Here is a 57,671-nt window from a genome sequence, read left to right as displayed (position 1 = left end):
TGGCCATACGAATATTCAAACTGCCCCCCATCAATTAGATAAAAAGGAATATTCATTTCTTTTGCAGCAGAAAACATACCTTGAATTAAAGGACCTGCAACATTATTGGATAATAACAAAAACAACCTTTGGATCTGGTTATTTTGATTTGCTAATTTTTTTTCTTTAGATTTAATAATATTTGTAAATATGAAGGCTAATCGAATTGCACAATCAACGGCAACAACATTATTAAACTCTACTGCCAACTGATATTTACTTGAACCAATTTCCCTAATATCAATAGGTAAATTATAATTGACTTTATAAGAAAGAAACCTTCTCACCAATTCGATTATCAACTTATTAACATTAGAAATTTCAGGGCTGGAAATCATCTGATCTAACCCTATTAGTTCAGAAATGGACGGCGCAATTATCATGCGAAGTTTTTCCAAATCACTAATCGTTACCGTTAAATCATCATCAAAAATGCTTTTTGAAAACTCCACCACAATAATACGATTAGAGGAATATATATTCGGCCCATGATATATCTTGCTAATTATATTCACACCTGACACCCCATATTTTATTTATCTGTGATCTATATTATCTCGATTTTACTAGTATAATTTTCAATCCATTCAAGTTTTTTATCAAGATGTTTATCAACAAGAATTTTAGAAAATTGATCCATTGGCAATCCGAGTTCTTTTACTTCCTTTGGTTTCATATGAACGAGCATTCCATCACAAGTGGGGTTTAAAGACAGCGCATTAATCCTGTCAATTAAACCTAAAAGTCTTAAATGAAGTTCCATCCCTGATATTTCTGTATATTTATCATTCGTAAAACCTAGGTTTTTATACTTGTTTTTAATTTCATCAAAATAACTATGCGCATTATTTTCATCATCTGAAAGATATAACATCGTATCAATCCGGCCATTATTTCTTTTGGCAAATTCTTCTTTAAAAATTAATCCGATAATATTATCGCCAACAAACGGGTAAGCATTTACCTCAATAATCGCTCCTTCTTCTTGCCAAGATTTCGTGATATCGCCTGTAATGAAATCCAGTCCCGCATTATCCAACCTAAAAGCACGTGCAACATCAATGGCCATTTTAATATTATCAGGATGAACATTTTTTAAATCTAAAAATTTAGCGGAACCACCACGTGACACATTTGCCATTGAAATCAAATTAACTCTTCGACCTTCTTCTGGAATAGACTTTAATGTAAGCCCCGCATCGGCAATTAATCTTTGCGTACCATCAACATCTAGATCAATTTGTTGCAGATATCGTCCCCCTGCGGCCCTTAATTCCAACCTACGTTTATTTTCAATTTGAACCAAGGTTTGTAAACTTGACCTACCATCGCCAATAACAAACGCAGCTCGCCTACGCATTACAGAGACAACCTTACCTTCATAAACATTTATTCTATGATCATCACCCGGCACATATTTTTCAATAACAACCCTGCCCGGCGAAAATTCAGAAGCTTCAAGGAATGCCGGTTCAATGTCCTCTATTTTACATATATTTGCTGTAACACCAGTACCCCGCCCCTCTGCATGAGGCTTAATAACCACAGGAAAACCAATTTCATCTATTATTTTTCTACAATGATTGAAATCAGCAGCAATATATTGTTCCGAGGCAGGAAATCCTAATTTTCTTAAAAAAACATTGGTACTGATTTTATCTTTCTGCATATGATAACCAAAACTGCTATCTTTATCAGTTGAAGCATATTGAAAAATTTTCGAATTAACTCCCTGCCCGTATGAGATGGCAAAATTAACTTTATCAATTACGGTAAACGGAATATCATATTCTTTTGCTGTCTTAAGCATTGACGCAATAATCGTACTTGGTGATAAGTTCACAATCTCCTGAACATAATTATTAATTTGGCTTTGTTGCGTCTTAGTTATCACTTGTTGATCACGAAAAATAAGATTTAATACGGTCATTGATAATCTGGCAGTGCGTACAACCAGGTCATCCATATCATATGGCAGTACGAGTTTGAATTTACCCTCAGCTTCATCATATGTGGATATATCATACGGATAATCCACTTTTAGATTTAATAATGCCTTGATTAATGAAGCCGTAAATTCGCTTACATTTCCAATTTCATTCAGATTTAACTGGGATATTACCTGCGGCGGTAAAATTACAGGTATTTTTTGCTTAAATTCTTCAGAAAAATTATCGGATTGTTCTAATAATTTCCCTTCTAAATTAAGTACAAGAGCTTTATGCGGTATCTTCTCGCTCGGGCCACGATATAACTGAATATTATAAGACAGGTCGCTCACTATAATTTATCCCTTAATTTAAATATAATTTCTTGTCTCATAAGATAAATTAATTGGTCGTCCAAAAATGGTTTAATCTCTTTAACAACTCTAATTCATTTCATCTATAGAATTATTATCAATTTTTGTACAAAACATATCAAGCCATTCGTTTAAATCGCATATTCCATATTCTTTTTTCCAGACGGATAAATCGCAGTTTTGATCAATTATTGCTAGCTCGAAACTATCCAATGGCAATCCTTGTCGCAAAATTTGCTCCGGTGTCATAAAAACAAACAATCCTTCGCAATTGGGATTTAACAATAGTCCTCGACAACGATTATACAAATCAACCTCATTCATCAACATCTTACTATTTCTAAACAAAACATTATCCAAGCTTACAAATCCAAAATTTCTACATTTATTAAATTCTTGCGTGTAATTTTCTTTTGCTTTTTGGTCACTATTTGAAACAACAAGAATTGTTCTTACTCGGGCATCTTTCTCATTAGAAAAATGATTGTTGAATATATTAGCGGCAAGCGTCTTTTCCATTGAAATAAAAATATTTACTTCAATTATCGTTCCTGTCTCTCTCCATGATTTTGAAATATCTTCAGAAATATAGTCAATTCCAACGTTATCTATGCTCAATGCATTAACGATATCAAACATCATTTCTTTTACATCTTCATGAATTATGTCATGCGGAATCCGTTCATATGAACCACCGGATGCAAGGTTGGTTACATCACCTAACATAACGACTTCACCCTTTTTAGGCACCGTATCAAATGAATAACCATTATAATTAAGAATTTCGCTCATTTTTTGATCCTGGATTAGTTCTTTGACCCCCATTCCTATATCTTTTTGAGCACTTCTCTTTACATTATCAACTTCTATTAATGCTGAAATTGAACTACTGCCATCCCCTCTTACTTGGGCGGCCATCATGACATATGCTGAATTCAATTTCCCTTGAGAAATAGTAAACCTGTAATTTGTACCAGGGATAAAATTTTCAACTATATTATTCCCATCAGAATAATTATTCGATTTTTCATATGCTGCCTTTAAACTCTGTACATTTTGGATGTTCGTTGTAATACCATTCCCTCTTTCCCCGTCATTAGGTTTAACCACGACAGGGTATCCAATTTGATCAGCAGCTCGAATGCAATCATCAAAAGTACGAACAGGTAATTGAATTGTCGCAGGAAACCCTAATGTGCGAATGAATTGGCAAGTCTTCAATTTGCTTCTTGAAAGAAAATAACCAAAAACACTATCATTTCTGTTTGACGAATGGTCATAAATTATTCCCTGGGAACCTTGTCCATACAAATAAACTGTTGGTTTGTTTCCAACCGGATAAAACGGAATATTTCGTTCGATTGCCTCTTCTTGCATAATACGAATTACATTTCCCGGCATTTCAGAAATCAAGTGTTCTACTGCCATCGAAATGTGCTGTTTTAATTGAAATGTGTTCGTTTTTCCATTCGCAAGACTATGATTAATAATGGTCATCATAATATTTATTGCTATTTTTATTACGACTTCATCAAAAAATTGAACGACCATAGTATGATTTTGATTGTCGTTTATTTTATCCTCAATAAAAAATTCTCTATTACCTTTTAGGTTTAATAGATTACATAATAAAATTTTCATTAATTGAGGAATGTTTTTTTGTTTAAAAAGTTCAGGCGTGATCACTAAATTTGCAACATGATCAGGTAAAACAGACTTCATGTTATTAAAATCATTTTCGGAAAAGTTATAATTCTTAATTGGCAATTCATATTCTAGGACAACAGCTTTTTTGGATAGATAAATACTGGGTCCATGAAAAACCTTTAAATTATTGATTTTAATTTCCATTAATTCAAAATTTCCATTTTTAAAAGTTAAGGTATATGAACGATTTCATCAAAAGATATGATTTTTACCTCAGAACAAAAACCATCTAACCAATCAAGGATTTTGATTTTTCCGTCTTGATTATCCCAAAGTACATCCTTGCATTGATCATCAACGATAACCTTGTCAAAATGATCTAATGGCAAACCCTGTTTAGCAATTTGATCGGGTGTCATCATAACCATTAATCCATCACATTCAGGATCAAGTATCATGGATAAACAACGACTATAAATATTATCTTCTAATGCAGTTGTTTCCCCACCATTGATCAATGTGTAATCATGTTCAGAATATCCCAGGCTTAAATATTTCTCTTTATTAACTTCAAGAAAATGTCTTCCGAATTCTTTATTTTGTGAAACGATTAATATGCTATCAATCCGCCCGTTATTTTTATCTGAAAATTCATGTTTAAACACTCGGGCAGCAACTTCTTTACCGACCATCTGATATGCGTTCAACTCAAGAATAACGCCAACTTCCCGCCAGGATTTTGAAATATCAGGTGTCATGAAATCAATACCCATGGACGTCATTCTAAAGGCTCTACAAACATACCCTGCCATCTTGATATTATCTGGATGAACATCTTCCATATTAATTGCTTTCAAAGTACCGCCTGTTGAAACATTATCAATAGTACCGAGCATCACTTTTTCGTTTATACTTGGTGCACTATCCGGTGAAAACCCTTGGCCATTTAAAAGCCTAAGCATCTCGTCATCTATCACTAACGAATAAAAATCACATTCTTCATCAACAAGACCTAAACGACGTCTGTTTTCTTGCTCAATCAATGATGTAATGGAATTAACACCATCACCAATAACGTATGGTGCGCGCCTTCTGGATACTAAATTCACTTTGCCGTTAGTGACAGAAATTCTATGGTCGTCACCTTCAACAAATTTTTCCAAAATTAAATAACTGTTGCTAACGGCAGAAGCTTTTTGAAAGGCAAACTTCAACTCTTCAACATTTTTAATATTTGCGGTAATTCCTTTACCTTGCCCCATGTTTACTGGTTTTATCACGACAGGAAATCCCATTTTTCGTGCCTCAGCCGTACAATGTTCAAGGTTTCTAATGATGACTTGTTGGGTCGTCGGGTAACCAAGTTTTCTTAATACTGCATTCGTATGCGCCTTATCTTTTTGTAGCTTTCCCCCTATTTCACTATTACCTTGCGGATTACCATGATTGTAAAATACAGCATTTTTACCCTGGCCATAAATATAAACAGGATATGCTTCATGAACCAAATAAAACGGGATGCGCATATCTCTTGCAGTGCTAAGCATATTCTGCATTAATTCGCGCAATGGAACCATCATTAAGCTTGCTAATTTTCCTTCAACTTCTCTTCTAACATTTTCCAGTGGTACTTTTTTCCCATTACACACAAATCTAAGTATTTCAATCGCTAAATAACTTGAAAAATTAGCCACTAAATCAAAAAGATATTCAACACATAAATACTGATTACCTAAATGATCTTCCTTAATCTCAATAATTAAATCATCCGGGCTTTTTAATGAATTAATTGATTTAGTAAGCTCTAACAAAATCTCACCTAATGACAACCCTTCCAAAGGTGAGAGATTATCTTGTATAACTTCAGGCAAAATCAAAGAAAGAACGTTATGTTGATGCTGGTTCAGTTGAGCCGTCAATTCAAATAAATCACTTGTAACGGGTGTTATTGCGGCCTGATATGACGTAAATATACTTGGCCCATGTGTATTAAACGTATCTTCATTAAACTTGGTCAAGGCTTCCCCCTATTACACTATCTACAGATCACCTGAATTTAGCGTGTATATATTACATATATTTTTTCATATCCATCTGTTTCCCAAATGCCTGTCCATTCTTTTGGGATCGTAACAGCATCACCAGCATTTATAACAACTACTGACCCATCGGAAGATGTCAACTTCACACTTCCTTTTGTGAAATACATAAATTCATCCACACCATATGGTTCTGTGATTTCAAAGCGGCTTTTACCTGCTTTATACATACCAACATCAAATTTTTCATCGCTGGAAAGTAATGATCTGACATCCAGTTGAGTATCATTATTTTCATGGGTCGTGATCATGCTGGGGCGTTCAAATATTTTACCCGCGATTTCATCCTTGCTCATGACTGATGGTTTAATCACGTCCTCTGCCATTGAAACTGACGGCAAAATTAGAGCTACTATTATCAATATGTATTTCATTTTCTTTCCCTAATTTAACTTAAATGGTGAAAAATCGGTTTTATTATCAAATATTTCGACATTTTCCGCACGTTTTAATGCGTTTACAATTTTATATGTGACCGGCGTCAAAATGGCTTCCCAGCATACCTTGATTAAAAAGTTGGAAAACATTACGGTCAAAAGTACTTCCATTTCCCAAATGCCATAAAATGCCACCGGATAAAAAATCAAACTATCCGCGCCCTGGCCCACAATCGTTGACCCTATTGTACGGGTCCAAAGATGTTTTCCTTTTGTCCAGATTTTCATTTTCGCCATGACATACGCATTAATCATTTCACCAGTGAAAAATGCGATCAGTGACGCAAGCACAATGCGCGGCACTTGGCCGAAAATCATATCATAGGCTTCTTGCCCTTCCCATCCGGGCGCCGGCGGCAGTTTCACAATAATAAAGCTCATGATGGATGCGAAAATAACACCAGCAAACCCCACCCAAATCACTTTACGGGCACGGGCATATCCGTAAACTTCGGTCAGGACATCACCAAAAACATAAGAAAGCGGGAAAAACAAAACGCCCGCCCCATAAATATAGGGCGAGCCAAATAAATCGATCGTCGCAAGTTTCGCAGGACCAATAACATTTGAACAGATGAGGACCACCACAAAGGCGGCCATCATCAAATCATAATATTTAAACTGATGTTTTTCGCTCAAATGATTAGAATCTCGAACTTGTCAGTTTTACGTCAGAATTCGCCCACATCTTGTTGTAACGCGCTAGGAATTCATCAGCTAGGTCATCTTTTTTCTGCGCTTTTAATGCCTGATGCAAGCCATAAAGCGAATATGCATTTTCCGGATTATGTTCTAAATCATCCCAATAGACCACCTCTGCTTCAACAGGTCGGCCCGCATCAAGAAGGATCGCGCCAAGAATATGTCGTGTAGGGAAATACCATGATGGCGGTTCATTATAAGCAAGACTGTCTTCCATACGTGCTGCGCTGCTCAAATGGAAAACGGCTTTATCAAAATCACCTTTTTTCGCGGCAATTTCACCATCAACAACTTGTTTTGCAATGGTCAAAAGCCCACCAGCATCTTCAAAATTTGAATAACCTGGCTGACCTTCACGCATTTTTTCAACAAGCTTTGCAAGCTCCGCTGCTTCTGCCTCTGCCTCGTTCATATTGCCTTTATGTAGGTTTGCAAGTGCACGTCCATAATGCCAAATCCCTGTCATAAATTGGGCTCGCATAAATGGTTTTTCGACCTCAAGCATATCATCCCACATACCAAATCGCGCCATCACGAACATTGGCTGCGAACGGAATGTTTCATTTTGTCCCCAGGTGTTGGCACGTGATCCGGCCTCTACTTTTTCTTTTACTTTACGCGCGGCCGCAATTGATTCACCACTACGCCCCGTATACATGGATGACCATGCAAGGAAATGAAGGTTATGTGGATAATATGCAAGCGGGTATAGCCCTTGTGCATTACATTGTGCGATGTAATCCTCATCCACCTTGGCTGCTACGATATTTGTGTCATATGCATCCTGATAACGACCAAGACGCATAAAAATATGCGATGGCATATGGATTAAGTGCCCTGAACCCGGTAAGAGCGGCGCAAGATTATCTGCACTTTCTTCAGCAAGCCATGGTTTCTTGGATTCTGTAATATGGATATGATAGTGAAGCGCAGCTGCATGATCAGGATGCTTTGCAATCACTCGGTCAAGAACCTCAATCACTTGATTTGTGCGGCCCTTTGTGCTGCCGTCCAAGTTCCAGTAATCCCATGGCTGCGCGTTCATTGCAGCACCAACAAAAAGAACCGCTGCATCCGCATCATCCGGATACTTATTCATCAACTTTTCCATGGCAACCACATAGGCTTCATCAAGTACATCACGTGGTATAGATAGATCCTCGCTATAACGCGCGGAAAGCGCATCAATATAATCCGCTTCGCGCTGGGATACTTTATCCTTTAATGACCTTGCCATGCCGATAGCGTAATTTGCTTGCTCATGTGAATTGGTCGTCATTGGCAAATTCAGATTACGACCAAGGCTTAACGCCCACCCCCAATAGGCCATGGCATTTTCTGGATCTAACCTAATTGCTTCTTTAAAGGAACGCATGGCTTCTGAATGGTTAAAGGCCACCCAAAGACGAAAACCCTGATCAAAGAAATATTGTGATTCTGCATTTTCCGTTGTAACGGCAAATTTATAATCACCAAGCCCGGTAAGTTTTGGTGAAATTGGCCCCTCTGCCGTTTTCGGATCCGCATTCAGCGCTTGCGGGTCCCAGACTTGTGCAAATGATTGTGATGACATAGCACCGATGCAAACGGCGCCCATAAGGATTTTCTTTAGCATAGCTACCCTTTCGAAATTCTTTGGAATCTTTATAATTATTATTTTTGCGTGTGATTATACACAAATTAAGTCACAGACCCAACCTGTTTAAATTTATCTTGGTCCCATGACCCGCTGTCCATAATTTTCTTTAATCTATCCACCGCATCCCACACATCAGTGTATGAAACATAAAGCGGTGTAAAACCAAAACGCATAATATCCGGCGCCCTGAAATCACCAATCACATTCGCATCTATTAATGCCTGAATAATTGGAAAACCATTTTCAGATGAAATTGCAACCTGACTGCCGCGCACTTTATGATCACGGGGTGTCACAATTTCAAACCCGTGACCGGAACATCTTTCCTCAATTAATTGAATGAACAAATCACAAAGCTTTAATGATTTCTTCCTGATTTCCTGCATATCTGCTCTCAAGAAAATATCAAGACCCACTTCAGATGTTGCAAGGGAAATAATCGGTTCTGTGCCAGTTGAAAACTGACGAACATCTTTTCTTGGGCGGTAATCACGTTCAAAAGCAAATGGCGCTTCGTGGCTCCACCACCCTGTTAATGGTTGCACAGCTTTACCGTGATGGCGTTTTGCTACAAATACAAATGCTTGCGAGCCTGGGCCACCATTTAAATATTTATATGTACATCCAACCGCCATATCGACATTACAGCCATTAAGGTCAACCGGAAGCGCCCCCGCACTATGGCACAAATCCCAAATGACAAGCGCGCCGTGTTCATGCGCTTTTTTGGTGATCGCTTCCATATCCAGTAAGCGACCCGTTTTATAATGGACATGCGTAATACAAAGAACGGCAACATCATCATTAATGGCATCCATAATTTCATCATGTTCCGCAAACACGATCTCATGGCCTTGATCCAATTGTTTAATCAGGCCTTGAACCATATAATTATCTGTTGGGAAATTGCTTCCTTCCATGATAATTTTTTTGCGTCCCGCGCGCATATCAAGGGCAGCTGCCACTGCCTTATAAACATTAAGGCCAGTTGCATCGCCATGAATAACCTCGTCAGCCTCTGCGCCGATTAATTTTGCCGTCTTGGCACCCAATCTTTCAACAAGTTCAAACCAACCTGCTTTATTCCAACTTTTGATAAGATCTTCGCCCCATTCCTGATCAATGACCTCTAACGCGCGGGCGCGCGCCGCCTTTGGCATGGCGCCAAGGCTATTACCATCCAGATAGATCATGCCTTCGGGCAAGTAAAATTCATCTCTGAATTCACGTAATGGATCATTATTATCAAGTGTGGTAAAATCTTCACGGGTTAGCGTCATGATGGGTAACTTCCTTATTATTTAAAAATTTTGTGGAAGACTATCATTGATTAAATTTATCTTCCATGTAAAATTTCTTAAATAATTATAACCAAAAACTTATAACAGGGCCGGCAATTGAAACCTTATCACTTTATGGATCATGAAACACTTGAACGGGAATATAGCCCCAGCAGCTGTATTGACGACATCATGGTGTTTATCAATCAGTATATTGATAAAAGTGCTGAAGCCCGCGAATTGCTTAATGGCCAATTTGAACAAAATGTAAAATACGGTCCCGAAGAAAGATCGCATTTCGATATCTTTATGCCGGATAAGGCAAAAAAAGCTGCAAATGATCCTGAAATTGCCCCACTTCCCGTTCATGTTTTTATTCATGGCGGATACTGGCAAGAGCTTTCCAAAAATGAAAGCTGTTTTATGGCACCAAACTTTCTGGATCATGATGTTATATTCATTGCGCTTGATTATACGCTTGCGCCGGATGCCACCATGCATGAAATTGTCGACCAAACAAGACGAGGCATGATTTCCGTCATTAATAACGCCCGTAAATTTGGTGGTGATCCTGAAAACATCACTATTTCCGGCAGTTCCGCCGGTGGGCATTTGGTCGCGGAAGTTTTAAGTACCGATTGGAACTTATATGGTTTTAACAAATGTCCTCTTAAAGGTGCACTTGCCATAAGCGGGGTTTTTGATTTGGAACCGATTGTAAATACTTATGTCAATGATCCCTTAAAAATGACCAAGGAAGACGCGACCTCCTTAAGCCCGCTGCACCATATTCCGGATGAATGCTGTGATATCGTTTTTTCCGTAGGTGAAAACGAAACATCCGAATTCCACCGCCAAACAGATGAATATATGAAAGCATGCCAGAAAAAAGGCATCAACACATCATACGTGAAAATGCCCAAATTTAATCATTTCGATATCGTAATGGAATTAAATAAAAAAGACAGCCCACTATTTAAGGCTGTCTTAAATCAAATCAGATCTTAATTATTTTTTGGCTTTTGCCTTTGCAATAATTTCTTCTGCCATTTCATCGGCGACCACATTGGTCGGACGCTTTTCTTCGTCGGAACGTTCAAAAATGTGAATAAGCGTATCATAGATATTATCAACTTTTTCGTTAATGCTATCCAGATCATAATTTCCGGATGTTTCACCGGATACATTGATGATACCGCCAGCATTGATCACATAATCCGGTGCATATAAAACACCGCGGTCCATAAGACGCACACCATGACTATCATTAGCAAGCTGGTTATTGGCACCGCCCGCAACAATGGTCGTTTTTAAATTCGGGATCGTGTCATCATTCAGTACCGCACCAAGCGCACATGGTGACAATACATCACATTCAACCGATAAAATTTCATCCGGCGCCACAACAGTTACGCCATATTTTTCAACAGCCTCATCAAGATGTTCTTGGACAATATCGGAAACAATGATTTTTGCGCCATCATTATGAAGAAGTTCACATAAAAACAGTCCTACATGACCCACGCCCTGTACAGCAACGGTTAATCCTTCAAGACTATCTTTACCAAGTTTATATTTCACCGCTGCACGGATACCGTTATAAACGCCACGCGCCGTGAATGGTGATGGGTCACCGCTGGCATGATCACCGTGCGGAAGCCCCGCAATATAATCAGTTTCTGACGCGATGACCATCATGTCTTCAGTGGTCATTCCCACGTCTTCTGCGGTGATGTATTTACCGCCCATTTTTTGAACGCAGCGACCGAACGCTTTAAAAAGTTCTTCCGATTTATCGGTTTTTGAATTGGCAATAATCACGGCCTTACCACCACCAAGTGGCAAACCCGCCATGGCGTTTTTATAACTCATCCCGCGAGAGAGCCTGAGCGCATCATTAAGGGCATCCATTTCACATTCATATGGCCACATACGACAACCACCCGCACCCGGGCCGAGTGTTGTGTTATGTACTGCGATAAAGGCTTTTAAGCCTGTTTCTTCATCATTGAAATAGGCAAGTTGTTCGTGCCCCCGAAATTGATTTTTTTCAATCATTTTACTTTCTCTTAATTAGGACGCCTGCTTTAAATCTTGTGGATTTTCAAGCTGCTTTAATAACTTCTCTTGTCGCACTTTTCCGTTTGCGACATTTTTTTCTTTCACATGCCCGTATCCCTTATAAGATAACGGCACGGACAGGATTTCAAGGCATTGTTGGTAATTGCTTTGGTTCAGTCTGTCCAGTGTTTTCGTGACTATTTCTTCATATTCTGTGATTAAGGCACGTTCCATTTTACGTTCTTGCGTATATCCAAAAATATCAAACAAAGAACCGCGCAAGAATTTCATCTTTGCGACCAATTTCAATACACCCATCATCCATGGACCAAATTCACGTTTCTGAATTTCGCCTCTCCCATTTTTCTTTTCAAAAATGGGGGGTGCCATATGGAATTTAAGTTTGAAATTACCATCGAATTGCGCGTTTAATTTCTTCAGAAATTCACCATTGGTATAGAGGCGCGCCACTTCATATTCATCCTTGATCGCGAGCAGTTTAAAATAGCTTCGCGCAACCGCATCAAGAATATCACCATTATCAGCCTGTTTTACACGGTTAATCAGACCCATATATTTATCTGCATAATTTTGATCCTGATAACGGATCAAATTATCGTAACGTTTTGAAATAACATCATCTGCGTTTTCTGAAATATCATCATGGAAGGACACATTGATATAAGGAGCCGCAAATTTCATAAGTGCATCCATATCATGCGCCGCCATGCGGCCACAGGCAAATGTCATTTTATTCTGGCCAATGGCAACACCGTTAAGTTCAATGGCACGGTTAATCGCATCAAAAGAAAGTGGAATTAATCCCTTTTGCCATGCATATCCCATCATGAACATATTGGTCGCGATGCCGTCACCAAGCAGCACTGTGGCAAGTTCCGTTGCCTCAACATAATGACGGGCTTCATCAAGTGTATGTGCCTCAACGGAACGTTTTAAATTTTCCTGTTGGAAATCGATCTGGTTATTTTCCACGAAAGCAGAAACCGGTGAATTATGACCGTTAATCACGGCTTGCGTCCGGTCACTGCGCACACATTCGATAGCATCCGGGCTTGCAGCAACCACAAGGTCACATGCGACCAATAGATCCGTACAACCCGTCATAATATGCGGCGTGCGCAGGATTTCAATTTCTTTACCTAGTCGTACGTGGCTCATCACCGCGCCGCCCTTTTGCGCTAACCCCGTTTGGTCAAGCTGATTACTGGCAAGACCATCAAGATGCGCCGCCATACCAAGTATCCCACCGATGGTCAGAACACCCGTTCCGCCAACACCGGTCACCAGAATATTATATTCCGTTTCAACCGTGCCCACATCTGGCATCGGGATATCTGCAACCAATTTATCAAGGCCTGTGACTTTCGGTTTTTTAAGATCGCCACCAATCACGCTAACGAATGACGGGCAGAACCCTTCGACGCATGAATAATCCTTGTTACAGCTGGACTGGTTGATGATGCGCTTACGGCCAAATTCTGTTTCAAGCGGTTCAACAGACACACAGTTTGATTTCACCGAACAATCGCCGCACCCTTCGCATACCGCGTCATTGATGAACACACGACGATCAGGATCTGGGAACGATCCACGTTTACGGCGACGGCGTTTTTCCGCGGCGCAGGTTTGATCATAAATAATGATGCTGCATCCTGAAATTTCACGGGCCTCTTCCTGTACGGCCATCATTTGATCACGGGGCAGGATCGGAATATCCGCCGGGATCAAACCACGGTTAATATATCTGTCCATATCTTCGGTCAGGATCCAGATTTTCTCAACCCCCTCGCCGCGCATTTGCTGGGCGATCATTTCTACGGTAAGACCACCTTCAACCGGTTGCCCGCCTGTCATCGCCACCGCATCATTATAAAGAATTTTATAAGTGATATTCACACGGGCCGCGATGCTGGCGCGGATCGCGAGGATACCGGAATGCTGATATGTCCCGTCACCAAGGTTGGTGAAAATATGTTTTTCATCTGTAAACGGAGCCTGCCCAATCCACGGAACACCTTCGCCACCCATTTGGGTAAAAGTATCCGTTTTACGGTCCATCCACATTGCCATGATATGGCAACCGATACCCGCCGTTGCACGACTTCCTTCCGGAACCTTGGTTGATGAATTATGCGGGCATCCCGAACAAAAATACGGCTTACGGATAAGCGGTGAACAATATTCCGCCTGCATGGCTTCGCGGCGATTAAAATAGTTGCGTGCAAATTCAACCATTTCGCCTTTATAAAAATGGGAAATCCGATCGGCAATCACATGGGTAATCAGCCCCACCGAAAGATCATTTTCCGGCGGTAACAACCACTGTCCATGTTCATCATATTTACCCACCACTTTCGGGCGTTTATCCGCATGCCAGTTAAAGAGTTGCTGTTTTAATTGGTTTTCAATCAGCTCGCGTTTTTCTTCAACGATCAAAATTTCTTCTAACCCTTCACAGAAATTGCGGACGCCTTCCGGCTCAAGCGGCCAAGGCATACCGACCTTATAAAGCCTTAAGCCGATTTTTTCTGCGACATGCTCATCAATACCCAACTCATATAATGCCTGACGCACATCACCATATGTTTTACCGCTGGTAATAATGCCGAAACGTGGTTTGGTGCTATCCCATACGGTGCGGTCAATGTTGTTTTTCTTGGCAAATGCAAGCGCGGCGAAAAGCTTATAACGCTGCAAACGGTAATCCTGTTCGCGCCAAACATCATTGGGGCGGATATGAACGCCCCCTTCCGGCATTTCAAACTCATCGTCACCCGGAATTAAAATCTTTCTGTTTTCACGGGAAAGATCAACAACACCCGTGCTTTCTGCTGTATCAGACGTCACCTTAAACGCCGTCCAACACCCGCTATAACGCGACATGGCAATTCCCAAAAGACCATATTCCACAAATTCCTGCATATTGGCCGGATATAACATCGGCAGCATGGTGGAATAAAATGAATGATCCGATTGATGGGGAATGGTTGATGATTTACAGGCATGATCATCACCGGCAATGGCAAGCACCCCGCCATGCGGTGTTGTTCCCGCCGCGTTGGCGTGTCTTAATACATCACAGCTGCGGTCAACACCCGGCCCCTTTCCATACCAGATACCAAAAACACCATCATATTGTGCGCCCTTATACATATTGACCTGTTGAGTGCCCCAAACGGCAGTCGCACCAAGTTCCTCGTTAATTCCTTCTTCAAAGAATATATTTTCTGCACGCAGGTATTTTTCTGCCTTTCTTAATGCCGCATCATAATGACCAAGAGGCGAACCGCGATAGCCGGATATAAAACACCCCGTATTAAGGCCCGCCGCATTATCACGCCAGCGCTGCACAAGGGGAATTCGCACCAACGCTTGTATCGCCGTCATATAGGCACGACCCGTTTCCAGTTCATATTTGTCATTAAGGGACACATCAGGCAATTTTACATTGATACCCATCTTGGCGGCTCCGGCAATTTTGTGAATCGATTAATAGGTATATTTTAATCTTTTTTTGGCGATATTTCCTTTCTATTTTTGGATTTATTCCTATATAATGGAATAAATATTGCCATTTTTAAAAAAATAAAGAAATATTAATGCTTATTGAATTAAATGACACAGACAAGAAAATCTTAAACCTGATCCAATCGGACGCCACCATCACCAATGCGGAAATTGCGGAACGGATCGGCCTATCCGCCGCCCCATGCTGGCGCCGCATCAAAAGGCTTGAAGAACGCGGCATCATTTCAAGACGCGTTGGCATATTGGATACCAAGGCGCTTGGGTTAAACATCATTGCCTTCGCCAATGTGAAATTAAGCCATGTGCAGGAAGACGCGCTCGAAGAATTCGAGGCCGCCGTCACCAAGTTCGACGAAGTCACCGAATGTTACACCATCAGCGGGTCAATGGATTTCCTGATCCGCATTGTCACAGAAAACATGCAATCATACGAAATATTCTTGCGCAAAAAATTATTAAGACTTCCCATGGTCAGCGAGGTCAATACGAATTTTGCGGTGACACAAGTGAAGTATACGACCGCTGTTCCATTAGAACTTTCAAGTTAATTGCTTGTAAGTTCACGAAAAGCACTATACTAGTCAGGTCAACAGATTGGACACATTATGAGCAAGAAAAAAATATTCGTCAGTTTTGACGTAGAAAATGATAGTGCCTTTAAAAATATCATTGTCGGCAAATCACAAGAACAAGGCGCAAAGTTTAAAGTTGCCAATTGGTCCATGAAACCAGACACGAAAAATCCGAAATGGTTAAAAGAAGCAAAATTCAAAGTGACCCGCTGCGACGTTATGGTCGTAATGGTCGGTGAGAACACACACCGTGCCCCCGGCGTGATCAAAGAAGTTGAATTCGCCACCAACGCCAATATGAAAATCATCCAGATCAACGCAACTGATGGCGATGCTCATTCAATTAACGATGCTGGCGTCGCATATGATTTGAAATCGGATGATTTAGCTGAGTTGTTAAATTAAAAACCACAAAATACCGTTTCATTGTTAATTTCATTGTCAGAAATAATTAATTTTAGAACAATATTATTACCTATTCCCGTCACCTTACATGAGGTTGAGCTCTTTATTTCAAATCTATTCTCTGAAACAAATAGCGTATTTATTAATATAGTTGACAGTAAATCTGGGTCCTCCACCTCCCAACTACATACATTCTCAATCAAAATTTTTGCTTCAAGCGCAGCATATTCTGCAAACTTAAGAAAATAATATTTTTTGAAATAAGACTTTGGCTCGTCACCTAAAACAGTGATAGGCAATTCTAATTTCTGTTCATTCTTATCGAAGTTAATTAAAGCAATATCTACACTTCGGTCATGAATAAAGTTTAATACCCTTTCAGATAATTCATGATTAGGTTTAAATTCTAATTCTAAAATTATACCTACTCCACCTTCTCCGCAAGAACCGCCGCAATCGTTGCAATACCATCAATGAAATTACCGACGCGGATATTTTCGTTGGGGCTATGTTGATTGTTATCCGGATTTACAGTCGGCACTGTGACCGCGGGCACATCAAGCGTATCCACAAATGGTGAAATCGGGATTGAACCACCCATGGTGCGCAGCATGATCGGGGCTGATCCATTAAAATGGGTCAGTGCGCTTTTTGCAAAACGGCCGGGCAAGCTGTCGAAATCGGTTCTGAAGGCAGGATATGATGTAAAATGGTTCATCTGCACAAACCGTTTACCGGACATGCGTTGCGCATCTGTTGGCGGTTCACTTATCACCACATACCCTTGTTTTTCAATATGGGCTTTAATAAGCCCCATCAGATATTCCGGATCACTTTCCTTCACAAGTCTAATATCAATTTCTGCGGTTGCATCCGGCGGGATGATGGTACGGACCTGATCACCAATCCATGCAGAACCCATCCCGCGAATATTAAGGGACGGATATTGAATGGATGCTTCAAGGCTGTTTGCGACTTTATCGACCACACTAAAGCCCATTTTTTCACGCATTTCTTCTTCGTTATTGGGCACATCATCCAGTATTTTCTGAACATCCGGCGTAATTTCAACACCATCATAAAACCCGGGGATCGTCACAACACCATCGGCATTTTTCATGGTCGCAAGCAATTGCACCAATTGAAACGCCGGATTGGGCGCGTAATTTCCAAAATGGCCGCTGTGTTGCGCCACCTTTGGTCCAAATGTTTTAAGGGTCAAATCGGTAATACCGCGCGCGCCGAATGATAATGTCGGGCCACCGCTACGGTGCGGCGGGCCATCAAAAATCAAAAGCATATCCGCCGCTAACTCTTCACGGTTGTCCATGACCGCTTGTGGCAAATGCGGTGATGATAATTCCTCTTCGGTATCGATGACCACTTTCAAATTATAATCAGTGGTGACCCCCAGATTTTCCAACACATCAAGCGCCATCAGAAACTGAATATTCGGCCCCTTACTATCGGACGCGGAACGCGCATAAATGCGCCAATCGGGGTTAATGTCACCTTTTAAACTATCCCATGATATATCCTGCCACTGTCCATTTTCCCAAGTGTTTGTGTCAGATTCTCTAAGTACGGCACCATATGGGTTTTCCTGATACCATGCGCTTGGATCAACGGGTTGGCCATCCGCTTGCAAATAAACAAGCATGGTTTTATCCGCGCCCGGCACCATACGTTTCGCATATAAAAGCGGGTTTTCCGGTTCGGCCAGCCTACTGACCTCGAAACCTCTTGTGCTGAATGCATTCTCAACCCAATCCGCCAACATGGCAATATCATCCGGTTTACGCCCGTCATTGGGAATTGCCAGATATTCCTTGAATGTATCAAGAGCGTCCAGCTTTATACGCTCAACTTCGGCGCGGATATCTTGTGGTGATAATTGATTTTCCGCAATTGCCGTCATTGGCATCGCCGTCATCATGAGCGAAAGAAGTAATTTTTTCATCATATCTCCCCTTTTTTTCTTACTATAACCGAATGGCGGGTAATTTCACTTTAATTTTTTAGATCAAAAGTTTATCCTATTTCCAATTCAATAAAGGGCTTATGGAAATGATCAAAAAAATCACTGTTACACTTTCTTCAATCGCACTTCTTTCTGCCTGTGGCGATAACCAACAGGAAGCATCATACGGCACATGGGAAAGCCCGATCACGGCGGAACTGACCACCGAAAGCGCGGTTGGGTTACGTAGTGTGCGTCTTGATGGTGATGATTTATATTGGATCGAAAGCAGACCCGAAGAAGGCGGCCGCCGCGCCATCGTAAAACGCGATGCAGACGGCAACGTCAGTGACGCCATTCCAGCGGAATATTCAAGCCGCACTCGCGTTCATGAATATGGCGGCGGTTCATATTTCGTGGAAGATGGCGTGATTTATTTTTCAAACCATAGCGACCAAAAATTATACCGTTATAACGGCGAAGGTGAACCAGAAGCCCTTACCAACGATGGATACCGTTACGCCGATTGTGTGATGGATGCATCACATAACCAGCTTATTTGCGTACAGGAAGATCACACATTCGACGGTGAACCGGTAAATACACTTGTGGCCGTATCACTTAACGGTGGTGGTCGGGTCAGACCATTATTTTCCGGCACCGATTTCGTATCCAGCCCGGCGATAAGCCCGGACGGTGAAACACTTGTCTGGATTACGTGGGATCATCCGAACATGAATTGGGATGACACCAAAATGTGGAAAGCATCCATTTCGGATAACGGCAGCATTTCCGGTACAGAAACCATCGTGGAACGCGCCAGCCTTTCTGTACAGGAACCACGTTTTAACAAAACGGGTGATCTTTATTATATTTCCGATCCAAACGGATGGTGGAATTTCCAGAAATATGAACTGGATGACGAGGAAAGCAGATCACTGACCCGTAAAGAGGTTGAATTTGGCAAATCCGGTGCCCTTGGCGCCCATAGCTGGGCCTATTACGGCGACAATCAAATCATCGCCAAATATGAAAGCGGCGGCACATCGCATCTTGCGACTGTGGACCTTGTGAATGGCGCGGTTAGCGAAATTGAAACACCATACGTCAGCATTTCAAAGGTTTATTCCGATGGCGATCGTGTCTATTTACTGGGCGCGACCACAACCGCAGCAACGGAACTGGTGGAATATAAGGATTGTGAATTTGAAACCATCAAACAATCACAGGCCAAAATGGTTGATGATGCTTTTATTTCCGCGCCAGAAGCGATCACCTTCCCAAATCAAAAGGGCGAACCTGTTCACGCGTTTTATTACGCACCAAAAAATCCGAATTTCGTTGCGCCGGAAGGTGAACTGCCACCAACCATCGTGCGTCTTCATGGTGGGCCAACGGGTGCGACCAGTGCCGCATTTCGTATGAGCCGCCAATTTTGGACATCACGCGGTTTTGCCATCATCGACATTAATTATGGCGGCAGTACCGGTTATGGCCGCCCTTACCGTGAACGCCTGCGTGGTATGTGGGGCGTGGTTGATATCGACGACACTAAAGCAGGATTAGATTACCTGATAGAGCAAGGAATTGCCGATCCGGATAAACTGTTAATCGCGGGCGGTAGTGCCGGTGGTTATTCCGTTCTAGTTGCCCTTGCACAACACGATATTTTCGCGGCTGGTGCCAATTATTTCGGCATCAGTGACTTGGAAGTCCTTTACCGCGACACCCATAAATATGAAAGTCGCTATCTCGATAGCCTGATCGGCAAATTACCGGAAGACATCGACATCTTACGTGACCGTTCACCAATCAACCATCTTGATGGTTTCTCAAGCCCGCTAATCACATTCCAGGGATTACTTGATGAGGTCGTACCGCCAAACCAATCACAGCTGATTGTTGACGCATTAAAAGAAAAAGGCGTTCCAGTGGCATACTACCCATATGAGGGCGAATACCACGGCTTCGGCAAAAAGGAAAACATCATCCACAGCCTTGAAAGCGAACTGGTGTTCTACGGTAAAATCCTTGGTTTTACCCCGGCGGGTGAATTGCCGGAAATCCAGATTGATAATTTCACAGAATAACGTCATTCCGGACTTGATCCGGAATCCACGGAATCCTTTCATCGGATAAATTTTCTTTATTTAGAGGATTTCGTAGACCCTGAATCAAGTTCAGGGTGACGGATGTCTTGTTAAATCTCTTCGTATTCTTCCGGCGTATCGATATCTTGAAAGATGGCTTCTGAATTTACATCAACCTCGATGATATCATCGGGGTAATCCTTGAGAAGTTTTCTTGCGCCGCGGTCGCCTTCGAGTTCTTCGAAATCATTGAAATAGTTTTTCGCGAAGATGAGCGGGTTGCCGATTTTGCCGTTTGTGGTGGGGGCGATGATTTTGCCTTTTTCGAATGCGGCGATCAGATCATTGTAATTACCTGATGTGATGTATGGCATATCGCCAAGGCAGATCATGACGCCGTCGATGTCATTTGGTAGTGCTTCAATTCCTGCCTTTACCGATGTACTGAGACCATGGAAAAATTCCAGGTTATGAACGTAGGTCACATCACCTGAGATACTTTTCTTTACCGCTTCGGATTCATTGCCGGTGACCACGTAAATGCAGGAAACATTGCTGTCCGCAAGCTGTTCGACAACATAATTCACCATGGTTTTATCATTGAATGTCAGTAGTAATTTATTTTCTGCGCCCATACGTGTGGAACGCCCCGCTGCCAAGACTATAGCGGCAATGCGGGCCATTTATGCGATGCCTTTGATGTTTTCAGCGCGGCGTATAGATACCAATTCCGCAAGGATTGAAAGCGCGATTTCAGCGGGTTCAAGGCTGCCGATATCAAGGCCAGCTGGGCCATGAACGCGGTCAATTTCTTCTTCCGTGAAACCTTTCTCACGCATTCTATCGCGGCGTTGCTTTTGGGTTTTTCGGCTGCCAAGTGCTGCGATATAAAATGCATCGGACCGCATCGCCATTTCAAGCGCCGGATCATCAAGCTTCGGATCATGGCTTAATGTCACGATGGCGGTGCTTGAATTAATACCGATTTTCTCAATGGCTTCATCCGGCCAATCAGTCATGAATTTTGTGCCCGGGAACCGTTCCTCACTCGCATAAGCAGTGCGCGGATCAATCAGCGTTACATCGATATCAAGGGCTTCCGCCATTTTCACAAGTCCTTGTGAAATATGCACGGCCCCCACCACAATCATTTGCAGCGCCGGTTTAAATTCATGAATAAATAATTCATCATCGGCGGTTTTGATTGTTGATTTTAAAGTTCGAACTTCATGCGGATCACCATCAAGCAGGAACGCACAAGTTTTCTGAACATCGATAAGTGGTTCAACAATAATATGAACTTCACCGCCGCAGCTTAGGCCCACTTCCCATGCTTGATCGGTTGCGACCTCGAATTTCAGTAATTCACCCTCACCTGATTTAATCACGTCAAAGGCGGTTGTTACAACAACCCCATCAACGCAACCCCCGGAAACCGACCCTTCCATATGGCCGTCCGCATCAATCACAAGGTGGCTACCGACCGGACGTGGTGATGAACCCCATGTTTTTACCACGGTGGCGAGCGCCATTTTGCGGCCCTCATTATCCCAGTCACGGATGGTTTCCCATATATGTCGCCAATCTGTACTCATGTCCGGGACAGTAACAAATGCATAAACAAAAATCACTTAAAAAAACGCAATATTATAACAAAATATTGCGCTTCCCCATAAGCATACCTATATTAACTTCAGAAAATTTAAGGGTATATTTATGGATCCATTTACACAGGGCGCACTTGGCGGTGCATTTTCACAAAGCTTTTCAAACAAGAAAACAATGGCGATTGCCTGTTTTGCCGGTATTTGTGGTGGCCTTGCACCGGATTTGGATATTGTCATTGGGTCTGATATCGATCCGCTTTTATCCCTTGAATATCATCGTCATTTCACCCATTCGATCTGGTTTATTCCGTTTGGCGGCGCGCTGGTCGCTGGGGCCATATGGCTTTTGTTTAATTTAATCCTGAAAAAGGATCACTGGGATTTTAAAACCATATATAAATTCGCGACCCTCGGGTACGCGACCCACGCGACGCTTGATGCCTGCACCAGTTATGGTACGCGGTTATTTTGGCCCTTATCCAATGCGCGGGTGACGTGGGATACCATATCGATCATTGATCCATTGGTGACCATTCCGTTGATTGTTTTCGTTATATTTAGCGCAAAACGCGGTTCATCCAAATTTGCACGTATCGGCATGGGTGTCTTTTTCTTTTATATGTCGCTGGGGTTTGTTCAAAATGCACGAGTGACAGACACGATTGAACAGCTGGCTGCGGATCGTGGTCACCAAGTCGAACGGATTAAATTAAACCCGACCATTGGCAACCTGATAGTGTGGCGCGCAGTTTATCAATATGATGGCAATTATTATGTAAACGCCGTTGTTGCACAGCCCTTTAAATCCCCATCTATTCTGGAAGGCACATCAGTTCCTGCCATTGACCCCGAAACAATTTATCCTGAAATTGGCACAGATAGCGTGGCACGTAATGACATTCGCCGCTTTAATTATTTCGCACAAGGATATTTGTTTGAACATAACGGCGGTCTTGCCGATTTAAGATACAGTGCTGAACCCCATAAAGTTCAGCCGATCTGGGGCATACGCGTTGATCGCAACAATCCGGATCATCATGTTGAGTACGGCAATTTCCGTGGCCCGGATGGGCGGGCGCTTGATACCACATGGGATATGATGTGGGGCGATTATACCCCAGAACAAAAAAGCGACATTGCACCATAAGGAACAAGGCCGCTTTTCATAATTCTTATTCTGTCTGATTAGCCACGCATATTACGTAGACGCAGACGCAGGGCATTAAGCTTAATGAAGCCCTCAGCATCGCGTTGATCATAAACCTCGTCTTCTTCGAATGTCACATGTTCCATAGAATAAAGTGAACGTGGTGACTTACGACCAACCAGTGTTGCTGATCCTTTATAAAGCTTCATACGCACTGTGCCGTACACATCTTCTTGTGATTTGTCGATTAAGGCCTGCATCATTTCACGCTCTGGCGAGAACCAGAAACCATTATAAATGGCTTGGGCGTATTTCGGCATGATCTCGTCTTTAAGATGCATTGCACCACGGTCGATCGTAATACTTTCCATACCACGGTGCGCGGTTAGCAGAATTGTACCACCCGGTGTTTCATAAATACCGCGGGACTTCATTCCGATGAATCTGTTTTCAAGCAGGTCAAGACGACCAATGCCATTAATTTTACCAAGTTCATTTAACTTGGTTAGTAATGTTGCCGGTGACATACGCACCCCATCAATCGCAACAGGATCACCTTTTTCAAATTCGATATCAATGTATGTTGGCTCTGCTGGTGCGTTTTCCGCTGAATCAGTACGGCTATACACATATTCTGGTGCTTCTTCCCACGGATCTTCTAAAAGCTTTCCTTCAGAAGAAATATGAAGAAGGTTCGCATCACATGAGAATGGTGCCTCGCCACGCTTATCTTTCGCGATTGGAATTTGATGCTTTTCAGCATAATCAATCAGCTTCTCACGGCTATTTAGATCCCACTCACGCCATGGGGCGATCACTTTAATTTCCGGGTCATTGGCATAATAACCAAGTTCAAAACGGATTTGGTCATTCCCTTTACCGGTTGCACCGTGGCTTACTGCTTCCGCACCCACTTGATTGGCAATTTCAATCTGACGCTTGGCAATAAGTGGACGGGCAATGGCTGTCCCTAATAAATATGTTCCTTCATAAAGAGTATTGGCACGGAACATCGGAAAAACATAATCGCGCACGAACTCTTCACGAAGATCATCAATGAAGATTTCCTTTACGCCAAACATTTCTGCTTTTTTGCGTGCAGGTTCAAGCTCTTCACCTTGTCCAAGATCAGCTGTGAATGTCACCACTTCGCATTGGTATTCATCCTGAAGCCATTTCAGAATAATTGATGTGTCCAAACCGCCTGAATAGGCAAGCACAACTTTATTAACTGACATCATTTTTTCCTTGTCAAATTACCGAATCCATTATTGCGGCGCAGTATAGGGAAAACTTTCCCTTTAGCAACCCTTGAAATACGCTTTTTCTTCAGAAATATGCAAAAAATGATACTTTAAACAAAATTTTATTTGTAAATAATGAAAAAAATCGAATAAAATTCTAAAAATTAAACATCACACATCTAATCAATTTTATTAAAAAGTATAATTGATGGATTAAATATAAAATAGAACTGTATTAAATTTTACGGCGCCAATATAACACCATTATCGGCAGCATATTTTTCCCATTCCGCAATCAATTCGTTAAGCTTTGTCACATTCACTTTACTTAAATCGTTTCTTTCTGCGGGGTCAGCCGGAATATTATAAAGTTCCCAATCACCACTTCCAAACCTCCCGGGAATGCGTATCAATTTCCAATCCCCTTTCCGAATAGCAATTCGGTTATTAAGTTCCCAACCAACCACATCATCAGATGCATGAATTTCTTCTGCTTCACCATTTATAAAAGGAAGCATGGACGTTCCAATATATGGTGCAACTGACCTGCCGTTATATTCTGGTCCGGGATGCTCGTGCTTTGCAAGATCGAGAAACGTTACTGGTAAATCAAGTACCGTTGCAAATTGATCCAGAAACTCTCCCTTACGGCCTTCAAATTTGCCCGGATAATTAATGATCGCTGGTACCTTTATTCCGCCTTCGGATGAAAATCCTTTAAACATGCGCATTGGCGCTGTCGATGCCCTTGCCCAATGCGGGCCTAAATAAATATATGAATTTATCCGGCCCATATTTTCAAAACTATTGTCGAAATTTTCATCTATCCATTCTTGTGGGAAAGCCCTTGCCATGCCCGGGCCAAACCCTTGTGCCCCATTATCCGACATAAAAATAATGACCGTATTGTCACGTTCACCTGTTTTTTCAAGATAATCAATGATACGCCCAATGTGGTAATCCATATTATCAACCATGGCGGCGAAAATTTCCATTTCACGGGCATCTATTCTTTTTTGTTCATCGCTAAGATTTTCCCAATTTTCCTCTGGCGGGTATGCGGGATCAGGGGCGATATGGCCTTCATCAATAAGACCGATTTTTTCAAGTGATTTTAATCGTTCTTGGGCCAAATTGTCATAGCCTGCATCATAACGCCCTTTATATTTATCAAGATATTCATCTGGCGCCTGAAGTGGCCAATGCGGTGCCGTATAGGCAAGATAGGCAAAAAACGGCTTACCATCATCCTTATCAGCCGAAATATATTCCATCATTTTATCGGTATAAAAACGGCTTGAGAAAAAATCATCCGGCAATTCCGTCATCACACCATCTTCGCGGTACCATGACGTGTCATGATCCACAGTCATTGCAGCATCATCAAAATGGCCACCGCCCCCTTGCAAAATAGCGAATGATCGCTCAAAATCCCGTGCTGCGGGCGATTGATCCTCTTCATATCCAAGATGCCATTTACCCGTCATATAGGTATGATAACCTGCGTCTTTTAATAATGACGACACGGTTACAACATTATGGTTCATATAACCTTCATAGCCAGGTTGCCCTATTTGATTTTCTGCCTGGTCATTATACATAGTACCCATACCAGCCACATGGCTATCCGCCCCACTAAGTAACATTGATCTGGTTGGTGAGCATGCAGCGGCTGCATAAAAGTTGCTTAATTTAACGCCTTCTGCCGCGAGCTTATCGAGGTTTGGTGTGGATATCTCGCTACCGAATGCACCAATATCAGAATAACCAAGATCATCAGCAACAATAAGCAGGATATTTGGGCGTTCATCCGTTTTTTCCGTTTGGTCAGAACAGCCGCCGATCAAAAGTGGCGTCAATGCCAACATTAAAAACTTTTTCATGAAACTTCCCTAAACCGCTTAAAAATTAATATTAATTATTGCTATATCACAGTCTTGGGATTTATGGAAATTACGAAATAAGGCCGCATAATATCTATTATGCGGCCTTAATATTTTACTTCTAATCATTCGCCCGATGGCAATTGACACATGATCCAGAAATACGGCCCGCCATATAATATCTCGGTGATCTGAGTGACGCTTGAAAGAGTGCCTGATCCACATCATTCATGAAACGATACATTCCGCTAACCAGATACGGGTGGCGTTCACGTAGGTCTTCGCTTTGAATTCCATCGCCGATTTCTTTAATACGCTGCAGAGTTTGAACAATATCCTGCTGATCAACAGGGTTATTTTCATCTGCACGGCTAAGGTCACTATCAAGCCTTAAAAGCGCGAACGCAAGTTGATGCATGTTGCCTCTTAATTCCTGACCGTCCACATAATCAAATGGTGGGGGACTTGCCACTTGTGGGAAGCTTTGATCATTCGAATTAGTGCAGGATACGAGCAAAAGCACTGAAGAAATGATTAAAACTATTGGTGAAAAAACTTTATTCATTGTATATACCTCCTTTGTGTAAGGAAATTATACTTTTGCGCCAAAACAAATACCTTGATGCCAGTCAAGTATTGGACATTAAACGAAATAAATTTCACAACAAAAAATCAAATATTTCCTTATTTGACAACTGTCCCCCGCCCCACTATCGTACAGTCAAATTTAACCGACCAAAGGGGAGAAAAATGTCAATTAAATCATTCGGTCTTAAGGCCGCTTTACTAAGCAGTGTGGTGTTCCTTGCCGCATGCGATAGTGGAAATAACACACCGGCCGCATCAAGCGGCGCAGAAGAACAAGCCGCAAACGAACAAATGGTAGAATCCGAAGAAGCCATGATCGCACGCGCGATGGATATCCATGAGCGTATCATCACACTTGATACCCATGATGATATTGACCGTGCAAATTTCACGGATGAATTAAACTATACCATGGATACCTATAGTCAGGTGAACCTGCCGAAAATGTATAAAGGTGGCCTTGATGTGGCATTCTTTATTGTGTTTACAAGCCAAGGGGAATTAAACGAAGCTGGATTTAAAGAAGCATATGATACAGCCATCAGCAAATTCAACGCGATCCACTGGCTGGCAAAAGAAAAAGCACCTTCGCAAATTGGTCTTGCGCTAACATCTGATGATGTGCGCCGCCTTAATGCCGAAGGAAAGAAAATCGCTATGATCGGTATCGAAAATGGTTATCCAATGGGAACTGATCTAGGTAACATTAAAAAGTTTGCTGACCTTGGCGCAAGATATATGTCCCTTGCCCATAATGGCCACAGCCAACTTGCCGATTCAAACACTGGTGAACGTGTTGATGAAAACGGCAATCCAACAGAACCATGGCTTTATAACGGCCTTAGCGAGCTTGGTAAGCAAGCCATTGTTGAGCTTAACAAGCACGGTATCATGATCGATATTTCCCATCCATCATACGAAGCCAACAAACAAACAATCGCGCTTTCAAAAGCACCGGTTATCGCGTCCCATTCATCGGCACGTGCACTAAGTTCAGCGGTAAGCCGTAACCTTGAAGATGACCTATTGCTTGCGGTTAAAGAAAACGGCGGTGTTATTCAAACGGTTGCATTTTCAAGCTATCTTGACCGTGACAAACATAATGCCCACCAGGAATTAAAAGACAAACTTTACGCTGATGTCGCTGCGAGAATGGGTTTTGAAATTCTGGATTATGATACACGCCAGAACATGACACCGGATGCCCTTGCCGCATACCGTGAAACCTATGATCAACTGGTCGAAATGGCGGCACCACGTCTTGAATCAGAAGTAAACACCGTTGCACCGCCAGTGGATGTTAAAGACTTCGTTGATCATATTGATTACATGGTGGACATGATTGGCCTTGATCATGTTGGTATCAGTTCCGATTTCGATGGTGGCGGGGGCGTCGAAGGATGGAATGACGCATCCGAAACACACAATGTAACAATTGAACTAGTACGCCGCGGATATACTGAAGAACAAATCGCACAGCTTTGGGGTGGTAACCTGCTTCGTGTGCTGGATGACGTTCAGGAAGTGTCACGCCAGCTTCTGGCTGCCGAAGGCGAATAATTATAAAAACAGGATAAAATATTGGATCAGGCAAAACGCAACTTGCTTAAATTCATGTTAACAAGCCCGCTGATGGCATCAGCGGGCTTTGCTAATGCATTTGATTCGGAAAAACTGGACCCCGATCTTGAGTTTATCCTGAGTTTAAAAAAAGAACTAATATCAAAACCGGAAGACGGTCTTAATGTTTTTGACTTTGAGGCCGTCGCCCGTGAAAACTTATCTCCCGCCCATTATGGCTATCTTGCATCGGGCGTCAGCGACGAAATAAGCCAAATTGCAAATCGCAAGGCCTTAAAACGGATAAAGTTAATCCCACGCCGCCTGCGTGATATGCAGCATATGGATACATCCATCACATTATTCGGACGCAAATGGAATTCGCCGATTATGATTGCACCCGCTGGCAGTCAGGGTGCCTATCATGATGACGCGGAACTTGCCGTTGCCCGCGCCGCCAAAAAACGCGACCAATTGATGATGTTATCAACCCTTTCATCTAAAAGCTTGGAAGATGTGAACGCCGCCCGCGGTGAACCCGTATGGTTTCAATTTTACCCACGCCAACATTGGCCATCCAACGAGATCATTATGAACCGCGCTGAAGACGCGGGTAATGAGATCATGGTCATTACCGTTGATATGATCGGCAAAGGAAAGCGCGAAACCCTAGAGCGTTTCATCAAAATGGATGATGCCAATTGCGCCGAATGTCACGGCGAAGTCAGAAGCGGATTTCGCGGCAAACCCATGCTCGACAATATCGATTTTGATGCTTACATGGGAAGCGACAGATCATTTGGTTTTGACATGTTAAAGCGCATAATCGACACCACATCCATGAAAGTATTGGTCAAAGGCATCACCAACGCCGAAGATGCGCTTGGGTGTCTTGATGCGGGTGCAGATGGCATCATCGTATCCAACCACGGTGGCCGCGCAGAGGTAAGTTCACGTGGCACCATTGATATCCTGCCCGAAATTGTTCGTGCCGTGAATGGCCGTGTGCCAGTAATGGTCGATGGCGGCATAAGACGCGGCAGTGATGTTTATAAAGCACTCGCCCTTGGTGCCAGTGCCGTTGGCATCGGTAGGCCGTATTTATGGGGTCTTGGTGCCTTTGGTGAAGAAGGCGTTAAAGCCGTTCTTGAAATCCTTGATGAAGAATTCAAACTAGTGATGAAACAACAAGGCACCAACAGCATCAACGATATTAAAGAAAATTCAGTGGTCGTTTAATGCCTTACTGATTTAAATTCGTACCTTTATCAAAAATAATTTTCCATTCGCCCGCGTCATTTTTACGCCAGACGGAATTAAAGTAAGCATAGACCACGCCATCGGGACTAGTCACCGGTCCACTGCTAAAGGCGATATTACCGTCCGGGTTGATCATCACAGTTTCTGATTTCCAACTGAAAGGCGCGTCTGCCTCTTGATAAAAATCTTCCCAGCGAGCGGCGACTTCATCAGCACCCGTTAATGGCCCACGCCCACCCCAAAACACCGTATCCGGATCAAGGAATGATTTAAAAGCATCAAAATCCCGGTCCGCCATCGTCTTGGCAAATGCATTTTCTGTCGCTGCGACCTCTGCCTCAAGCGCGCTATGGTCCTGCGCGAATGAAACCCCAGCAGTAATAACCATTAACAAAAATATATTGATAAGACGCAACATTGATTACCCCTTTTTAATTTTTAAAAAAGAACCCTATCAAAATTGATTTGGTGGTGCAATCTTGTTTGCCTAAGCTTTCGTGGCAGTAACGATTATTTCAACGAGCAGCGCTTCTCTTGCAAGTTTAGCTTCACCGCAAGCACGGGCAGGCGGATTTTCCGGATCAATCCATGCATCATAAACTTCATTCATGGCTGCAAAATTTTCCATTGTCGAAAGCCAGATCGTAGCCGATAAAATACATGATTTATTTGATCCCGCTTCGGCGAGAAGTGTGTCTACCCTAGAGAGCATATCAGCCGTTTGTGATTTGATATCATCACCACTACCCACTTGCCCACAAAGATAAATCATATCGCCATGAATAACAATTTTGCTCATACGTGCAGTTTTATGTAATCGTGTGATGTCAGAAGCTGGCATTTTTGGTGTCCTTTGAAAATGAATTTGAATGTTCGTACTATAGCAAAGACGTTTATTCAAGTGTTCAGGGAAGGAAAATCCGATCAGTGGATATGTTTTAAGAGATTAGACCTCTGCCCCCAAAATCAATTTACTCCGGCCCTATTGATCCTCTAAAACATGAAAGAAATCATTGAAGACTATCATGATAGTCACCATTTTTATGTCTAAAAAAAACATTACAATATTGTAATTCTAATTTTAGTGATTCTTCATTTATAACATTAACGTACGGATTTAATTCTAATGTCACCGTTGTTTTTTCCGTAGCCCTTAAGAGATTATCATACAATACTTTTTTTCTATTTTCATTCACCGAAAAAGGCATACGAATAATAATATTTTTATTACATTCTGGTGCAGGAATTGGGAAATATTCTTTCGGAACTAAAACTTCAAATTGTCCACCTTGATTAAAGCCATAATCTAAATTGATGGAATATTGCCCAGGAACCAATTCATAATGCATATGAAAATAATCTGCATATTTTCCACTATTTACGGTAATTTCTTGAAGTGCCGTTGGCACTACAAGGATGAAACCGAGAAAATAAGAGAATAAATCCATAATGCCCCAAGTACGAGAGCCCCTATAGGCTCTCGTTTGCTTCTTTGTTTGCGTCTACCGTTTGGTAAATTTCGCTACCTGTGTTTTTAAATTTCTCGCTCATTTCCGCCATGCCGCTGTCGGCGAAGTCGCGGACTTCTTGGCTGATTTTCATTGAGCAGAATTTTGGTCCACACATGGAACAGAAATGCGCCACTTTATGGGCTTCTTTCGGCAAGGTTTGATCGTGATATTCACGGGCCTTTTCCGGGTCAAGGCCGATGTTGAATTGATCAATCCAGCGAAATTCAAAACGTGCGCGTGACATTGCGTCGTCACGAAGTTGCGCGCCCGGATGCCCTTTGGCAAGATCGGCGGCGTGGGCCGCGATTTTGTATGTAATCACGCCAGTTTTAACATCATCACGGTTCGGAAGACCCAAATGTTCTTTTGGTGTTACATAACAAAGCATCGCACAACCGAACCAGCCGATCATGGCGGCACCAATACCGGATGTAATATGATCATACCCCGGTGCAATGTCGGTTGTTAGTGGCCCAAGCGTATAAAATGGTGCTTCATGGCATTCTTTTAATTGCTTATCCATGTTGATCTTGATCTTGTTCATTGGCACGTGACCCGGCCCTTCGATCATGACCTGTACGCCCTTGGCCCATGCGATTTTTGTTAGTTCGCCTAATGTTTCAAGTTCAGCGAATTGTGCCTCGTCATTGGCATCGGCGATCGAGCCCGGACGCATTCCATCACCAAGCGAGAATGAAACGTCATAGGCCGCCATAATGTCACAGATTTCTTCGAAATGGGTGTAAAGGAAACTTTCCTTATGATGCGCAAGACACCATTTCGCCATGATCGATCCACCGCGGGACACAATACCCGTCACACGGTTGGCGGTCATTGGTACATAACGCAGCAACACACCCGCATGAATGGTGAAATAATCAACGCCTTGTTCCGCCTGTTCAATTAATGTGTCGCGGTACACTTCCCATGTCAGGTCTTCGGCGATGCCGTCCACTTTTTCAAGGGCCTGATAAATTGGAACAGTGCCAATTGGAACCGGTGAATTACGGATGATCCACTCACGGGTGTTATGAATATTACGGCCAGTGGATAGGTCCATCACGTTATCTGCGCCCCAACGGGTTGCCCATACCATTTTATCCACCTCTTCAGCGACCGATGATGTCACGGCGCTGTTACCGATATTCGCATTAATTTTCACAAGGAAATTACGGCCAATGATCATTGGCTCTGCTTCAGGGTGATTAATGTTGCGCGGTATAATGGCGCGGCCTTCGGCGATTTCTTTTCTTACAAATTCCGGTGTGATTTGATCCGGGATATTGGCGCCGAAACTTTCGGCGTATTCATCCGGCGTGTAATTATTACCCAGTTCCGCGCGTGACATATTTTCACGAATGGCGATATATTCCATTTCTTTCGTGATGATGCCGGCTTTCGCATATTGATATTGGGTCACAACCGCCCCGTTTTTACCACGAAGCGGTTTATGTTTTACCGGGAATTCCTGCGCCAGGAATTTACCTGTTGCGCCGCCGTTGTCTTCTGGTTTTACGTCACGGCCTTCATATTCCTCTACGTCGCCGCGGTCCGTTACCCATTTTTGGCGGTCACGGTTAAGCCCTTTAAAAATATCAATTTCAACATTTTCATCTGTATAGGGGCCGGATGTGTCATATACTTTTAAATCCGGTTCATTGGCGGATGGCTCAAGCGCGATTTGGCGCATGGCGACTTGAATGGATGGGTCGGTGCCTTCCACATAAATTTTGGTGGATGCCGGAAGCGGACCTGTGGTCACTTCCATTTTTTCGATTTTTGTTTCTACGTTCATTGCTTGGATCTCCAAATTAAATTAACAGGAGACCCGGGATAGATAGCGGTAACGGTTTTAGAATTCTTATGATTCCTTCCCTCCGCCGGAATAACCCGGATCAGGTTCTAAGGGTTACGGTTTCCTTTTACCGAATCTCAGTCGTCATGACTCCCCTAGGAATGGCAACAAGCCTAAACAATTCTTGGGTAAATACAAGTAAATTATATATTGGATTTAAGCGTGCATTAACGCTATAAGCACGTCCATGGAAATTGAATTTGCAGAACTTAAATCCGTTTTAAAAAAAGGTGAACGATTACTTGGGCTTGATCTGGGCTCGAAAACCATCGGCCTTGCGCTTTCGGATGTGCTGCTTACGGTGGCAACACCGATGGAAACCATCAAACGTAAGAAATTCACACTGGATGCTGAACGTTTGCTTACCATTATTAAAGAACAAAATGTCGGCGGCCTTGTTCTTGGTCTGCCGATGAATATGGACGGATCAGAAGGGCCGCGTTGCCAATCAACCCGCCAATTTGCCAAAAATATGATGGGAAAAACCGACATTCCAATCTGTTATTGGGATGAGCGCATGTCAACCATGGCCGTCACCCGCACACTGATTGAAGCAGACGCAAGCCGCAAACGACAAGGCGAGCTTGTGGATAAACTTGCCGCCAGTTATATCTTACAAGGGGCACTTGATGCGCTGGGCCGTGGATAGCTTACATATAAAATCACTTGCCTAGAATCATAATTATATCTATATAATTGGTTTTCAGAACCTTAACGATTTTCACAGGAATTAAGGACTGAATATGTCAGCATTTTCCCACCCCCATCTGCTTGGGATTGAAGGGCTTAAAGAAGCCGCAATTACTGAAATCCTTGATCTTGCCGATGAATATGTCGAACAGAACAAACAGACCAACAAGAAAAAAGACGTTCTTGAGGGCCTGACACAGATCAATCTGTTTTTCGAAAATTCGACACGGACTCGCATGTCATTTGAACTTGCTGGGAAAAGACTTGGTGCTGATGTGATCAATATGTCCACATCCACATCATCGATTAAAAAGGGTGAAACGCTGATTGATACGGCGTCGACACTGAACGCGATGCGTCCTGATTTGCTTGTTGTGCGTCACGGTATGTCTGGCGCGGTTAAGCTGCTTAGCCGTAAGGTGGACTGCGCAGTATTAAACGCCGGTGACGGTAAACATGAACATCCAACACAAGCTCTGCTTGATGCGCTAACCATTCGCCGCCGTAAAGGGCGCCTCGCGCGTCTAACGGTCGCCATTTGTGGTGATGTTCTGCATAGCCGGGTGGCCAGATCAAACATCCATCTGCTTAATATCATGGGTGCGCGCGTACGTCTTATTGGCCCGCCGACGCTTATCCCATCTGGTGCGGAACGCCTTGGCTGTGAAGTTTTCCATAATATGGAAGAAGGGCTTAAAGGATGCGACATCGTAATGATGCTTCGTTTACAAACAGAACGTATGCACGGCGGTTATTTCCCAAGCGTTTCTGAATATTTCACCCTTTACGGCCTTGATTATGAAAAGCTTGAAAATGCCAAGGAAGATGCACTGATTATGCACCCTGGACCAATGAACCGCGGCGTGGAAATTGACGCGGCAGTTGCCGATGATCTAACCCGCAGCGCAATTCAGGAACAAGTGGAAATGGGGGTTGCCGTACGCATGGCGTGTCTGGACCTCTTAACCCGCAAGAAAAGAGGAGAAGGCTAATGAGTACAGTAACGCTATATAAAAACGCGCGCCTTCTTGATCCTGCATCAAACCTAGACATGAAGGGTGAATTGCTCACAGAAGGCGATAAAATTATTGCGCTTGGTGAAAGTGTTGAAGCCCCAGCGGACGCCGAAATTGTTGATGTTGGTGGCAAATGCCTGTGTCCGGGCCTAATTGACATGCGTGTTTTTGTTGGTATCCCGGGTGCGGATTATAAAGACACCATCGAAAATACCGGCGAAGCGGCCGCAGCGGGCGGCGTCACCACAGTTCTGGTTCAACCAAATACCGATCCGGTGCTTGATAACACGGCCCATATCGAATTTCTTGAAAACCGCGCCAAGAACGCACTGGTCAATTTTGTACCGATGGCCGCCGCAACCAAGAAAATGGAAGGCAAGGAAATGACCGAAATTGGACTGATGACCAATGCCGGACATAAGGTTTTTGGTGATTGCAGTTCGACAATCGAAAATGCAGCCATCATGAACCGCGTGCTGAAATACGCATCCACATTTGACGCAGTGATCGTTCAACATCTTGCGGAACCGTCCCTTTCCAAAAATGGTTGTATGAATGCGGGTGATCTTGCAAGCCGCCTTGGGTTACCGGGCATTCCAACTGCTGCTGAAACACTTGTTCTGGAACGTGACGTAAGGTTATTAAAAGGTACCGGCGGCAGATACCATGCATCACAAGTAACCTGCGCCGATAGTATCGAAATTTTAAAACGCGCGAAAGATGCTGACCTTAATGTAACAGCCGGCGTTGCTGTACCCCATTTATCACTGAATGAATTTGCAATCGAAGATTACCGCACATTCATGAAACTTTCACCGCCACTGCGCGGTGAAGAAGACCGTATTGCGGTTGTTGAGGCCCTAAAAGACGGCACCATTGATGTGATTGTCAGCGGCCACGATCCGGAAGATCCAGAAAGCAAACGCGTTCCATTTGAACAAGCTGAACCGGGGGTGGTTGGACTTGAGACACTGCTTAATGTTTGCCTTGAAATGCATCATAACGGCAGTATGGAACTTCTGGATATCTTATCCAAGATGACTTGTAACCCTGCGAAAATTATGGGACTGGAAAGCGGCGTTCTTGCAGCGGGCGCACCAGCGGATTTATGTATTTTTGATCTTAATACCCCATATACAATTAATGCAGAAGACATGGTTTCCGTGACCAAAAACACATGTTTTGACGGCAAACCTGTTCAGGGCCGTGTTCTTAAAACCGTTGTCGGTGGAAAGTGTGTATTTGATTATAATGGCTGATTATTCGACCCTTCAAATACTCTTCGCGCTTATTGGTGGTTACATATTGGGATCCATCCCGTTTGGTTTGGTTTTGGCACGCCTTGGTGGATATGGTGATATCCGTAAAATCGGTTCCGGTAATATTGGCGCCACTAATGTGCTTAGGACAGGAAACAAGTTCCTTGCCGCGTTAACCCTTATCCTTGATATCGGCAAAGGCGCGATTGCAGTGCTTATTTGCGAACAAATTTATCCGGGGCTCGGGTTATTTGCCGGTGGCGGTGCATTTCTTGGACATCTTTATTCAGTGTTCTTAAAATTCACTGGTGGCAAGGGTGTCGCCACATTCCTTGGTTTAATGATTGCCCTAAACCCGATTGCGGGGCTAAGTTGTTGTGCGACTTGGCTTGTTAGCGCGGGGTTATTTAGAATTTCATCACTATCCGCGCTCATCGCAGCCCTATTATCACCGATTTACGGATTTTATTTTTCCGGGCAAAATCTTGCGATACTGGCAGGAATTTTATGTATTTTGATTTTTATCAAACATAAAGATAACATCGGTCGCATCCTTTCAGGTTCCGAGCCAAAAATCGGTAAAAAATAATTTTAAAAATTGGGGGAATTGATGAGCATCACGCCAGAGCCACTATCATTTGCAGAAAAACAAGCGAGACTTCGCCTTATCAGAACGGATAACGTCGGCCCTGTGACATTCCGCCAGCTAATCAGCAGATATAAATCCGCCGAGAAAGCCATTGAAATTTTGCCTGAACTTGCAAAACGCGGTGGCCGCAAAAAACCGCTTGTAGCCTGTTCAATGGCAAAAATTAATAAAGAACTGGATGATCTGGATCAAAACGGCGGTGAGCTGATTGTTCTGGGTGATACGCTTTACCCTGCCCTGCTTGCCGCAACCGAAGATTCACCGCCAATAATGATGGCACTTGGGCATACTCATTTACTTGAACAAAATAGTTTTGCCATAGTCGGCGCAAGAAATTCATCCGTAAACGGATTAAAAATTGCCAGAAACTTTGCTGAAAAACTTGGTCAGGCAGGATATGTAATTTCATCAGGTATGGCCCGTGGTATTGATGCTGCCGCCCATCAGGGCGCGATTAACACCGGCACCATCGCTGTGCTTGCGGGCGGGGCGGATGTGATTTACCCTCGTGAAAACACAGAAACCTATCACGCAATAAAAGAAACGGGTCTTATTTTATCGGAAATGCCATTTGGCACCCAACCACAAGCAAGACATTTCCCAAGACGCAACCGAATTATTTCCGGCCTGTCACTAGGCGTTCTTGTGGTTGAAGCCAATCATAAATCAGGAACATTAATCACCGCACGCCTTGCATCGGAACAGGGGCGTGAAGTTTTTGCCATTCCCGGTTCCCCACTTGACCCAAGGGCGAAAGGGCCAAACAGCCTTATAAGACAAGGGGCACAGTTAACGGAATCCGTAGAAGATATTCTGGAAGTGTTAAATATCATGAGCGGAAGACAGTTATCCGAACCACAATTTGATTTATTCCATTCACCACCCGCAACCGAAGAAAGCGATAATGAACTTGAAAAAGCGATGATGGCAATTAAAGAAAAGCTAAGCCACACCGCAACATCGGTTGATGAGCTGATCAGACTAACGGATTTATCCCCAAGTGTTGTTCAAACAGTGCTTTTAGACATGGAATTAGCAGGAGAAATTACACGTCATGCAGGAAACAGGGTATCTTTTTGTTAAAAGTTTGTATAAAAGCCGACTAATATAAATTTGATAAAATGATTCTTTTGGTGAAAATTAACAATGAAAACTGTAATTGTTGAATCTCCGGCGAAAGCCAAAACAATTAATAAATACCTTGGTAAAGACTATAATGTTCTTGCCAGTTTCGGCCATATTCGAGACCTGCCGTCCAAGGATGGATCGGTTGATCCTGAAAATGATTTTGCCATGACATGGGCCGTTGATACGGATAGCAAAAAACGTATCAAGGACATTGCCGACAGCACCAAAAGATCAGAAGAATTGATCCTCGCAACCGACCCCGACCGCGAAGGGGAAGCCATTTCATGGCACGTTTTAGAAGTTCTGAACAAACGCCGTGGGGTCATGAAAGACGTTGCAGTAAAACGCGTTGTTTTCAATGAAATTACCAAAAATGCCATTTTAAAAGCAATGGAAGAACCACGTGATGTTGATCAGGAAATGGTTGAAGCATACCTGACAAGACGCGCACTTGATTATCTTGTGGGCTTTAATCTATCGCCGGTATTATGGCGTAAATTACCGGGTTCAAAATCAGCGGGTCGCGTGCAATCAGTTGCACTTCGATTAATTTGCGAACGCGAACTTGAAATTGAAAAATTCAATTCCGAAGAATATTGGTCAATCGAAGCCAAACTTAAAAATAGCACATCAAAAGCATTCACCGCGAAGCTTGTGACTTTAAACGGTGAAAAACTTGAAAAATTCACATTAAATAACGAAGAAAGCGCAAACGCCGCCAAAGCAGCGGTTGAAGCCGCGAACTTCACCGTTGAAGATGTGGTTAGCAAGCCAACGCAGCGCAGACCAGCTGCGCCATTTACAACATCAACCCTTCAGCAGGAAGCAGCTCGTAAGCTTGGCTTTAATGCGCAGCGCACCATGCGTACAGCTCAAAAACTTTATGAAGGCATCGATATTAAAGGTGAAACAACAGGTCTTATCACCTATATGCGTACGGACGGTGTTAATATCGCACAAGAAGCCATCAATGATGCACGTGGTGTCATTGGTAGCAATTATGGTGATAATTACGTTCCGGCAAAACCAAACTTTTATAAGAATAAATCCAAAAATGCGCAGGAAGCTCACGAAGCAATCCGCCCAACAAGTCTAGCCAGACTTCCAAAAGACGTGGCAAGCAAATTGGATGAAGATCAAAGAAAACTTTATGAACTAATCTGGAAACGTACCATTGCCAGCCAAATGGCAAATGTACAAATGGAACAAACCACAGCTGATATTACATCGGATGACGGCAAAATTTCATTACGCGCGACCGGAACAGTACAAATTTTTGATGGCTTCCTAACTCTTTATCAGGAAGGGGTTGATGACGCCGACGAAGAAGATGCAAAACGCCTACCGAAGCTTTCTAAAGGCGAAAATATCGATAAAGAAAAAATCGATGCTATTCAGCATTTCACAGCCCCTCCTCCACGCTTTACAGAGGCGAGCTTGGTTAAGAAAATGGAAGAGCTGGGTATTGGTCGCCCATCGACATATGCGTCAATCCTTACAGTGTTACGGGACCGTAACTATGTTGTGATGGAAAAGAACCGCTTTGTGCCAGAGGGCAAAGGCCGCGTTGTAACATCATTCCTTGAAAAATATTTCAACCGTTATGTTCAATATGACTTTACAGCGGGTATGGAAATCGAATTGGACCGCGTATCAGATGGTGATGTTCCGTGGAAAGAAGTTCTTGCTAATTTCTGGCTAGATTTCAGTAAGGCCATTGATGATACAAAAGATCTTCGTGTTTCAGAAGTGCTTGATGTTATCACAGATACACTTGCACCATTTATTTTCCCGGAACGCGAAGACGGGTCTGATCCGCGCAAATGTCCAAAATGTAAAGAGGGTGGCCTTAGTGTAAAAACAGGTAAATTCGGCGCATTCATCGGTTGCGAAAATTATCCGGAATGTAATTACACACGCCAAATTCAAAATGGCGAGGGTGAAAATGGTGACGGTGCAGATGAAGGACCACAAACACTTGGCATTGACCCAGATAGCGGCATGGAAGTAACCCTTAGAACAGGTCGCTTTGGCCCTTATATCCAACTTGGTGAACCGGTTGAAAAAGAAAAACCAAAACGCGCATCCATTCCAAAAGGAATGTCCGTAGAACATATTAGCTTTGAAAAAGCGCTTAAGTTGCTTGCGTTACCGCGTGATGTGGGAATGCATCCTGAAGACGGTAAAGTGATTAAAGCGGCCATTGGCCGTTACGGACCATATGTTTCACATAATGGTGCTTTTGCAAGCCTTAAAGATCCAGAAGATGTGTTTAACATTGGTATTAACCACGCAGTGACCCTACTTGCGGAAGCAGCCGCGAAAAAAGGAAAAGCATCCGAGCCATTAAAAGATCTGGGCGAACATCCAGATGGCGATGGTAACGTTCTTGTCATGGATGGCCGTTATGGACCATATGTGAAATATAAACGCGTAAATGCGACCATTCCAAAAGATAAAGATCCAATGGACGTCACCATGGAAGAAGCGGTTGAGCTGATCAAAGCAAGGGCAGCAAAAGGCAAAAAGAAGCCAGCCCGTAAAAAGGCAGCACCTAAGAAAAAAGCCAAATAAGGAAAGAAATGGCAAAATCTAAAGTCCCATTCCCAGATGAAGAACAGATTTTGGAGTTCATCCGGGAAAACCCGGGGCGTGCCTCAAAGCGTGAAATTTCGCGCGCCTTTCACATTCGTGGTGATGAAAAAATCCAGCTTAAAAAATTGCTTCGTAAAATGAAGCTTGATGGCAAACTCGCAACGGCTTCCAGATCACGCCTTCAAGTCGCGGATGAACTACCACCAGTTCTTGTTATCGAAGTAGACGGTGTTGACAGCCATGGTGACCTGACAGCAAGGCCACAAAATTGGGATAGTGATGACCATCCCCCAAAAATCCTAATTTACGCTCACGATCGAAGGAATAGACTTGGGATCGGGGATCATGCGCTTGTACGGCTTACGCCGAACAAGGATGATAGTGAAAGCGGATATATCGCCAAAGTCATCCGGAAATTAGAGAAAAAGAAATCTACCCAAATAATGGGTATCTTTCGTTCGGATGATGATCATATTGCTTTCGTTAATCCGACAGATAAAAAAGACCGCAATAAATATCTAATCGCCAAGAATGATTGGAATGGGGCGTTAGATGGGTCACTGGTTCTAATCCAGATTAAACCAGGCCGACAACGATCCAGACAGATCAAAGCAAAACCAGCCAAGGTCATAAAATCATTTGGTTCGATCAATGATGCTAAATCCATCAGCCTGATCGCGATCATGTCTCAAGGGATCGCCATTGAATTCCCGGAAGAAGTATTAAATGAGGCCCAAACAGCAGATCAACCGACGTTAGGCAACCGTGTGGATTTACGCGACATTCCATTAATCACAGTGGACCCATCAGACGCTCGCGATCATGACGATGCCATCTGGGCCGAGATGGACCCTGATCCGGATAACCAAGGCGGATGCCACATCATTGTCGCCATTGCCGATGTAGCCCATTATGTAAAACCCGGATCGGCACTTGATAAAGAAGCCCTAAAACGTGGTAATTCCACATACTTCCCAGACCGGGTTGTACCAATGTTACCAGAAAGCTTATCAAACGGTTTATGTTCACTTCATGAAAATGAAGACCGCTATACAATGGCTGTACATATTTGGTTTGATAAGAAGGGCAAAAAAATAAGACATAAATTCATTCGTGCCCTGATGAGAAGCCACGGAAGTTTATCATACGAAGAATTTCAATATGCCCGCGATGGCATCGTGTCTGACCGTGCAGAACCACTGTTAGAAACTGTGATTAATCCACTGTATGACGCATATAATATCCTGAAGAAAGGCCGTGAATTTAGAGAGCCACTAGATTTACATATGCCCGAAAAGAAAATCACTTTAAATGATGACGGTCATATCGCATCGATTAAAGAACGCGTCAGTTTGGATGCCCATAAACTCGTCGAAGAATTTATGATACAAGCCAATGTTGCCGCCGCAGAAGAGCTTGAAAGAAAACAAACACCCTGCATGTACCGAATACATGAACAACCGAGCATGGAAAAAGTGGAAGGCTTAAGAACATTCCTTGATAGTCTTGGGTATAGTTTCTCGAAAGGCCAAGTTCTAAAACCGAAAATTTTCAATAGCCTTCTTAAAAAAGTAAAAGAATCACCGCAAGAAGATGTGATCAGCACAATTGTGCTACGCACCCAGATGCAGGCGGAATATAACCCCGAAAATCATGGCCATTTCGGTTTATCGCTGACAAGATACGCGCATTTCACCTCTCCGATCCGTCGTTATGCGGATGTGCTTGTGCACCGCGGATTAATTAAAGCGCTTAAACTGGGAAAAGACGGCCTAAGCCCCTTTGATGCCGGCAACATGGTGGAAACCGCAGAACACATCAGCCAGACGGAACGCAATTCAATGATCGCCGAACGTCAATCAACGGAACGATACATCGCCCATTATATGAGCGAACGCATTGACGAAGAGTTCGATGGAAAGATTAACGGTGTTCACCGTGCGGGGTTGTTCATCACCCTTAATGAAACGGGTGGCGAAGGGTTTATCCCCGCATCTTCGTTATACAGTGATTATTTCCATTACGATAAAGAACATCACCTGTTAGAAGGCGAAAACAGCAAGATCATCTATCAGTTAGGTGATTCTGTCCATGTCAGATTAAAAGAGGCGAATCCGGTTTCCGGTGGGCTTATTTTTGAGCTCATAGACGAAAGATTACACAAAATAAAAGGCAGAAAATCAAACCGTCGCCCCAGAAAACGAAAAAGAAAATAATTTCTGACATTTTCACTGACTTTTACTTGACTTAAACGATAATCCCTGTATTTTCCGCTCACGTAATTTATGAATTTTTTAGGAAGGGAGGCTAGCAATGGCCAAACCAGCAAGTGTAAAAATTAAACTCGTTAGCACAGCTGACACTGGTTTTTATTATGTAACTAAGAAAAACCCACGCAACATTACCGAAAAAATGGTAATGCGCAAGTACGACCCTGTTGTGCGTAAACACGTTGAGTTTAAAGAAGCAAAAATCAAATAAATTTTTGCAAACGCTCTATTTATAAGAATGGCTGCTATTATTTTAGCGGCCTTTTTTATTGGAAATTTTCTGATTTTATTGATCTATTAGGCAAGTTGACCCGCAAACCATATTGCGACCATTTTCCTTAGCTTTATAAAGCCCTTCATCAGCTTGTTTAAGCAATTCTTCCTTAGTGTTACAGTCATCACTAACGATGGAAACACCGATACTTACTGTTACGTTAATTGGCTCTTCCGAGCCGGAAATTTTAAATGGTTCTTCACTGATTTTCTTGCGAACACGTTCCGCGATGAACATTGCAAAATCGGCATCGGTTTCCGGCATCACGACCACAAACTCTTCACCGCCGTAACGTGCGACCAGATCAATACTTCGCATATTATCGCTTATACGTTTTGAAAATTCTTCTAACACTTCATCACCGGACGCGTGACCATATGTATCATTTACTTTTTTGAAATGGTCAATATCAAGCATCAACAATGATGTCTTCGGCCTACTGTCCGGGCCTTTTTTGAAAATATTATCCAGATGAGTATCAAGAAAATGACGATTATAAAGGTTTGTAACCGCATCGGTCACGGCCATTTCCATGTTCTTTTTCATTTTACCACGAAGATAATCCGCAAAACGTTTATGGCGCACTTGCGATTTTACGCGTGCGACTAACTCATTTCCATCAATCGGCCTTGTCGCATAATCCGTAACACCAATTTCCATCGCCTGAATAAGCGTATCATTATCACCATCATCAATAAGCACTAAAATTGGTGAATGACGTGTATTTTCGCTTGATCTAATTTGTGAACAAAGACGTAAACCATCCACATCACGAAGGCTTAAACTGATGATAAATAAATCATACTGTTCAAGTTTTTCCGTTGAAATTTTCCCGTCAGCAACATTATCAAGATCAACTTGATCTACTGTCTCATCCAGATAACCAACTATTCTTTTCGCTACACGTTCATAATCTTCGATCAATAATGCTTTCACATTATTCATATCAATCGCAGAACTTAATTCTGATAATGTATCACCGCTAAAGGCCTGCCCGGTTGAGTTACGAATACGAAGCTCATCCATCAAAACTTTCAAGCGAACAAGTGATTTAACACGGGCGAATAATGGTAAATCCTGAATTGGCTTCGTCAGGAAATCATCCGCACCGGCTTCAAGGCCAGTGACACGGTCTTTTGGCTGGTCAAGCGCCGTTACCATAATAATCGGAATATGGGCAACTTTTGGATTGCCTTTAACACGGCGACAAACTTCAAAACCATCCATTCCTGGCATCATCACATCAAGAAGTACGATGTCAGGTTGTTCATTTTCAATAATTTCGAGAGCTTCAACCCCGTCCATTGCCGTTAATACATCAAAATATTGACTGCGTAATTTTGCTTCCAACAGTTTAACATTATGAAGTACGTCGTCGACAACTAAGACACGGGCTGTCATATTATGTGTTTATCCCACAAATTTTCTGATAGTTTCAATAAAGTGGCTTACAGAAATAGGCTTCGCAATATAGGCTTCACAACCGCCCTCACGAATCTTTTCTTCGTCCCCTTTCATCGCGAATGCTGTAACAGCAATTACAGGAATCGATTTAAGTTCATCGTCTTCCTTAATCCATTTCGTTACTTCCAGGCCGGAAACTTCTGGTAATTGGATATCCATTAAAATCAAATCAGGTTTTTCATTTCTGGCAAGTTCCAGGGCCTTCATCCCTTCCTGCGTTTGAACCGTCTCATACCCATGAGCATCCAACAAGTCACAAAAGAGCTTCATATTTAGATCATTATCTTCAACAACTAGAATTTTTTTCGGCATAAATGGTCTCTTTTTTTACTATATTTTTTTGAATTATATATCAAAACTCAATAAACTATTAAACACTATTAATCAAAGGATATGAAGAAGCGGTTAATTTTTATAATTTTTTCTATAATTCGTAAACATTAATTATATTTAATCCATCTTGCCACACAATACAAAAGAAATATCAATGGATCACGATAACGCCGAAATATTAGCCATCAATGCCCTTTCATTTGTTGCATCAGATGAAAAATTATTATCCGGATATTTAAAATTATCTGGTACTTCATTAGAGGATCTAAAATCAGATATGGGGAATCCGGAAAGGTTTAATGCATTACTTGGAAGCATTCTTGATTATTTAATGCAAAATGAAAACGCACTTATTGGTTATGCTGAAGAATATAACATTGATCCAACCAATATATCAGCCGCAAGAGGGGCTTTCCCAGGGGCCATGCCCTTTCAATCATGACTGATAATGATCAAGCCACACCATCCTTTTGCAAGGATTGCCTTACGGATACAGATGAGCATCAATTAAAATGTAAAGAATGTGGAAGCCCGCGAATTTTATCACACCCAGAACTTCATACACTTACGATCGCGCATATAGATTGCGATGCATTCTATGCCAGTATTGAAAAACGGGATAATCCGGATCTGGACGCAAAGCCGCTGATCATCGGGGGCGGTAAACGCGGAGTTGTTTCAACGTGCTGTTATATTGCCAGAACATATGGCGTTAGGTCAGCCATGCCCATGTTTCAAGCCAATAAATTATGCCCCAATGCAGTCGTTTTAAAACCAAATATGGATAAGTATGCTGCCGTCAGCAAACAAATAAGGGAAATATTCACATCTCTCACCCCAAGTATTGAACCGATATCAATTGATGAAGCATTTATTGATCTAACGGGGACCGCAAAGTTACACGGTATGTCAGCCGCAAAAGTTTTAAACCAAACAGCCACTCGTATTAAAAACGAAATTGGCATCACGGTTTCCATCGGCCTTAGTTATAATAAATTTCTGGCGAAATTAGCGTCCGACCTTAACAAACCCGATGGTTTTTCGATTATCGGAAAATCTGATGCAAAAACCATATTAGCCCCAATGCCTATCAACAAAATATGGGGCGTTGGCAAAGTTTTAAATGCAAAAATGAAACGAGCGGGCATAAGTCAAATCGGCCAGTTACAAAAAATGGATTTAAAAAAACTGATCCGTGATTATGGTTCGATGGGGGAACGGCTTTATTATTTTTCACGCGGCGAGGACCGTCGCACCGTCACTAAAGAAACAACGGTAAAAAGTGTTTCAAATGAAATCACACTTGATCAAGATGTTGCGGATTACAACACGCTAAAAAAGCATTTATGGGCATTATCTGAAAAATTATCCGGCAGATTAAAAGACAAACATATTTCCGCCAAAACAATCACTCTTAAATTAAAAACTGCAAATTTCAGAACTGTCACCCGTGCTGTCACACTGGATGATTCGACCCAAATGGCCGAAATAATTTATGAACACGGAAAATCGCTTCTTAAAAAAGAATGTAATGGCCTTGAATATAGATTGATCGGCATTGGTGTTTCAAAATTCATTGATGAAAGCTTTTCCGATTTACCTGACCTGCTTGACCCCGATAAAGAAATAAAAATCAAAACAGAAAAAGCCATAGATAAAATCAGGGAAAAGTTTGGCAAAGATATTATCAACAAAGGCCGAAAATTCACCTGACAAAGAATTTTTTTCATATAAAATAAATTCAATAATTCCAAAAAGGGGAATAAGAGCATGAAATTCAATATTATATCAGCCGCAATAATTGCTGGCTTAATGACCATTACAACGGGGTACGCCCAAGAAAACGAAGTACCCCCACGTGCTGAGGGTGAAGGACAATATGAACGACTCGTGCTGCGTGGTGGTTTTATCATTGATGGCACAGGTGCACCTGCATATGGTCCCGCGGATGTAGTCATTGAAAATGACCGCATCACTGAAATTAAAGTGGTCGGCACCCCAGGGCGCCCGATTAATCCCGATAGACGCCCTGCCCCCGGTGACCGTGAAATTGATGTTCATGGCAAATATATTTTGCCGGGCTTAATCGATATTCATTCACACATCCATTCTGAAAATTCTGGGCAGGGTGTGTCACCGGAATATATTTTCAAACTGTTAATGGGCCACGGCATAACAACAATACGTAGTCTTGGTTCCGGTGGTGATACACGCGTTGTCGGCCTTAAAAAACAAAGTGCAGCTAATGAAATTACGGCCCCCCGTATTGTTGCATTCCCGATCTTCAGTGGCATTGACACCGTTGAAGGGGCCCGCGAACGTGTTCGTGAAATTAAAGCCAACGGCGCAGATGGCATTAAATTTTTCGGCGCACCAAAAGAAATCCTTTGGGCGGCCCTTGATGAAGCGGAAAAAATCGGCCTTGAGACCACAATGCATCACGCACAACCGGACGTGACCCACGCAAACGTCCTTGATACATCGGCACGCGGCCTAGACAGTATGGAACATTGGTACGGCCTACCGGAAGCATTATTTGAAGATCGTTTAGTACAAGACTATCCATCCGATTATATCTATACCGATGAAATGGACCGTTTTGGCGAAGCTGGAAAACTTTGGAGACAAGCGGCAAAACCGGGCTCTGACAAATGGAACGAAGTAATGCAAACATTGCTTGATCGTGATTTTGCGCTTAATCCAACATTTACCATTTATGTAGCATCACGCGATTTAATGCGCATGAGCCGCGCCATCTGGCATGACGAATATACCATGCCAGTTTTATGGGATTTTTACCGCCCAAGTCCGGTTGCGCATGGTTCATACTGGTTCTATTGGACAACAAAACATGAAGTACAGTGGAACGAGAATTATAAGCTGTGGATGCAATTCATTAATGAATATAAAAATCGCGGCGGAAAAGTCGGCGTTGGAAGCGACACTGGTTTTATTTATAGCCTTTATGGTTTTGGATACATTCAGGAATTTGAGCTTTTACAAGAAGCAGGCTTCCACCCGCTTGAGGTTATCCGTTCTGCAACCTTAATCAACGCAGAAGAGCTTAAAATGGAAGATGAAATCGGCAGCCTACAGGTTGGCAAAAAAGCAGACCTTGCCATCGTCGATGAAAACCCACTCCATAACTTTAAAGTTCTTTATGGAACGGGTGCCATCAAGTTAAACGAGGAAACTGGCCTAGTAGAACGTGTCGGTGGTGTTCGCTGGACCATTAAAGACGGCATTGTTTATGACGCGTTTAAATTACGTGCTGACGTTCGTGAAATGGTTCGTGAAGCAAAGATCGAAGCCGGCATATCACTAGATAAACCACTGGCGATCGCCAACACACCGCGCGAAGAATAGCGTTAACCATTTATTAACCATAAAAGCGGTTATTTTACCCATATAAGGGCAAGTTTTTCCTAAATATAGGATTGCTTGCCCTTTGTTTTACAAGGTTTTCCTTCATTCTCACTCCTCAAGCATCTGGCACACTTTTTGCAATAAATTACAGCAGTAGTTTATTAAAAAGGAGCGTAATATGAATATCATTCAATATAGTCAGGAAAATCAGTTAGATCATTCCAATTTCAAGATCAGCGAAAAAGCATCTGAACTTGTGAAGAAATTCCATCAGTCCGCTGATGGTCTTACTTTAAAAAACTGGAAAGCGCTTTCTGAAATTCTTGATTACGCCGCCGCAGCAGAACAAACCATTGCTGAGCAAAAAGCATATATTTCAAATTTGGAATCGATGGCATCAACTGACATGTTAACTGGATTGTTGAATAAGCAAGGGTTTGAATATGAAGTTTCCGCGGCTATTGCGCGTGCAAAAAGATTTGGTGAACAAAGTCTTTTTGCTTATCTTGATCTTGATAAATTTAAAATCATAAACGATAGCTTCGGCCATAAAATTGGCGATGAAATTCTGCTTAAAATCGGAACTCTGCTTGCACAATCAATCAGACAAACTGATTTCGCTGCCCGTATTTACGGCGATGAATTTGGCATCCTTCTAAATAAATGTGATATTGAAAAAGCAAAAGAACGTGCCGGATACATCCGTCATAAACTAAGAAAAATTACAGTCATGCACGAAGGCCATGAAATACATGTTAGTGCAAGCTTGGGTTATGCCATTATCGACAGCAATAGCAGTCTCGAGGAAATTTTCCATGAAGCAGATCTGTCCATGTATCAAAACAAAAATGAGCGCAAAAGAACCAAAAACAGATATCACATGAGTTAAGATTAAAGCCTTTTCTTTGCGATAAAAAAATCGTAATCTTCGTCACGTAAAAAATAAATTATACGGAGATAACATGAGCAATTCGCCAAAAGAAAATTTAGAAAAATTAGGCATTAATCTACCTGCACCGGTGGCCCCGGTTGCGAACTACGTTCCATATACGCAATCGGGTACGCTTTATTCCATTTCAGGACAAGTTCCAATCGAAGACGGCAACCTTCCTTTCACTGGAAAGGTTGGCGTCGATATTTCAGAAGAAGAAGGTGCAAAAGCAGCCCGTCTTTGTGGCATCAATATTATCGCACAAATCAACGCAATTTGTGACGGTGATTTAAGCCGTGTTAACCGCATTGTGAAATTAGGCGGATTTGTAAATTGCGCAGACGGTTTTGGTAACCAGCCGGAAGTCGTAAATGGCGCATCCGATCTTATGGTTGAAGTTTTTGGCGATAAAGGTAAGCACTCTCGTTCAGCCGTTGGTACAAACGCCCTTCCGCGAAATGTTTCTGTTGAAATTGATGCGCTTGTGGATATTGCGGACGCATAAAAATATTTTCTTCTTGGGGGTTTAACCGCCCCCAAAAAGGTTCTAAATGAAATATAGGGTATTTGATAAAATAACAGACATTCCGCAAGGTCAGTGGGATCGCTGTAACTATACAAACAACCCTTTTTCATCATATGGCTTTTTATCTGCACTTGAAGAAAGCGGATGCGTTAACGCGAACACCGGATGGCACCCGCAACATATAGCCATTATTGATGATGATGAAATTGTTGGTGTATTACCACAATATCTTAAAAGCCATTCACAAGGTGAATATGTTTTTGACCATGGTTGGGCCAATGCTTATGAACAAGCAGGTGGCCATTATTACCCCAAAATGCAATCATCCATTCCGTTTAGCCCTGTTAACGGGCCAAAATTACTAAGCCCCATTGCTGATGTCAGACAACAATTGCTGCATGCAGCAATTTCCCATACAGAAGAATTGGGTATCTCGGGCCTACATTTCACATTCATCACCGATGATGAAGCAACGGTTATGACGTCACAAGAATTGTTATTACGTCAAGACCAACAATTTCATTGGTTCAATGACAATTACAAAACATTCGATCATTTTTTGAACACCCTTTCTTCACGGAAAAGAAAGAATATTAAAAAGGAACGCGAAACAGCACTTTCAAATGACATTGAAATTGAATGGTTAAATGGAAAAGATATTAAGGAAGTTCATTGGGATCATTATTATGAATTTTATATCAACACTTCAAACCGCAAATGGGGCAGACCGTATTTGAACAGGGCTTTTTTCTCAATACTTAGCGAAAACATCCCTAACGACATATTATTGATCATGGCAAAACGTGACGGAAGATATATTGCTGGCGCGCTCAATCTAATCGGACCGGATACGCTTTACGGACGATATTGGGGATCGACCGAATATCATAAATGTCTACATTTCGAATTATGTTATTATCAGGCAATTGATTTTGCCATTGAACAAAAACTTAAAAAGGTCGAGGCAGGTGCCCAGGGCGATCATAAAATCGCGCGTGGTTATATCCCGATCGCAACAAATAGTGCCCATTGGATTACGAACCCGTCTTTTAAAGACGCCATAAAAAAATTTCTCGCTCAAGAACGAAAAGCCGTGAAACGAGAAATTGATTATTTAAGCGGGTTTACGCCTTATAAAAACACTGATTAGCTTGAAGTTCGGCGATAAATTTCAAAATGTCCGAGATTGCAACTTTTGACATTTCCACCACCAGGTGCAACTTTATTGCCAAGAGCGGGTCCATGCCCCGTTAGAAACTCATCATCACTGCAATAAGCGCTTTTTTCATTAACGAGATGCCCAGAGACACCCATCACATTGCATTTTTCACTTAGCTTATTTAAGACATAATCGCCATTTGTCATTTTGAATAATATCGTTTCATTATCCAAAACACGTGTTCTTTTAATTCTTTCTTTTGCGATACATTCAGCTTTAAGAGTAGTCTTAGAAAAGCCGTCTAGTTCTGAATATTGCTTTTCTTCGGCACTGGCGCTTATAGCAACGCCAATGCTTATTAATGTTGAAAAGGTATAGAATGCAATTTTGTTCATGTTACCCCCAATCATTCAATTAGGATTTCTTTTCAAGAACTTCGAATTGACTTAGCATGCATGTATCACGTCTTGCGTAAATCACGTCTTTTGCACAGAGTTTGCTATTTCTGACAGCGTAATTAAATTGACGCTCAAATTCCAGGCTTTCGCATCTATTGTCCATTGTATTAAGGACTGTTTTATTGCCTCTTAATTCAAACAAGATGCGATTATTATCAATGACAACTGATTTTTTAATATTCTTGTAATTGATGCAATTTTCAAAAGTACCTGTTTGATTATATCTATCCAGTTTCTTTTTCGCCGCTTTTTGCGCCGCTGTTTCATAAGCAATAGCACTGTTGCCAATTGCTAAACATCCGATCAATAATACCAATGTTTTTTTCATCGTAACTTCCTTTATATTGCGCCTCATTTGTGTCAATGAATCAAAAGTAACAAAAAAACACCCTAAATACAACCCTATAATTGCATTTTACAACTTTTAATTTAAATAACATAAATTTACTCATAAAAAAATTGCCACCCAAAACATTGAAATGGCAATTTTCTACATAATTTGCGTAATTTCTTGCTTATCCAGCCTCTTTTTTCTCTAAGACCTCAAATTTACCAAAACCACAGGTTGTACGCGCCCGCATATTATCCATCACATTAAAGAAATCCACATTGCATAGCCTGTTGTTTCTTACGGAATATGAAATCTGCTGCAAATATCCTAGCGAATGACATTTTCTGTCTAATGTATTCAACAGAATATTTTTTCCAGTCATTTCAAAAATGATGTGTTGATCATCCAGTATCTTAGTTCTTCTTATACTGTTTGCCCGCACACAATTTTTAAATTCACCAGTTTGGCTATATTTCGCCATTTCTTTATTATAACGTTCGGACTTTTCTTCCTGGGCAAAGACACTCGCCCCTATTCCAAATGTTAGTGCCCCAATAATCAGTACTCTCAACATAGTTGTTCTCCTACTATCAAGTCACCCGTTCTATTTCATCCTCAAGCCGTTTCTTTTGGCTTGCTTTTCCTTTTGCGTTTCGGTTTCGGCAGCAATTTTCCAGGCTCTACATCAATCTGTAACTTCTTATTCTTGCAACCGATTTTAACTTCACCACCTTCTACAAGTCTGCCAAACAAAAGTTCGTCAGCAAGCGGCTTTTTAATCTCTTCCTGAATGACGCGTTTTAATGGTCTTGCACCGAAATGCTTGTCATAACCTTTATCTGCGATAAATGCTTTCGCAGCAGGTGTCATTTTAATATGAACGCCGCGGTCTTCTAATTGCATTTCAAGCTCAAGAATAAATTTCTCGACCACTTGCTCAATGACTTTTGGCGGCAATTCGCCAAATGGCACAATCGCATCAAGTCGGTTTCTAAATTCGGGAGTAAAGAGCTTCTTAATCGCTTCTTCATCAGCGCCTGACTGATCAGAAACACCAAACCCAATTGATTCTTTACTTAATTCTGCCGCCCCCGCATTGGTGGTCATAATTAAAATCACGTTTCTAAAGTCGATTTTTTTACCATTACTATCGGTTAACGTTCCGTGATCCATTACTTGAAGCAAGATATTATAAACATCCTGATGGGCCTTTTCGATTTCATCAAGCAGAAGAACGCAATGCGGTGTTTTATCGACGGCATCCGTCAGCAAGCCACCCTGATCATAACCTACATATCCGGGAGGTGCACCAATCAGACGTGAAACCGTATGACGTTCCATATATTCAGACATATCAAATCGCTCGAGCTCAACCCCAAGAAGGCTCGCCAGCTGTTTCGCGACTTCTGTTTTACCGACACCCGTTGGGCCACTGAATAGATAACAACCAATTGGTTTATCATCTTCACGTAAGCCCGCACGTGATAATTTAATCGCGTCCGAAAGAACTTCGATGGCACGGTCCTGACCAAATACGACACGTTTCAAATCTTTGTTCAATGTGGAAAGCACCGACTTATCATCTTTTGATACTGATTTTGGCGGGATCCGCGCCATTTTTGAAACCACATTTTCAACATCGGAAACGGTAATGTTCTTTTTGCGTTTTGGTTCCGGTAACAGCATTTGCGACGCACCGACCTCGTCAATTACATCAATTGCTTTATCCGGTAATTTACGTTCATTAATATGACGTACGGAAAGATCAACGGCTGTTTCAATGACTTCGTCGCTATATTTCACATTGTGGTGTTCTTCGAAATATTTTTTGATCCCTTTTAGAATTTCTTTTGCTTCGTGCGGTGTTGGTTCCACCACATCAATTTTCTGGAAACGACGCAGTAGCGCGCGGTCCTTTTCAATATATGAACGATATTCCTTATATGTGGTTGAACCGATACAGCGTAGTGCACCTTTTGCAAGCGCTGGCTTTAACAAGTTGGATGCATCCATGGCACCGCCGCCCGTGGCACCGGCACCAATGATCGTATGAATTTCATCAATGAAAAGAATGGATTTTTCTTTTTCTTCTATCTCTCTAATAACCGCCTTGATGCGTTCTTCAAAATCACCACGAAAACGAGTTCCCGCAAGGATGGTTCCCATTTCAAGACAATAAATCTCTGCTTCGTGTAAAACTTCCGGCACTTCTTTTTTGACGATACGCAATGCCAGTCCCTCTGCAATCGCAGTTTTTCCAACACCGGGGTCGCCAACGTATAAAGGATTATTTTTTGAACGACGGCATAAAATTTGAATTGTACGTTCAACCTCATTCACACGACCAATAAGTGGGTCAATTTTTCCTTCACGTGCCCTGTCATTCAGGTTCACACAATATTTTTCTAGGGCAGTTTTTCCACTGCCTTCTGCGACCTCTTCTTCATCAAGATCATCATCCATGTTACCATGTCCATCCGGATCGCCGGATTTTGCAAGACCGTGTGAAATATAATTCACAACATCAAGCCTCGAAACTTCATGTTGCTGAAGATAAAAGACCGCATGGCTTTCGCGTTCTGAAAATAACGCGACGAGTACATTGCTGCCGTTCACTTCTTCACGTCCGCTGCTTTGCACATGCAGGATCGCGCGCTGAATAACCCGTTGAAAACCCGCCGTCGGCGTAGCATCAATTGCCGTTTCTTCAGTGATATTGCCAAGTTCTTGGTCCAGATACACTTTAACTTCGGCGCGAAGTTGTTGGATATTCACATCACAAGCCCGAAGAACGGCAACTGCATCCTGATCATCCAATAGCCCCAAGAGTAGATGCTCAAGAGTCGCAAATTCATGTTGTCTTTTATTGGCTTCAGCAACACTGCGATGAAGAGTATGTTCCAAGTTTGGTGAAAATGTCGGCACGTTTATCTCCTGCTTCTAATCTTTTTCGAGTGTACATTGTAGTGGATGTTCGTTTTTTCTCGCATATTCAACAACTTGATGAACTTTGGTTTCTGCGATTTCAAAGGTGAACACACCGCACACGCCGATACCTTGCTGATGCACCTGTAACATCACACGCATGGCTTCACTTTCCGGCATTCTGAAGAATTTTTGCAGAACGTGAACAACGAAATCCATCGGTGTATAATCATCATTCAGCATTAGAACTTTATACATAGACGGTTTTTTCGTCTTGGGCTTTGATTTCGTAATGACCGAACCTTCGAAATCCATGCCATTATCGTTGTTTTGTTCACTCATCGTTTTCCACTATTGCTACACATCTTATTTATTAAAGATAAAACCGTATTTTTGATTTTAAAGGGTCAGTTATAAAATTAACTGATATTTATCTTATCATAAAACTTAATTTTTATAAAACTTCGGGCAATTTTAAGCCATACCGATCCAACAAACATTGTAATTCTGATACCAGTGCATTTAATGCCGTTTCATCCTTGCCTTCACAGCGTGCGACAACCACATCCTGCGTATTTGACGCCCGTATCAACCACCATCCATCATCTGTGACAACTCGTGCGCCATCAATATCGTTATACGCAATATTGTGTTCTTTCAGATGTTTTAAAATATCATCAACAATTTCAAATGGATCATTTCCGTTTGTATCAATCCTGATTTCAGGCGTATTGACAACATTCGGTAGTTTCCTTTTTAACGCAGTTAATCCGCCTTCAACCATTGACGCAATATTTATCAGCCTGATCGCGGCATAAATTGCATCATCAAAGCCATAATAATTATCTTTGATAAAGATATGAGCGCTCATTTCACCTGCTATTGGCGCGCCCGTTTCTTCCATTTTGCTTTTGATTAAAGAATGCCCCGTTTTCCACATAACAGGATTACCGCCTAATTCCTTAACCCGGTCAAATAGCATCTGACTACATTTTACATCAGCAACAATGTTGGAACCCGGTTTGGATTTTAAAATTTCTTCGGCGAATATAGCCAATAATTGGTCGCCCCAGATAATATCACCCCGGCCATCCACAGCCCCTATTCGGTCGCCATCACCATCAAATGCAACGCCCATGTCCATTTTTTTATCTGCAATCAATTCTTTTATTTGCGATAAGTTTTTTGCGACTGTCGGGTCAGGATGATGGTTTGGAAACGTCCCGTCTATTTCCCCGTTGATAAGATAATGCTTTCCCGGAAGCCGGCTGATAAGAGCCGCAACCACTTCCCCGGCGGCGCCATTGCCCGGATCCCATGCCACTGAAAGATCGGCTCTTTCCCACGCTGCGAAATCAACATCCCTTAACAATCGGTCTGCATACCGATCAAAAACATTAACATGCCTTGCTTCGCCGTGCCCTTTTTCAAAATCACCCGTTGCTGCAACATCGCCTAATGCTTTAATTTGTTTTCCATAAAAACCAGATTTTCCAAGCATAAATTTAAACCCGTTATAATCAGGCGGGTTGTGTGAACCGGTAATCATAATCCCGCCATCAGCGTCCAATTCGAAAACGGAATAATAAAGCATCGGTGAAGGACCGCACCCAATGCGCAACACATCAACACCCGTTGAAATGATGCCCTCTGTTATTTTTTCTTCAAAATCCGGGGAACTGATACGCCCATCATATCCGACGCATATTTTTTTTCCGCCGTTGCGGCGCACTATCGTGCCAAAAGATTTTCCAAGAAAAAATGCGTCATAGCCATCAAGTGTTTTGCCAACAATTCCGCGAACATCATATTCACGAAGAATGCTGCTGTTAAATTGATGCATAAATTTATCCTGTATTATTTATTGAGCAGAATATCTTTTGCCTGATTAAGTTTGGCTGCAAAATATCCTGATCCCCCTTGATCCGGATGAATTTTCATCATCAACCGGTGATGAGCCGCTTTAATATCGTCAGGCGTAGGATTCCCTTGTAATTCAAGAATTTCCAACGCTTCTTCACGGCTCATTTTGCTATCATATTTTGGTTTGGGTTGTTCAACACCTGCTTTTGACCGTAAATAAGACCACAATGTGCCCTGCCATGATAATGCGGCCGCCACCGCAAGTACGCCCGCCACAGGAATGTTACCTTTGATTAAAATGATAAACGCCATTGCCCCCAGTGCAATTGCCAACACTTTACGAAAAGTATCGTTAAATTTTTCCGGTTGCGTTTTCATGTAATTTGAAATCGCGTAATAGGAAATGCCAGCACCAAGCAGCAATATGAGCGCGTATAAAATCATTTAAGAAGCCTTGCTTTGCTTATTCTGTTCAATCTCATCCCATTCCGGCAAATCCAGGTCACCCATTAATCTTCTAAGTTCTTGACGTGCAGCCACATGGGACATGGTCATTTTCTCTTTTGTATCACGCAAATCAACAAGGGTCAGCCCTTTTGGGAATAATTCACGGTAGATCACCCTTTCACCAAGGCCTTGAATATATCTGAATGAAATTCGTTTCTGCAATTCTTTAAGCGCCGCATTAACACGGCGTTTATTCTTTGCATCCAGCGCAGATGTTCTATTGCGCATCACGACCCAGTCAATGGTGCCACGGTCTGTTGCCGCGCGATGTTTACGAGCATCCCAGACCATTTCACTATAAAGACTTAATTTATCAACTTTATAGGTATCCTGATCGACAGAAGCCAGAAGATCAAGATCAACAAAGCTATCGTTAATCGGCGTTATTAATGTATCCGCAGAAGCATGAGCAAGTCTGGAGAGATTAGAATCACTTCCCGGGCAATCAATTAAAATAAAATCTGATCCTTCATGAAGCTCTTCCATCAAT

General features: G+C 42.3%; 52 protein-coding genes and 1 riboswitch (2 of these 53 only partly in view). Of the genes, 21 read left to right on the top strand and 31 right to left on the bottom strand.

What is annotated here, in order from left to right:
* The 8 genes from KW060_RS03615 to kynU all read right to left on the bottom strand — a co-directional run.
* A protein-coding gene (locus tag KW060_RS03615; RefSeq protein ID WP_249035009.1) for a hypothetical protein crosses the window boundary here: on the bottom strand, positions 1-554 show its beginning. The gene continues 1,213 nt to the left of window position 1, outside the view; the window shows 554 of its 1,767 coding nt (coding positions 1-554); its start codon is at positions 552-554; its stop codon lies beyond the left edge, outside the window.
* 32 nt (positions 555-586) lie between these two features.
* Entirely contained in the window at positions 587-2,320 is a 1,734-nt protein-coding gene (locus KW060_RS03610) for an ATP-binding protein (protein ID WP_249035008.1), read from the bottom strand.
* A gap of 90 nt (positions 2,321-2,410) precedes the next feature.
* Positions 2,411-4,192: an ATP-binding protein gene (locus KW060_RS03605; protein WP_249035007.1), complete on the bottom strand. Its 1,782-nt coding sequence runs from the start codon at positions 4,190-4,192 to the stop codon at positions 2,411-2,413.
* A 26-nt stretch (positions 4,193-4,218) separates the two neighbouring features.
* Positions 4,219-6,006 carry an ATP-binding protein gene (locus tag KW060_RS03600; RefSeq protein ID WP_249035006.1) on the bottom strand — a complete coding sequence of 596 codons (1,788 nt, stop codon included), beginning with the start codon at positions 6,004-6,006 and terminating at the stop codon, positions 4,219-4,221.
* A gap of 38 nt (positions 6,007-6,044) precedes the next feature.
* A complete protein-coding gene (locus tag KW060_RS03595) occupies positions 6,045-6,461 on the bottom strand; it encodes a cupin domain-containing protein (protein WP_249035005.1) in 417 nt (138 codons plus the stop codon).
* A 9-nt stretch (positions 6,462-6,470) separates the two neighbouring features.
* A complete protein-coding gene (locus KW060_RS03590; RefSeq protein WP_420833171.1) occupies positions 6,471-7,127 on the bottom strand; it encodes a queuosine precursor transporter in 657 nt (218 codons plus the stop codon).
* A gap of 40 nt (positions 7,128-7,167) precedes the next feature.
* Positions 7,168-8,841, bottom strand: a complete 1,674-nt coding sequence (locus KW060_RS03585; protein WP_249035003.1) for a hypothetical protein — start codon at positions 8,839-8,841, stop codon at positions 7,168-7,170.
* 65 nt (positions 8,842-8,906) lie between these two features.
* Complete coding sequence (gene kynU / locus KW060_RS03580; protein ID WP_249035002.1) at positions 8,907-10,145, bottom strand: kynureninase; 1,239 nt, start codon at positions 10,143-10,145, stop codon at positions 8,907-8,909.
* Positions 10,146-10,262: 117 nt separating this feature from the next.
* Between kynU and KW060_RS03575 the strand changes: the two genes are divergently transcribed.
* Positions 10,263-11,153, top strand: coding sequence for an alpha/beta hydrolase (locus KW060_RS03575; RefSeq protein ID WP_249035001.1), 891 nt, complete (start codon positions 10,263-10,265; stop codon positions 11,151-11,153).
* On the opposite strand, the gene KW060_RS03570 is transcribed toward KW060_RS03575, so the two are convergent.
* Both KW060_RS03570 and KW060_RS03565 read right to left on the bottom strand, forming a co-directional pair.
* The gene (locus KW060_RS03570) at positions 11,154-12,203 is read right to left on the bottom strand and encodes a Glu/Leu/Phe/Val dehydrogenase dimerization domain-containing protein (protein ID WP_249035000.1); all 1,050 of its coding nucleotides are present in this window, start codon (positions 12,201-12,203) and stop codon (positions 11,154-11,156) included.
* Between the two features lie 15 nt (positions 12,204-12,218).
* The gene (locus KW060_RS03565) at positions 12,219-15,686 is read right to left on the bottom strand and encodes an indolepyruvate ferredoxin oxidoreductase family protein (RefSeq protein WP_249034999.1); all 3,468 of its coding nucleotides are present in this window, start codon (positions 15,684-15,686) and stop codon (positions 12,219-12,221) included.
* Positions 15,687-15,826: 140 nt separating this feature from the next.
* Here KW060_RS03565 and KW060_RS03560 point away from each other — a divergent pair, with 140 nt between their 5' ends.
* A complete protein-coding gene (locus KW060_RS03560) occupies positions 15,827-16,303 on the top strand; it encodes an Lrp/AsnC family transcriptional regulator (RefSeq protein ID WP_249034998.1) in 477 nt (158 codons plus the stop codon).
* A gap of 57 nt (positions 16,304-16,360) precedes the next feature.
* Positions 16,361-16,732 (top strand): TIR domain-containing protein, encoded by a 372-nt coding sequence (locus tag KW060_RS03555; protein WP_249034997.1) that lies wholly within the window; start codon positions 16,361-16,363, stop codon positions 16,730-16,732.
* Here the strand turns inward: KW060_RS03555 and KW060_RS03550 are convergent.
* Both KW060_RS03550 and KW060_RS03545 read right to left on the bottom strand, forming a co-directional pair.
* Positions 16,729-17,031, bottom strand: a complete 303-nt coding sequence (locus tag KW060_RS03550) for a hypothetical protein (protein ID WP_249034996.1) — start codon at positions 17,029-17,031, stop codon at positions 16,729-16,731. The two genes, KW060_RS03555 and KW060_RS03550, sit on opposite strands and share 4 nt — an antisense overlap.
* 125 nt (positions 17,032-17,156) lie before the next feature.
* Positions 17,157-18,692 (bottom strand): M20/M25/M40 family metallo-hydrolase, encoded by a 1,536-nt coding sequence (locus KW060_RS03545; RefSeq protein WP_249034995.1) that lies wholly within the window; start codon positions 18,690-18,692, stop codon positions 17,157-17,159.
* A gap of 107 nt (positions 18,693-18,799) precedes the next feature.
* Between KW060_RS03545 and KW060_RS03540 the strand changes: the two genes are divergently transcribed.
* Positions 18,800-20,782, top strand: a complete 1,983-nt coding sequence (locus tag KW060_RS03540) for a S9 family peptidase (protein WP_249034994.1) — start codon at positions 18,800-18,802, stop codon at positions 20,780-20,782.
* A 110-nt stretch (positions 20,783-20,892) separates the two neighbouring features.
* On the opposite strand, the gene KW060_RS03535 is transcribed toward KW060_RS03540, so the two are convergent.
* Together KW060_RS03535 and KW060_RS03530 are read right to left on the bottom strand one after the other, a co-directional pair.
* Complete coding sequence (locus KW060_RS03535; protein ID WP_249034993.1) at positions 20,893-21,465, bottom strand: nucleotidyltransferase family protein; 573 nt, start codon at positions 21,463-21,465, stop codon at positions 20,893-20,895.
* A complete protein-coding gene (locus KW060_RS03530; protein ID WP_249034992.1) occupies positions 21,466-22,377 on the bottom strand; it encodes an XdhC family protein in 912 nt (303 codons plus the stop codon). It abuts the gene before it with no gap.
* Between the two features lie 121 nt (positions 22,378-22,498).
* Here KW060_RS03530 and KW060_RS03525 point away from each other — a divergent pair, with 121 nt between their 5' ends.
* Entirely contained in the window at positions 22,499-23,536 is a 1,038-nt protein-coding gene (locus KW060_RS03525; RefSeq protein WP_249034991.1) for a metal-dependent hydrolase, read from the top strand.
* 38 nt (positions 23,537-23,574) lie between these two features.
* Here KW060_RS03525 and KW060_RS03520 read toward each other — a convergent pair whose 3' ends face one another.
* The 3 genes from KW060_RS03520 to KW060_RS03510 all read right to left on the bottom strand — a co-directional run bounded on the left by KW060_RS03520 (position 23,575) and on the right by KW060_RS03510 (position 27,228).
* Positions 23,575-24,777, bottom strand: coding sequence for an argininosuccinate synthase (locus tag KW060_RS03520; RefSeq protein WP_420833149.1), 1,203 nt, complete (start codon positions 24,775-24,777; stop codon positions 23,575-23,577).
* Between the two features lie 245 nt (positions 24,778-25,022).
* Entirely contained in the window at positions 25,023-26,663 is a 1,641-nt protein-coding gene (locus KW060_RS03515) for an arylsulfatase (protein WP_249034989.1), read from the bottom strand.
* 121 nt (positions 26,664-26,784) lie between these two features.
* Complete coding sequence (locus KW060_RS03510) at positions 26,785-27,228, bottom strand: hypothetical protein (RefSeq protein ID WP_249034988.1); 444 nt, start codon at positions 27,226-27,228, stop codon at positions 26,785-26,787.
* Positions 27,229-27,413: 185 nt separating this feature from the next.
* On the opposite strand from KW060_RS03510, the gene KW060_RS03505 reads away from it, so the two are divergent.
* Together KW060_RS03505 and KW060_RS03500 are read left to right on the top strand one after the other, a co-directional pair.
* Positions 27,414-28,811, top strand: coding sequence for a dipeptidase (locus KW060_RS03505; RefSeq protein WP_249034987.1), 1,398 nt, complete (start codon positions 27,414-27,416; stop codon positions 28,809-28,811).
* Between the two features lie 21 nt (positions 28,812-28,832).
* Positions 28,833-30,050, top strand: a complete 1,218-nt coding sequence (locus KW060_RS03500; RefSeq protein WP_249034986.1) for an alpha-hydroxy acid oxidase — start codon at positions 28,833-28,835, stop codon at positions 30,048-30,050.
* A gap of 4 nt (positions 30,051-30,054) precedes the next feature.
* Here the strand turns inward: KW060_RS03500 and KW060_RS03495 are convergent, their stop codons facing one another.
* The 4 genes from KW060_RS03495 to thiC all read right to left on the bottom strand — a co-directional run bounded on the left by KW060_RS03495 (position 30,055) and on the right by thiC (position 33,377).
* Positions 30,055-30,489, bottom strand: coding sequence for a YybH family protein (locus tag KW060_RS03495; protein ID WP_249034985.1), 435 nt, complete (start codon positions 30,487-30,489; stop codon positions 30,055-30,057).
* A gap of 69 nt (positions 30,490-30,558) precedes the next feature.
* Positions 30,559-30,912: a RidA family protein gene (locus tag KW060_RS03490; protein WP_249034984.1), complete on the bottom strand. Its 354-nt coding sequence runs from the start codon at positions 30,910-30,912 to the stop codon at positions 30,559-30,561.
* 169 nt (positions 30,913-31,081) lie between these two features.
* Complete coding sequence (locus KW060_RS03485) at positions 31,082-31,519, bottom strand: hypothetical protein (protein ID WP_249034983.1); 438 nt, start codon at positions 31,517-31,519, stop codon at positions 31,082-31,084.
* A 22-nt stretch (positions 31,520-31,541) separates the two neighbouring features.
* Complete coding sequence (gene thiC / locus KW060_RS03480; protein ID WP_249034982.1) at positions 31,542-33,377, bottom strand: phosphomethylpyrimidine synthase ThiC; 1,836 nt, start codon at positions 33,375-33,377, stop codon at positions 31,542-31,544.
* Between the two features lie 60 nt (positions 33,378-33,437).
* Positions 33,438-33,544: riboswitch (TPP riboswitch) on the bottom strand.
* Positions 33,545-33,624: 80 nt separating this feature from the next.
* Between thiC and ruvX the strand changes: the two genes are divergently transcribed.
* The 8 genes from ruvX (at position 33,625) to rpmG (ending at position 43,255) form a co-directional block, all read left to right on the top strand.
* Positions 33,625-34,086: a Holliday junction resolvase RuvX gene (gene ruvX / locus KW060_RS03475; protein WP_249034981.1), complete on the top strand. Its 462-nt coding sequence runs from the start codon at positions 33,625-33,627 to the stop codon at positions 34,084-34,086.
* Positions 34,087-34,180: 94 nt separating this feature from the next.
* Positions 34,181-35,119 (top strand): aspartate carbamoyltransferase catalytic subunit, encoded by a 939-nt coding sequence (locus KW060_RS03470; RefSeq protein WP_249034980.1) that lies wholly within the window; start codon positions 34,181-34,183, stop codon positions 35,117-35,119.
* A complete protein-coding gene (gene pyrC / locus KW060_RS03465) occupies positions 35,119-36,402 on the top strand; it encodes a dihydroorotase (protein WP_249034979.1) in 1,284 nt (427 codons plus the stop codon). Before KW060_RS03470 ends, pyrC begins: the two co-directional genes overlap by 1 nt.
* A complete protein-coding gene (gene plsY, locus KW060_RS03460; protein WP_249034978.1) occupies positions 36,395-36,991 on the top strand; it encodes a glycerol-3-phosphate 1-O-acyltransferase PlsY in 597 nt (198 codons plus the stop codon). The genes pyrC and plsY overlap by 8 nt, the downstream gene beginning before the upstream one ends.
* 21 nt (positions 36,992-37,012) lie before the next feature.
* Complete coding sequence (gene dprA, locus KW060_RS03455; RefSeq protein WP_249034977.1) at positions 37,013-38,134, top strand: DNA-processing protein DprA; 1,122 nt, start codon at positions 37,013-37,015, stop codon at positions 38,132-38,134.
* Positions 38,135-38,197: 63 nt separating this feature from the next.
* Positions 38,198-40,753 carry a type I DNA topoisomerase gene (gene topA, locus KW060_RS03450; RefSeq protein WP_249034976.1) on the top strand — a complete coding sequence of 852 codons (2,556 nt, stop codon included), beginning with the start codon at positions 38,198-38,200 and terminating at the stop codon, positions 40,751-40,753.
* Positions 40,754-40,761: 8 nt separating this feature from the next.
* Complete coding sequence (gene rnr / locus KW060_RS03445) at positions 40,762-42,990, top strand: ribonuclease R (protein ID WP_249034975.1); 2,229 nt, start codon at positions 40,762-40,764, stop codon at positions 42,988-42,990.
* A gap of 97 nt (positions 42,991-43,087) precedes the next feature.
* A complete protein-coding gene (rpmG, locus tag KW060_RS03440) occupies positions 43,088-43,255 on the top strand; it encodes a 50S ribosomal protein L33 (protein WP_249034974.1) in 168 nt (55 codons plus the stop codon).
* 75 nt (positions 43,256-43,330) lie between these two features.
* Here the strand turns inward: rpmG and KW060_RS03435 are convergent, their stop codons facing one another.
* Together KW060_RS03435 and KW060_RS03430 are read right to left on the bottom strand one after the other, a co-directional pair.
* Positions 43,331-44,719 (bottom strand): PleD family two-component system response regulator, encoded by a 1,389-nt coding sequence (locus KW060_RS03435; protein WP_249034973.1) that lies wholly within the window; start codon positions 44,717-44,719, stop codon positions 43,331-43,333.
* A 9-nt stretch (positions 44,720-44,728) separates the two neighbouring features.
* Positions 44,729-45,094, bottom strand: coding sequence for a response regulator (locus KW060_RS03430; RefSeq protein ID WP_249034972.1), 366 nt, complete (start codon positions 45,092-45,094; stop codon positions 44,729-44,731).
* A 175-nt stretch (positions 45,095-45,269) separates the two neighbouring features.
* On the opposite strand from KW060_RS03430, the gene KW060_RS03425 reads away from it, so the two are divergent.
* From KW060_RS03425 to KW060_RS03400, 6 genes are all read left to right on the top strand, one after another.
* Positions 45,270-45,557 carry a DUF3572 domain-containing protein gene (locus KW060_RS03425; protein ID WP_249034971.1) on the top strand — a complete coding sequence of 96 codons (288 nt, stop codon included), beginning with the start codon at positions 45,270-45,272 and terminating at the stop codon, positions 45,555-45,557.
* Positions 45,554-46,828, top strand: a complete 1,275-nt coding sequence (locus tag KW060_RS03420) for a DNA polymerase IV (protein WP_249034970.1) — start codon at positions 45,554-45,556, stop codon at positions 46,826-46,828. The genes KW060_RS03425 and KW060_RS03420 overlap by 4 nt, the downstream gene beginning before the upstream one ends.
* Before the next feature lie 57 nt (positions 46,829-46,885).
* A complete protein-coding gene (locus tag KW060_RS03415) occupies positions 46,886-48,481 on the top strand; it encodes an amidohydrolase family protein (protein ID WP_249034969.1) in 1,596 nt (531 codons plus the stop codon).
* 178 nt (positions 48,482-48,659) lie between these two features.
* The gene (locus tag KW060_RS03410; RefSeq protein ID WP_249034968.1) at positions 48,660-49,370 is read left to right on the top strand and encodes a GGDEF domain-containing protein; all 711 of its coding nucleotides are present in this window, start codon (positions 48,660-48,662) and stop codon (positions 49,368-49,370) included.
* Positions 49,371-49,443: 73 nt separating this feature from the next.
* Positions 49,444-49,917, top strand: a complete 474-nt coding sequence (locus KW060_RS03405) for a RidA family protein (RefSeq protein ID WP_249034967.1) — start codon at positions 49,444-49,446, stop codon at positions 49,915-49,917.
* 46 nt (positions 49,918-49,963) lie between these two features.
* On the top strand, positions 49,964-51,088 hold the full coding sequence (locus KW060_RS03400; RefSeq protein WP_249034966.1) for a GNAT family N-acetyltransferase: 1,125 nt from the start codon (positions 49,964-49,966) through the stop codon (positions 51,086-51,088).
* Here the strand turns inward: KW060_RS03400 and KW060_RS03395 are convergent.
* From KW060_RS03395 to KW060_RS03360, 8 genes are all read right to left on the bottom strand, one after another.
* The gene (locus KW060_RS03395; protein WP_249034965.1) at positions 51,085-51,492 is read right to left on the bottom strand and encodes a hypothetical protein; all 408 of its coding nucleotides are present in this window, start codon (positions 51,490-51,492) and stop codon (positions 51,085-51,087) included. The genes KW060_RS03400 and KW060_RS03395 overlap by 4 nt on opposite strands.
* A gap of 19 nt (positions 51,493-51,511) precedes the next feature.
* On the bottom strand, positions 51,512-51,883 hold the full coding sequence (locus KW060_RS03390; RefSeq protein ID WP_249034964.1) for a hypothetical protein: 372 nt from the start codon (positions 51,881-51,883) through the stop codon (positions 51,512-51,514).
* A gap of 187 nt (positions 51,884-52,070) precedes the next feature.
* Positions 52,071-52,460 (bottom strand): hypothetical protein, encoded by a 390-nt coding sequence (locus KW060_RS03385; RefSeq protein WP_249034963.1) that lies wholly within the window; start codon positions 52,458-52,460, stop codon positions 52,071-52,073.
* Between the two features lie 41 nt (positions 52,461-52,501).
* Entirely contained in the window at positions 52,502-54,811 is a 2,310-nt protein-coding gene (gene clpA, locus KW060_RS03380) for an ATP-dependent Clp protease ATP-binding subunit ClpA (protein ID WP_249034962.1), read from the bottom strand.
* 15 nt (positions 54,812-54,826) lie between these two features.
* The gene (gene clpS / locus KW060_RS03375) at positions 54,827-55,153 is read right to left on the bottom strand and encodes an ATP-dependent Clp protease adapter ClpS (RefSeq protein WP_249034961.1); all 327 of its coding nucleotides are present in this window, start codon (positions 55,151-55,153) and stop codon (positions 54,827-54,829) included.
* 112 nt (positions 55,154-55,265) lie between these two features.
* Positions 55,266-56,654, bottom strand: coding sequence for a phosphoglucomutase/phosphomannomutase PgmG (gene pgmG / locus KW060_RS03370; RefSeq protein WP_249034960.1), 1,389 nt, complete (start codon positions 56,652-56,654; stop codon positions 55,266-55,268).
* A 14-nt stretch (positions 56,655-56,668) separates the two neighbouring features.
* On the bottom strand, positions 56,669-57,118 hold the full coding sequence (locus KW060_RS03365) for a J domain-containing protein (RefSeq protein WP_249034959.1): 450 nt from the start codon (positions 57,116-57,118) through the stop codon (positions 56,669-56,671).
* Positions 57,119-57,671 carry the 3' portion of a division plane positioning ATPase MipZ gene (locus KW060_RS03360; RefSeq protein ID WP_249034958.1) on the bottom strand. The gene runs 296 nt beyond the window's last position, so 553 of the gene's 849 nt are visible here — the last part of the coding sequence; its start codon lies beyond the right edge, outside the window — the gene reads right to left on this strand; it ends in the stop codon at positions 57,119-57,121.

The sequence above is a fragment of the Pseudemcibacter aquimaris genome (assembly GCF_028869115.1).
GTDB classification, from domain to species: domain Bacteria; phylum Pseudomonadota; class Alphaproteobacteria; order Sphingomonadales; family Emcibacteraceae; genus Pseudemcibacter; species Pseudemcibacter aquimaris.
This window is presented reverse-complemented; position numbering and strand designations above follow the sequence as displayed.

Bases quoted from the DNA above. Each gene is read 5' to 3' on its own strand.
- KW060_RS03425 (WP_249034971.1), top strand. From the start codon at position 45,270: ATGGATCACGATAACGCCGAAATATTAGCCATCAATGCCCTTTCATTT.
- plsY (WP_249034978.1), top strand. From the start codon at position 36,395: ATGGCTGATTATTCGACCCTTCAAATACTCTTCGCGCTTATTGGTGGT.
- KW060_RS03435 (WP_249034973.1), bottom strand. From the start codon at position 44,719: ATGACAGCCCGTGTCTTAGTTGTCGACGACGTACTTCATAATGTTAAA.
- KW060_RS03400 (WP_249034966.1), top strand. From the start codon at position 49,964: ATGAAATATAGGGTATTTGATAAAATAACAGACATTCCGCAAGGTCAG.
- clpS (WP_249034961.1), bottom strand. From the start codon at position 55,153: ATGAGTGAACAAAACAACGATAATGGCATGGATTTCGAAGGTTCGGTC.
- KW060_RS03535 (WP_249034993.1), bottom strand. From the start codon at position 21,465: ATGGCCCGCATTGCCGCTATAGTCTTGGCAGCGGGGCGTTCCACACGT.
- KW060_RS03385 (WP_249034963.1), bottom strand. From the start codon at position 52,460: ATGTTGAGAGTACTGATTATTGGGGCACTAACATTTGGAATAGGGGCG.
- KW060_RS03410 (WP_249034968.1), top strand. From the start codon at position 48,660: ATGAATATCATTCAATATAGTCAGGAAAATCAGTTAGATCATTCCAAT.
- KW060_RS03590 (WP_420833171.1), bottom strand. From the start codon at position 7,127: ATGATGGCCGCCTTTGTGGTGGTCCTCATCTGTTCAAATGTTATTGGT.
- KW060_RS03605 (WP_249035007.1), bottom strand. From the start codon at position 4,192: ATGGAAATTAAAATCAATAATTTAAAGGTTTTTCATGGACCCAGTATT.
- thiC (WP_249034982.1), bottom strand. From the start codon at position 33,377: ATGAACGTAGAAACAAAAATCGAAAAAATGGAAGTGACCACAGGTCCG.
- KW060_RS03485 (WP_249034983.1), bottom strand. From the start codon at position 31,519: ATGGATTTATTCTCTTATTTTCTCGGTTTCATCCTTGTAGTGCCAACG.
- KW060_RS03495 (WP_249034985.1), bottom strand. From the start codon at position 30,489: ATGTTGCGTCTTATCAATATATTTTTGTTAATGGTTATTACTGCTGGG.
- kynU (WP_249035002.1), bottom strand. From the start codon at position 10,145: ATGACGCTAACCCGTGAAGATTTTACCACACTTGATAATAATGATCCA.
- rpmG (WP_249034974.1), top strand. From the start codon at position 43,088: ATGGCCAAACCAGCAAGTGTAAAAATTAAACTCGTTAGCACAGCTGAC.
- KW060_RS03365 (WP_249034959.1), bottom strand. From the start codon at position 57,118: ATGATTTTATACGCGCTCATATTGCTGCTTGGTGCTGGCATTTCCTAT.
- KW060_RS03430 (WP_249034972.1), bottom strand. From the start codon at position 45,094: ATGCCGAAAAAAATTCTAGTTGTTGAAGATAATGATCTAAATATGAAG.
- KW060_RS03565 (WP_249034999.1), bottom strand. From the start codon at position 15,686: ATGGGTATCAATGTAAAATTGCCTGATGTGTCCCTTAATGACAAATAT.
- KW060_RS03545 (WP_249034995.1), bottom strand. From the start codon at position 18,692: ATGAAAAAATTACTTCTTTCGCTCATGATGACGGCGATGCCAATGACG.
- KW060_RS03505 (WP_249034987.1), top strand. From the start codon at position 27,414: ATGTCAATTAAATCATTCGGTCTTAAGGCCGCTTTACTAAGCAGTGTG.
- KW060_RS03515 (WP_249034989.1), bottom strand. From the start codon at position 26,663: ATGAAAAAGTTTTTAATGTTGGCATTGACGCCACTTTTGATCGGCGGC.
- KW060_RS03405 (WP_249034967.1), top strand. From the start codon at position 49,444: ATGAGCAATTCGCCAAAAGAAAATTTAGAAAAATTAGGCATTAATCTA.
- KW060_RS03520 (WP_420833149.1), bottom strand. From the start codon at position 24,777: ATGATGTCAGTTAATAAAGTTGTGCTTGCCTATTCAGGCGGTTTGGAC.
- ruvX (WP_249034981.1), top strand. From the start codon at position 33,625: ATGGAAATTGAATTTGCAGAACTTAAATCCGTTTTAAAAAAAGGTGAA.
- KW060_RS03490 (WP_249034984.1), bottom strand. From the start codon at position 30,912: ATGCCAGCTTCTGACATCACACGATTACATAAAACTGCACGTATGAGC.
- KW060_RS03585 (WP_249035003.1), bottom strand. From the start codon at position 8,841: ATGCTAAAGAAAATCCTTATGGGCGCCGTTTGCATCGGTGCTATGTCA.
- topA (WP_249034976.1), top strand. From the start codon at position 38,198: ATGAAAACTGTAATTGTTGAATCTCCGGCGAAAGCCAAAACAATTAAT.
- pyrC (WP_249034979.1), top strand. From the start codon at position 35,119: ATGAGTACAGTAACGCTATATAAAAACGCGCGCCTTCTTGATCCTGCA.
- dprA (WP_249034977.1), top strand. From the start codon at position 37,013: ATGAGCATCACGCCAGAGCCACTATCATTTGCAGAAAAACAAGCGAGA.
- KW060_RS03415 (WP_249034969.1), top strand. From the start codon at position 46,886: ATGAAATTCAATATTATATCAGCCGCAATAATTGCTGGCTTAATGACC.
- KW060_RS03595 (WP_249035005.1), bottom strand. From the start codon at position 6,461: ATGAAATACATATTGATAATAGTAGCTCTAATTTTGCCGTCAGTTTCA.
- KW060_RS03570 (WP_249035000.1), bottom strand. From the start codon at position 12,203: ATGATTGAAAAAAATCAATTTCGGGGGCACGAACAACTTGCCTATTTC.
- KW060_RS03470 (WP_249034980.1), top strand. From the start codon at position 34,181: ATGTCAGCATTTTCCCACCCCCATCTGCTTGGGATTGAAGGGCTTAAA.
- pgmG (WP_249034960.1), bottom strand. From the start codon at position 56,654: ATGCATCAATTTAACAGCAGCATTCTTCGTGAATATGATGTTCGCGGA.
- rnr (WP_249034975.1), top strand. From the start codon at position 40,762: ATGGCAAAATCTAAAGTCCCATTCCCAGATGAAGAACAGATTTTGGAG.
- KW060_RS03420 (WP_249034970.1), top strand. From the start codon at position 45,554: ATGACTGATAATGATCAAGCCACACCATCCTTTTGCAAGGATTGCCTT.
- KW060_RS03390 (WP_249034964.1), bottom strand. From the start codon at position 51,883: ATGAAAAAAACATTGGTATTATTGATCGGATGTTTAGCAATTGGCAAC.
- KW060_RS03540 (WP_249034994.1), top strand. From the start codon at position 18,800: ATGATCAAAAAAATCACTGTTACACTTTCTTCAATCGCACTTCTTTCT.
- KW060_RS03560 (WP_249034998.1), top strand. From the start codon at position 15,827: ATGCTTATTGAATTAAATGACACAGACAAGAAAATCTTAAACCTGATC.
- KW060_RS03530 (WP_249034992.1), bottom strand. From the start codon at position 22,377: ATGAGTACAGATTGGCGACATATATGGGAAACCATCCGTGACTGGGAT.
- KW060_RS03395 (WP_249034965.1), bottom strand. From the start codon at position 51,492: ATGAACAAAATTGCATTCTATACCTTTTCAACATTAATAAGCATTGGC.
- KW060_RS03525 (WP_249034991.1), top strand. From the start codon at position 22,499: ATGGATCCATTTACACAGGGCGCACTTGGCGGTGCATTTTCACAAAGC.
- KW060_RS03510 (WP_249034988.1), bottom strand. From the start codon at position 27,228: ATGAATAAAGTTTTTTCACCAATAGTTTTAATCATTTCTTCAGTGCTT.
- KW060_RS03555 (WP_249034997.1), top strand. From the start codon at position 16,361: ATGAGCAAGAAAAAAATATTCGTCAGTTTTGACGTAGAAAATGATAGT.